Origin of the sequence: Leptospira koniambonensis (assembly GCF_004769555.1) — a bacterium.
GTDB classification, from domain to species: domain Bacteria; phylum Spirochaetota; class Leptospiria; order Leptospirales; family Leptospiraceae; genus Leptospira_B; species Leptospira_B koniambonensis.
The window spans coordinates 286376-343337 of record NZ_RQFY01000007.1 but is presented as its reverse complement, the minus strand read 5'-3'; the positions used below and the strand labels follow the sequence as shown (position 1 = coordinate 343337).

Annotated in this window: 58 protein-coding genes (1 of these 58 only partly in view); 27 read left to right on the top strand and 31 right to left on the bottom strand. The window is 39.3% G+C overall.

Going from position 1 to position 56962, the window contains the following annotated elements; all coding sequences use genetic code 11:
- The first annotated feature begins 307 nt into the window (after positions 1-307).
- The 4 genes from EHQ52_RS17000 (at position 308) to EHQ52_RS16985 (ending at position 9419) form a co-directional block, all read left to right on the top strand.
- Complete coding sequence (locus tag EHQ52_RS17000) at positions 308-2764, top strand: hybrid sensor histidine kinase/response regulator (protein ID WP_135616361.1); 2457 nt, start codon at positions 308-310, stop codon at positions 2762-2764.
- Between the two features lie 144 nt (positions 2765-2908).
- Complete coding sequence (locus EHQ52_RS16995) at positions 2909-5428, top strand: histidine kinase N-terminal 7TM domain-containing protein (RefSeq protein ID WP_135616360.1); 2520 nt, start codon at positions 2909-2911, stop codon at positions 5426-5428.
- A gap of 6 nt (positions 5429-5434) precedes the next feature.
- Positions 5435-8404, top strand: coding sequence for an MHYT domain-containing protein (locus tag EHQ52_RS16990; RefSeq protein ID WP_135616359.1), 2970 nt, complete (start codon positions 5435-5437; stop codon positions 8402-8404).
- A 19-nt stretch (positions 8405-8423) separates the two neighbouring features.
- The gene (locus tag EHQ52_RS16985) at positions 8424-9419 is read left to right on the top strand and encodes an HD domain-containing phosphohydrolase (RefSeq protein WP_135616358.1); all 996 of its coding nucleotides are present in this window, start codon (positions 8424-8426) and stop codon (positions 9417-9419) included.
- 3 nt (positions 9420-9422) lie between these two features.
- On the opposite strand, the gene EHQ52_RS16980 is transcribed toward EHQ52_RS16985, so the two are convergent.
- The 4 genes from EHQ52_RS16980 to efp all read right to left on the bottom strand — a co-directional run bounded on the left by EHQ52_RS16980 (position 9423) and on the right by efp (position 11944).
- A complete protein-coding gene (locus EHQ52_RS16980; RefSeq protein WP_135616357.1) occupies positions 9423-10106 on the bottom strand; it encodes an SDR family NAD(P)-dependent oxidoreductase in 684 nt (227 codons plus the stop codon).
- A 4-nt stretch (positions 10107-10110) separates the two neighbouring features.
- Entirely contained in the window at positions 10111-10746 is a 636-nt protein-coding gene (gene mtnB / locus EHQ52_RS16975; RefSeq protein WP_135616356.1) for a methylthioribulose 1-phosphate dehydratase, read from the bottom strand.
- A 3-nt stretch (positions 10747-10749) separates the two neighbouring features.
- Positions 10750-11283, bottom strand: a complete 534-nt coding sequence (locus tag EHQ52_RS16970; protein ID WP_135616355.1) for a 1,2-dihydroxy-3-keto-5-methylthiopentene dioxygenase — start codon at positions 11281-11283, stop codon at positions 10750-10752.
- 94 nt (positions 11284-11377) lie between these two features.
- Positions 11378-11944 carry an elongation factor P gene (gene efp, locus EHQ52_RS16965; RefSeq protein ID WP_135616354.1) on the bottom strand — a complete coding sequence of 189 codons (567 nt, stop codon included), beginning with the start codon at positions 11942-11944 and terminating at the stop codon, positions 11378-11380.
- Between the two features lie 178 nt (positions 11945-12122).
- On the opposite strand from efp, the gene EHQ52_RS16960 reads away from it, so the two are divergent.
- The 6 genes from EHQ52_RS16960 (at position 12123) to EHQ52_RS16935 (ending at position 16499) form a co-directional block, all read left to right on the top strand.
- On the top strand, positions 12123-13031 hold the full coding sequence (locus EHQ52_RS16960) for a phosphate ABC transporter substrate-binding protein (RefSeq protein WP_135616353.1): 909 nt from the start codon (positions 12123-12125) through the stop codon (positions 13029-13031).
- Positions 13032-13097: 66 nt separating this feature from the next.
- A complete protein-coding gene (locus EHQ52_RS16955; RefSeq protein ID WP_135616352.1) occupies positions 13098-13418 on the top strand; it encodes a hypothetical protein in 321 nt (106 codons plus the stop codon).
- 353 nt (positions 13419-13771) lie between these two features.
- Positions 13772-14881: a KamA family radical SAM protein gene (locus EHQ52_RS16950; protein WP_135616351.1), complete on the top strand. Its 1110-nt coding sequence runs from the start codon at positions 13772-13774 to the stop codon at positions 14879-14881.
- Positions 14865-15413 (top strand): hypothetical protein, encoded by a 549-nt coding sequence (locus tag EHQ52_RS16945; RefSeq protein ID WP_135616350.1) that lies wholly within the window; start codon positions 14865-14867, stop codon positions 15411-15413. Before EHQ52_RS16950 ends, EHQ52_RS16945 begins: the two co-directional genes overlap by 17 nt.
- A gap of 78 nt (positions 15414-15491) precedes the next feature.
- Positions 15492-15698 (top strand): hypothetical protein, encoded by a 207-nt coding sequence (locus tag EHQ52_RS16940; RefSeq protein ID WP_008589214.1) that lies wholly within the window; start codon positions 15492-15494, stop codon positions 15696-15698.
- A gap of 45 nt (positions 15699-15743) precedes the next feature.
- Complete coding sequence (locus EHQ52_RS16935) at positions 15744-16499, top strand: hypothetical protein (protein WP_135616349.1); 756 nt, start codon at positions 15744-15746, stop codon at positions 16497-16499.
- Between the two features lie 33 nt (positions 16500-16532).
- Here the strand turns inward: EHQ52_RS16935 and EHQ52_RS16930 are convergent, their stop codons facing one another.
- Positions 16533-18116 (bottom strand): phytoene desaturase family protein, encoded by a 1584-nt coding sequence (locus tag EHQ52_RS16930; RefSeq protein ID WP_135616348.1) that lies wholly within the window; start codon positions 18114-18116, stop codon positions 16533-16535.
- An 85-nt stretch (positions 18117-18201) separates the two neighbouring features.
- Here EHQ52_RS16930 and EHQ52_RS16925 point away from each other — a divergent pair, with 85 nt between their 5' ends.
- The gene (locus tag EHQ52_RS16925) at positions 18202-18822 is read left to right on the top strand and encodes a TetR/AcrR family transcriptional regulator (protein ID WP_135616347.1); all 621 of its coding nucleotides are present in this window, start codon (positions 18202-18204) and stop codon (positions 18820-18822) included.
- A 67-nt stretch (positions 18823-18889) separates the two neighbouring features.
- On the opposite strand, the gene EHQ52_RS16920 is transcribed toward EHQ52_RS16925, so the two are convergent.
- The 7 genes from EHQ52_RS16920 to EHQ52_RS16890 form a co-directional block, all read right to left on the bottom strand.
- Positions 18890-19924, bottom strand: a complete 1035-nt coding sequence (locus EHQ52_RS16920; RefSeq protein ID WP_135616346.1) for an SAM-dependent methyltransferase — start codon at positions 19922-19924, stop codon at positions 18890-18892.
- A 31-nt stretch (positions 19925-19955) separates the two neighbouring features.
- Positions 19956-20747 (bottom strand): DUF1295 domain-containing protein, encoded by a 792-nt coding sequence (locus EHQ52_RS16915; protein ID WP_135616345.1) that lies wholly within the window; start codon positions 20745-20747, stop codon positions 19956-19958.
- 23 nt (positions 20748-20770) lie between these two features.
- Positions 20771-21253 carry a DUF2062 domain-containing protein gene (locus tag EHQ52_RS16910; RefSeq protein WP_135616344.1) on the bottom strand — a complete coding sequence of 161 codons (483 nt, stop codon included), beginning with the start codon at positions 21251-21253 and terminating at the stop codon, positions 20771-20773.
- Positions 21250-22545, bottom strand: a complete 1296-nt coding sequence (locus EHQ52_RS16905) for an SAM-dependent methyltransferase (protein ID WP_135616343.1) — start codon at positions 22543-22545, stop codon at positions 21250-21252. Before EHQ52_RS16905 ends, EHQ52_RS16910 begins: the two co-directional genes overlap by 4 nt.
- A complete protein-coding gene (locus tag EHQ52_RS16900) occupies positions 22532-23314 on the bottom strand; it encodes a DUF1365 domain-containing protein (protein ID WP_135616342.1) in 783 nt (260 codons plus the stop codon). Before EHQ52_RS16900 ends, EHQ52_RS16905 begins: the two co-directional genes overlap by 14 nt.
- Entirely contained in the window at positions 23305-24624 is a 1320-nt protein-coding gene (locus EHQ52_RS16895) for an NAD(P)/FAD-dependent oxidoreductase (RefSeq protein ID WP_135616341.1), read from the bottom strand. Before EHQ52_RS16895 ends, EHQ52_RS16900 begins: the two co-directional genes overlap by 10 nt.
- Positions 24625-24776: 152 nt before the next feature.
- Positions 24777-25220, bottom strand: coding sequence for a YqaA family protein (locus EHQ52_RS16890; RefSeq protein ID WP_135616340.1), 444 nt, complete (start codon positions 25218-25220; stop codon positions 24777-24779).
- 113 nt (positions 25221-25333) lie between these two features.
- On the opposite strand from EHQ52_RS16890, the gene EHQ52_RS16885 reads away from it, so the two are divergent.
- The 3 genes from EHQ52_RS16885 to EHQ52_RS16875 all read left to right on the top strand — a co-directional run bounded on the left by EHQ52_RS16885 (position 25334) and on the right by EHQ52_RS16875 (position 28349).
- Positions 25334-26107: a hypothetical protein gene (locus tag EHQ52_RS16885; protein WP_135616339.1), complete on the top strand. Its 774-nt coding sequence runs from the start codon at positions 25334-25336 to the stop codon at positions 26105-26107.
- A gap of 109 nt (positions 26108-26216) precedes the next feature.
- The gene (locus tag EHQ52_RS16880; protein WP_135616338.1) at positions 26217-27473 is read left to right on the top strand and encodes a HAMP domain-containing protein; all 1257 of its coding nucleotides are present in this window, start codon (positions 26217-26219) and stop codon (positions 27471-27473) included.
- 183 nt (positions 27474-27656) lie between these two features.
- On the top strand, positions 27657-28349 hold the full coding sequence (locus tag EHQ52_RS16875) for a hypothetical protein (protein ID WP_135616337.1): 693 nt from the start codon (positions 27657-27659) through the stop codon (positions 28347-28349).
- Between the two features lie 4 nt (positions 28350-28353).
- On the opposite strand, the gene pyrF is transcribed toward EHQ52_RS16875, so the two are convergent.
- The 4 genes from pyrF to speD all read right to left on the bottom strand — a co-directional run bounded on the left by pyrF (position 28354) and on the right by speD (position 31382).
- Positions 28354-29163, bottom strand: coding sequence for an orotidine-5'-phosphate decarboxylase (gene pyrF / locus EHQ52_RS16870; protein WP_135616336.1), 810 nt, complete (start codon positions 29161-29163; stop codon positions 28354-28356).
- Positions 29163-30005, bottom strand: a complete 843-nt coding sequence (gene speE / locus EHQ52_RS16865; RefSeq protein WP_100707357.1) for a polyamine aminopropyltransferase — start codon at positions 30003-30005, stop codon at positions 29163-29165. Before speE ends, pyrF begins: the two co-directional genes overlap by 1 nt.
- 9 nt (positions 30006-30014) lie before the next feature.
- Positions 30015-30881 (bottom strand): S-adenosylmethionine decarboxylase, encoded by an 867-nt coding sequence (locus EHQ52_RS16860; RefSeq protein WP_008588737.1) that lies wholly within the window; start codon positions 30879-30881, stop codon positions 30015-30017.
- A 114-nt stretch (positions 30882-30995) separates the two neighbouring features.
- On the bottom strand, positions 30996-31382 hold the full coding sequence (gene speD / locus EHQ52_RS16855; RefSeq protein WP_008596834.1) for an adenosylmethionine decarboxylase: 387 nt from the start codon (positions 31380-31382) through the stop codon (positions 30996-30998).
- Between the two features lie 302 nt (positions 31383-31684).
- On the opposite strand from speD, the gene EHQ52_RS16850 reads away from it, so the two are divergent.
- Positions 31685-32023 carry a hypothetical protein gene (locus EHQ52_RS16850; protein WP_244244939.1) on the top strand — a complete coding sequence of 113 codons (339 nt, stop codon included), beginning with the start codon at positions 31685-31687 and terminating at the stop codon, positions 32021-32023.
- Between the two features lie 56 nt (positions 32024-32079).
- Here the strand turns inward: EHQ52_RS16850 and EHQ52_RS16845 are convergent, their stop codons facing one another.
- The gene (locus tag EHQ52_RS16845; RefSeq protein WP_135616334.1) at positions 32080-32568 is read right to left on the bottom strand and encodes a DUF2505 family protein; all 489 of its coding nucleotides are present in this window, start codon (positions 32566-32568) and stop codon (positions 32080-32082) included.
- A gap of 163 nt (positions 32569-32731) precedes the next feature.
- On the opposite strand from EHQ52_RS16845, the gene alr reads away from it, so the two are divergent.
- The 4 genes from alr to EHQ52_RS16825 are packed head-to-tail and all read left to right on the top strand — an operon-like array spanning position 32732 to position 36694.
- Positions 32732-33865, top strand: a complete 1134-nt coding sequence (gene alr, locus EHQ52_RS16840) for an alanine racemase (protein WP_135616333.1) — start codon at positions 32732-32734, stop codon at positions 33863-33865.
- Between the two features lie 18 nt (positions 33866-33883).
- Positions 33884-35023 (top strand): lysophospholipid acyltransferase family protein, encoded by a 1140-nt coding sequence (locus EHQ52_RS16835; RefSeq protein ID WP_135616332.1) that lies wholly within the window; start codon positions 33884-33886, stop codon positions 35021-35023.
- A 10-nt stretch (positions 35024-35033) separates the two neighbouring features.
- On the top strand, positions 35034-35933 hold the full coding sequence (locus EHQ52_RS16830) for a hypothetical protein (protein WP_135616331.1): 900 nt from the start codon (positions 35034-35036) through the stop codon (positions 35931-35933).
- Positions 35930-36694, top strand: a complete 765-nt coding sequence (locus EHQ52_RS16825) for a hypothetical protein (RefSeq protein ID WP_135616330.1) — start codon at positions 35930-35932, stop codon at positions 36692-36694. Before EHQ52_RS16830 ends, EHQ52_RS16825 begins: the two co-directional genes overlap by 4 nt.
- Positions 36695-36696: 2 nt before the next feature.
- On the opposite strand, the gene EHQ52_RS16820 is transcribed toward EHQ52_RS16825, so the two are convergent.
- Both EHQ52_RS16820 and EHQ52_RS16815 read right to left on the bottom strand, forming a co-directional pair.
- Positions 36697-37371 carry an LIC_20245 family lipoprotein gene (locus tag EHQ52_RS16820; RefSeq protein WP_135616329.1) on the bottom strand — a complete coding sequence of 225 codons (675 nt, stop codon included), beginning with the start codon at positions 37369-37371 and terminating at the stop codon, positions 36697-36699.
- Positions 37368-39668 carry a sensor histidine kinase gene (locus EHQ52_RS16815; RefSeq protein WP_135616328.1) on the bottom strand — a complete coding sequence of 767 codons (2301 nt, stop codon included), beginning with the start codon at positions 39666-39668 and terminating at the stop codon, positions 37368-37370. The genes EHQ52_RS16820 and EHQ52_RS16815 overlap by 4 nt, the downstream gene beginning before the upstream one ends.
- Before the next feature lie 162 nt (positions 39669-39830).
- Here EHQ52_RS16815 and EHQ52_RS16810 point away from each other — a divergent pair, with 162 nt between their 5' ends.
- The gene (locus EHQ52_RS16810) at positions 39831-40406 is read left to right on the top strand and encodes a lytic transglycosylase domain-containing protein (RefSeq protein ID WP_135616327.1); all 576 of its coding nucleotides are present in this window, start codon (positions 39831-39833) and stop codon (positions 40404-40406) included.
- 7 nt (positions 40407-40413) lie between these two features.
- On the opposite strand, the gene EHQ52_RS16805 is transcribed toward EHQ52_RS16810, so the two are convergent.
- Complete coding sequence (locus EHQ52_RS16805) at positions 40414-40764, bottom strand: Cys-rich protein (protein ID WP_135616326.1); 351 nt, start codon at positions 40762-40764, stop codon at positions 40414-40416.
- Entirely contained in the window at positions 40761-42458 is a 1698-nt protein-coding gene (locus tag EHQ52_RS16800) for an ArnT family glycosyltransferase (RefSeq protein ID WP_135616325.1), read from the bottom strand. Before EHQ52_RS16800 ends, EHQ52_RS16805 begins: the two co-directional genes overlap by 4 nt.
- Positions 42459-42649: 191 nt before the next feature.
- Between EHQ52_RS16800 and EHQ52_RS16795 the strand changes: the two genes are divergently transcribed.
- Positions 42650-43333: a TetR/AcrR family transcriptional regulator gene (locus tag EHQ52_RS16795; protein WP_135616324.1), complete on the top strand. Its 684-nt coding sequence runs from the start codon at positions 42650-42652 to the stop codon at positions 43331-43333.
- A gap of 45 nt (positions 43334-43378) precedes the next feature.
- Here the strand turns inward: EHQ52_RS16795 and EHQ52_RS16790 are convergent, their stop codons facing one another.
- From EHQ52_RS16790 to epmA, 3 genes are all read right to left on the bottom strand, one after another.
- Positions 43379-45640, bottom strand: a complete 2262-nt coding sequence (locus tag EHQ52_RS16790; RefSeq protein WP_135616323.1) for an aconitate hydratase — start codon at positions 45638-45640, stop codon at positions 43379-43381.
- Positions 45641-45830: 190 nt separating this feature from the next.
- Positions 45831-46826, bottom strand: coding sequence for an OmpA family protein (locus EHQ52_RS16780; protein ID WP_135616322.1), 996 nt, complete (start codon positions 46824-46826; stop codon positions 45831-45833).
- 191 nt (positions 46827-47017) lie between these two features.
- Positions 47018-47962 (bottom strand): EF-P lysine aminoacylase EpmA, encoded by a 945-nt coding sequence (epmA, locus tag EHQ52_RS16775; RefSeq protein ID WP_135616321.1) that lies wholly within the window; start codon positions 47960-47962, stop codon positions 47018-47020.
- Positions 47963-48019: 57 nt separating this feature from the next.
- Here epmA and EHQ52_RS16770 point away from each other — a divergent pair, with 57 nt between their 5' ends.
- The gene (locus EHQ52_RS16770) at positions 48020-48346 is read left to right on the top strand and encodes an STAS domain protein (protein ID WP_199775836.1); all 327 of its coding nucleotides are present in this window, start codon (positions 48020-48022) and stop codon (positions 48344-48346) included.
- On the opposite strand, the gene EHQ52_RS16765 is transcribed toward EHQ52_RS16770, so the two are convergent.
- On the bottom strand, positions 48335-48769 hold the full coding sequence (locus tag EHQ52_RS16765) for a DUF4279 domain-containing protein (RefSeq protein ID WP_135616319.1): 435 nt from the start codon (positions 48767-48769) through the stop codon (positions 48335-48337). The two genes, EHQ52_RS16770 and EHQ52_RS16765, sit on opposite strands and share 12 nt — an antisense overlap.
- 226 nt (positions 48770-48995) lie before the next feature.
- Between EHQ52_RS16765 and EHQ52_RS16755 the strand changes: the two genes are divergently transcribed.
- The gene (locus EHQ52_RS16755) at positions 48996-49721 is read left to right on the top strand and encodes a response regulator transcription factor (RefSeq protein ID WP_086445695.1); all 726 of its coding nucleotides are present in this window, start codon (positions 48996-48998) and stop codon (positions 49719-49721) included.
- A 138-nt stretch (positions 49722-49859) separates the two neighbouring features.
- On the top strand, positions 49860-50408 hold the full coding sequence (locus tag EHQ52_RS16750) for a DUF1564 family protein (protein ID WP_135616317.1): 549 nt from the start codon (positions 49860-49862) through the stop codon (positions 50406-50408).
- A 23-nt stretch (positions 50409-50431) separates the two neighbouring features.
- Here the strand turns inward: EHQ52_RS16750 and EHQ52_RS20395 are convergent, their stop codons facing one another.
- Both EHQ52_RS20395 and EHQ52_RS16740 read right to left on the bottom strand, forming a co-directional pair.
- A complete protein-coding gene (locus EHQ52_RS20395) occupies positions 50432-50737 on the bottom strand; it encodes a 4a-hydroxytetrahydrobiopterin dehydratase (RefSeq protein WP_135616316.1) in 306 nt (101 codons plus the stop codon).
- Positions 50738-50746: 9 nt separating this feature from the next.
- Positions 50747-51160 carry a TraB/GumN family protein gene (locus EHQ52_RS16740; RefSeq protein ID WP_008589116.1) on the bottom strand — a complete coding sequence of 138 codons (414 nt, stop codon included), beginning with the start codon at positions 51158-51160 and terminating at the stop codon, positions 50747-50749.
- A gap of 205 nt (positions 51161-51365) precedes the next feature.
- On the opposite strand from EHQ52_RS16740, the gene EHQ52_RS16735 reads away from it, so the two are divergent.
- Genes EHQ52_RS16735 through EHQ52_RS16725 form a run of 3 tightly spaced genes read left to right on the top strand, consistent with a single transcriptional unit; the run spans position 51366 to position 52335 of the window.
- Positions 51366-51644 carry a DUF883 family protein gene (locus EHQ52_RS16735; protein WP_135616315.1) on the top strand — a complete coding sequence of 93 codons (279 nt, stop codon included), beginning with the start codon at positions 51366-51368 and terminating at the stop codon, positions 51642-51644.
- A gap of 13 nt (positions 51645-51657) precedes the next feature.
- Positions 51658-52041 carry an LBF_4227 family protein gene (locus EHQ52_RS20390; RefSeq protein ID WP_135616314.1) on the top strand — a complete coding sequence of 128 codons (384 nt, stop codon included), beginning with the start codon at positions 51658-51660 and terminating at the stop codon, positions 52039-52041.
- A 21-nt stretch (positions 52042-52062) separates the two neighbouring features.
- On the top strand, positions 52063-52335 hold the full coding sequence (locus tag EHQ52_RS16725; protein ID WP_135616313.1) for a hypothetical protein: 273 nt from the start codon (positions 52063-52065) through the stop codon (positions 52333-52335).
- Positions 52336-52354: 19 nt separating this feature from the next.
- Here the strand turns inward: EHQ52_RS16725 and pyk are convergent, their stop codons facing one another.
- From pyk to EHQ52_RS16705, 4 genes are all read right to left on the bottom strand, one after another.
- Positions 52355-53785, bottom strand: a complete 1431-nt coding sequence (gene pyk, locus EHQ52_RS16720; protein ID WP_135616312.1) for a pyruvate kinase — start codon at positions 53783-53785, stop codon at positions 52355-52357.
- A 40-nt stretch (positions 53786-53825) separates the two neighbouring features.
- On the bottom strand, positions 53826-55796 hold the full coding sequence (locus EHQ52_RS16715; protein WP_135616311.1) for a hypothetical protein: 1971 nt from the start codon (positions 55794-55796) through the stop codon (positions 53826-53828).
- A 16-nt stretch (positions 55797-55812) separates the two neighbouring features.
- The gene (gene asd, locus EHQ52_RS16710) at positions 55813-56859 is read right to left on the bottom strand and encodes an aspartate-semialdehyde dehydrogenase (RefSeq protein WP_135616310.1); all 1047 of its coding nucleotides are present in this window, start codon (positions 56857-56859) and stop codon (positions 55813-55815) included.
- 77 nt (positions 56860-56936) lie between these two features.
- Positions 56937-56962: the 3' portion of a hypothetical protein gene (locus tag EHQ52_RS16705; protein ID WP_244244938.1), read on the bottom strand. Its footprint extends 1429 nt past the window's final position; only the last 26 of its 1455 coding nucleotides appear in the window; the start codon falls outside the window, past its right edge; the stop codon is at positions 56937-56939.

Genomic DNA, 56962 nt, shown 5'->3' with positions numbered 1-56962 from the left:
TAAATTATCCGTTATGCGTTTGTTCAGGACAAATTTATTGATCAAAGATGATAAAAATTTTCTAGGAGGTCCAACAAGACTAGGCATCGTTTAACATGTGTTGTTGGAATTTTTTTGGAAATATATTCGAGGCCCCATCACTCAAAGGACAATTATGGCATGACAAAACTGTCAGAGTCCTTTAAAAACTGAACAGATTCTAATGGAATTTTTTAGGAAATTAGATATTCTATTTTATCCGTATTCTTTAATTTTGAAATGAATTCGTTTATTTTCGGATCTTTCATTTCTATATTAGGCAAACTAGATGGATCATTCTTCCTCTCACAGCCCTGATTTTCGTCTTCTTTTCGAATCTATTCCAGGTTTGTATCTGGTACTTTCTCCAGAGCTCAAAATCATTGCAGTAAGCGATGGATATCTCAATGCCACTCGAACCGAGAGAGATAAAATTTTAGGCAGAGGCATTTTCGATGTTTTTCCGGATAATCCTGACGATCCGGAAGCGACAGGTGTGAGTAATCTCCATAGTTCTCTTCTTCGCGTTTTGGAAACAAAAGCTCCGGACACCATGGCTGTGCAAAAATATGATATCCAACTTCCGGAAGAAGAAGGTGGAGGTTTTGCCGTAAAGTATTGGAGTCCTTTAAATTCTCCAGTTTTTAATAAAAAAGGAAAGGTAGAATGTATCATCCATAAGGCGGAAGACATCACTGAGTTTGTTCTTCTGAAACAAAAAGGAGATCAACAAACTGAGATGACTGAAGCTCTTCGTTCTAGAACAGAAGAGATGGAAACAGAGATTATCCGACGTTCTCAGGAATTACAGTCTGCAAATAAAAGTTTGAGAGAAACTGAGAAGATCAAAAACGAATTTTTTGCAAATATTTCCCACGAGCTTAGAACTCCTCTTAGTTTGATCTTAGCCCCTGTCGAATCTATTCTTTCCGATAAAGGTTCTAACCTTTCTTCCAATAATATTCAGATGTTGGGAACAGTTCATAATAATTCAGTCAGACTTCTTCAGATGGTGAATAGTCTATTAGATTTTTCTAAATTTGAAGCTGGTAAAATGAAAGTAGAACTTGAGCCTACGAATATCTGCAATCTGGTCGATACCATCTTAAAAGACTTCGAGCCTAGTGCTTTGGAAAAGAATATCCAAATCCGAAAGGAATTTACTTCTCCAGATCTAAATGTTTTGATCGATCGTTATTTATTCGAGAGAATCTTTTTTAACCTTCTTTCCAACGCATTAAAATTCACCCCTAAAGATGGAAACATCTCCGTTACCTTAACTTATTCTAAAGATCAACTTCTTCTTTCTGTTCAGGATTCTGGGATTGGGATCTCGGAAGAAGATCAGAAAATTATTTTCAAAAAATTCCAACAAGCAGAAGGTTCATCTACCAGAAGATACGGTGGAACAGGGCTCGGACTTGCAATGGTAAAAGATTTTTCAGAACTTTTAGGCGGTTCTGTAGAAGTTACTAGCAAGCTAAACTCAGGAAGTAAATTTAGTGTTAAAATTCCGACACAAAAAGCAGAGTCAGCGGAGAAAGATCCTTCTTCCAAAATTTCCTCCCATTCTACCCAATTTTCTAGTTTAGAAATTTCTAATAAAGAAAATGCGGATATTTCGGACAAACCGAAAGTTTTGATCTGCGAAGACAACGAAGATCTTTCTAGTTATATTTATTCCATTCTCTCTCCTTTCTGCCAGGTAAGATCCGCTGAAAACGGAAAAGAAGGTCTAAAATTAGTTTATTCCTGGGACCCCGATCTGGTCCTTTCGGATGTGATGATGCCTGAAATGGATGGAGTTCAGCTTTGTAAAGAGATCAAAGCAGATCCTAAAATTTCAAAAACTATTGTGGTACTTCTAACTGCATTAACTCATAGAGAGGCAATGTTAAAAGGTTGGGAAGCAAAGGCGGACGAGTATTTATGTAAACCCTTCCATCCTGAAGAATTGATCGTGAGAGTGAAATCTCTTCTCGCAATTGCAGAAGATAGAAAGAAAAATTTAGAAACATTAGAACAGAAAAATTTCGAATTGGAATTTGCAAACGCTGAGTTAGAAGCATTCTCCTATTCTGTTTCCCATGATTTAAGGGCACCATTGAGAGCAATCCAAGGGTATACCCAAATGATCTTAGAAGATCATAGTGCTGTTCTGGATCCGGAAGGGGTCCGATTCCTAAATGTTCTTATAGACTCAACAAAAAGAATGGAAAATCTAATCGATAACCTATTAGAATTTTCTAAAGTAGGGAAAAAGGAACTGAAGGACTCCACCTTTGATCTTACAGAAGTTGCCGAAAATGTGGTAAGTCTGATCAAGGACCAAACAGAACATAACGCTGAAATTATAATTCATCCACTTGCAAAAGTAACTACAGACAGAGATATGATGTCTTATGTATTCCAAAACCTGATCTCCAATGCGGTAAAATATTCCGCCAAAAAAGAAAGACCTAAGGTGGAGATAGGAGTCACGAATACAGAAAAAGGTAAAACATTCTTCGTAAAAGACAATGGAGCCGGTTTCGATATGAAATATTACAATCGACTTTTCGGTGTATTCCAAAGATTGCATAGACAGGATGAATTTTCAGGCACAGGAGTGGGCCTTGCGATCGTACATAGGATCGTCACGCGATATAAGGGTTCGGTTTGGGCAGAAGGTAAACTAGGAGAAGGTGCTTCCTTCTTCTTTACCTTGGGAGAAAAAGTCGGAACCGCGGTCGGTTTTCGTAACTGAAATACATAATAAACTCTATAATTTCTTTACTTAAGAGATAAATTTACTCTTCAAAGATTGGATAGAACCGGCTAATACGTCTTATATTTTAAGCTTAGAAACTTTCTCCTTGAGCCGAAGGGGTGGCGTTCAAAATTAGTTTGCATGGGAACGGAAGTCCAATCTTTATCCTGGTTTAAATGGACTCCTTACGCGATCCTTCCGTTAATCAGCCTATTTCTTTCCGTTCTCTCTCTTAGAGCAGGATTCAAAAGCAGACAAACCTCAGGTGCTCCAGAATTCATTCTGGTATGTCTTGGAATCGTTCTTTATAGCTTCGGATATTTTTGGGAGATAGTCAGCACAAGACCTGAACACATTATCTTTTGGGATAATTTTCAATTTATAGGTCCGGATCTTCTAATCGCTTCCCTACTTTTCCTCTGCTTAAGAGTAGCGAATTTAAATAGATTCATTCATCCGATCAGCATTATTCTTTTTTCATTCATTCCTATCTGCACCGAAATCGCGGTTTGGTTCGGACCAGAAGAATGGATCCGCCCTTCGTATAGATTCGACCCGTCCGCTCCTTGGCTTGCATTGATCTATGAATACGGACCTTGGATGCAGGTCTATGTAATCAATTCAATTTCCATATTCACTCTGTGTATTATAATTTTAATATATGGTGCTTGGTCTCAAAGAGCATTCCACAGAATAAGATGTTTAGTTTTTATGATCGGGATCTCTCTTCCATTCGGAAGCCAGGTCATGACTGCGGGGGGTTTTATCCCTTTCATCCATCCTAAGCTGGACATTTTCCCTTTAACTGCAAGTTTTGCATTGATCGTTTGGATGTACGGTCTTTTCTATTTTAGGATCTTAAATCTGATCCCATTAGCAAGGAACCAAGTATTCGAATATATACAAGATGCAGTTTTTGTAATGAACTCTTCCGGTTTTCTTTTGGATGCAAATGTTTCCGCTTTAAATTTGCTTGGGTCGGCAAGATTAAGGCAGGATTCCAAACTATCCGAATTTCTTCCGGACCTGGGGATTCTTGTAGAAGAATGCCGTACCAATAAAAAAACAAGCACAGAATGGAAAACGAATCATGGAAAATATTATGATGTTTCCGTTCGGTCCCAAAGAGCAGAAGGCTCTCATATCACAATTGTAGTATTAAGAGATGTGACCCAAAGGGCAATCTCCGAAAGAAAACTTTCTGAAAGAAGGGATATTCTTCAGAGTATTCTAGATTCAACTAGCATCCTGTTTTTAGTTTTGGATGGAGACGGCAAATTAATTTTATTGAATAAAGCCTGTTTACAAACCACAGGATTCGATTTGATGGAGTTAGAAGGGAAAGTATTTTGGGAAACTGAACTATTTGCAGAAGAAAGTAAAACAATCGCAAAAGTTTTTGAGCAACGTTTTGCAAAGAAGAAGTTCCCGAAACATACAAGTGTACTTCTCAGGACCAAAGACGGAAAATCAAGAAGAACTCTCTGGGAGCATAAAGAAGTCAGAGATAGAAACGGTCATTTGCAATATGTGATCTCTACCGGGACAGATGCTACAGGCCTAAAAGAAGCAGAATTTAGAATAGAAACATTACAAAGAGCGAATGAAGAAATTTTAGCCCAAAAAGAGATCATTGAATCTCAAAAATTCGATCTGGAAGATGCTCTTCAAAATCTAAAAAGGACCCAAGCAAAACTGATCCAGGCATCTAAACTTGCGGATCTAGGACAATTAGCCGCAGGGATAGCCCATGAGATCAATAATCCCATAGGCGCAATCCAAGCAGCGGGTTTTAATATTCTTTCCTATTTAGAAAAGATCAGAACGGATTTACGTTCTATTCTTCCACTTCTCTCTTCTTTATCAGATAGGGATTGGAATTCCTACAAAGAACTGATCTCTTTAGGAGTTTCTTCCAAAGAAATATTGATCGGCCTGGAAAGAAGAAGGGTTCTTGCAGAGGTCAAAACGGAAATGAAATCAGCAGATATTCTTTTCCCTGAGGAAACTGCAGATCTTTTTGTAGATTTCGGAATTGCTTCTTCTTGGAAAAATTTTGAACAAATATTAAAAAATCAGAATACAAGAGAACTTCTACCCTTCTTTTTAAATCTTTTGGGACCAGAACAATGTGTGGATACGATCAAAACCGCAGTAGAACGTTCCGCAAAAATTGTATATGCACTCAGAAGTTTTGCACATTTCGAGTCTTCTCATAAGAAGAGAAAATTTTCCTTAAAAGAAAATATAGATACTGTTCTGACACTTTACCAAAATCTGTTCAAACATGGTGTAGAGGTTTCGACTAACTTAGATGGTATCCCGGAATTTTTGGGTTTCCCGGATGATTTAATGCATCTATGGACAAATTTGATCATGAATTCCGTCCAGGCAATGTCATATAAAGGTTCCATAGGGATCAACGCTGCATTACAGGATAATGAAGTAGTAGTTTCTATCCAAGACAAAGGACCTGGGATCCCAGCAGAAGTGCAAGACCAAGTATTCGATGCATTCTTTACAACCAAACCTTTGGGAGAAGGTTCCGGTTTAGGTTTGGATATAGCAAAGCGAATTGTAGAAAAACATAAGGGAAGGATCTGGTTTGATTCTTCTCCTGGAAATACTATATTTTACGTGGGGCTTCCTTTCGAGGTCTGATTTTTTGTGATCGCATTTTTAGAAAATTTTTTCATTTATAATTCATCTGCTAAACTTCTTACGGCAACTTATAATCCTTGGTTGGTTGTTCTTTCCGTTTTGATGGCGATATTCGCTTCTTATATCGCTCTTCAAATAGTAGGACAGAAGGTTCCAGAATCTTCTCCATCTATTACGAAATATTTAATTTCTTCTGCTGCGAGCCTTGCATTAGGTTGTGGCGTTTGGTCTATGCATTTTATAGGAATGCTTTCCTTTGAGTTATGCACGACTGTTCAATATGATAAAAGTTTAACTATTCTTTCTATTTTTCCAAGTCTTCTTGCTTCTACCATCGCACTATCATTTGTTAATCGTCCTAAAATTTCAGCTACTGAATTAATATTAGGTGGAGTACTTGTGGGCTCTGGGATCGGAGCAATGCATTATACAGGTATGGGAGCCATGGAAACTGGACCATACTTACGTTATGATCCATGGTTTTTTGCATTGTCCATCGTAGTTGCAGTGGTTCTCGCAATACTTTCTCTTTGGGTAAGATTCGGCTTAGAAAATTTGAAATTAGGGACTCTCTGGCCTTCTCTCATTTCTGCCGTAACCATGGGATCTGCTATTTCAGGAATGCATTATACAGGTATGGCAGCTGCAAGGTTTATTGGAGAAGATGATAAAAATCTAATCTCTCAAACTGCAGATTCTACATTCTTAGCACTTTCAGTTTCTTTGATCACGATTGCATTCACGCTGTTTGCATTCGCAGTTAACTGGTTCTTAAGATACCGAGATCTAGTGAACAACTTAAGAGTCAGTGAATCCAGACTTAGGACAATCATCACCACTGCAGTAGATGGTGTGATCACAATGAACGGCCAAGGTAATATAAAAGAACTTAATCGTTCTGCGGAACTGATCTTCGGTTATGAAAACTCTGAAGTGGTAGGTAAAAATATCAGAGAGCTGATGCCTGATCCTTACTATAATGTAAAAGATACAAATTCAGAGACAATGTTAAGTGCAGGCTTCTCTAAAATTATAGGGAGCAGCAGAGAAGTTATAGGTGTTAGAAAAGACGGATCCGACTTTCCAGTACGCATAGCGATAGGACATGGAAAACTCTCTGGAGAAGATCTATTCGTTGGTTTTGTGACTGATATCAGCGAAAGAAAAATGATCGAGAACGCATTAAAACAAAGTGAACAACAAGTGCGTTCCATGATCGAAAATATCCCAGGTATCACTTACAGATGTCTTCCGAATAATGACTGGAATATGTTATTCATGAGTGATTCTACCGAATCTATTCTAGGCTATCCTGTCCAAGATTTTGTAAGCGCGGGCTCCGTACGATCTTTCAAAGATATTGTTCATCCTGATGATCTTAAGATGGTAGAGTCCATAGTCGATTCTGCAGTCGCAGGAAAAAGAGCATTTACTTTAGAATATAGGATCATCCACCAAAACGGAGAGATTAGATGGCTTTGGGATAATGGATGTGGAGTTTATGGCGGAAATGGAGAAGCAATTTTCATAGACGGAGTTATTTTAGATATCACCGAAAGAAGAAGAATGGAAGAAGCATTACGTAAAGAAAAAGAAAAAGCGGAACTTGCTGCGATCACTAAAACTTCTTTCTTAGCGAATATGAGCCATGAGATCCGAACTCCGATGAATGCCATCCTTGGATTTACCGAAGTCCTTCTTTCGGATGAATTAGAAAAAAATCATAGAACCCATTTGGAGACCGTTAAAAGTTCCGCAAAATCTTTATTAAGACTTTTGAATGATATTTTGAACACTGCGAAACTCGAGAAAGGCGCAGTGGAATTGGAAGAATTGGACTTCTCCCTTTTCAAATTGATCGCTGAATTAAAATCCACTTTAGGGATCAGTGCTAGAAAGAAAAATTTAGAATTTGAAGTGATCCAAGATCCTTATCTTCCTGAATTTTATAAGGGAGATTCTTTACGTATCAGGCAAATATTAATGAACCTGATCGGTAATGCAGTCAAATTTACAGACAGTGGAAAAGTTAGTTTAAAAGTAATCAGAGAAGAAGGAAAACTTCATTTTGCAGTCCAAGATACTGGGATCGGGATCCAAGCAGATCGACTAGAGAAAATTTTCGAACCATTCACTCAGGCAGATATTTCTACAACAAGACGTTTTGGTGGAACTGGACTCGGAACTACGATCTGCAAACAATTAACTGAGCTTATGGGTGGAAAGATCTGGGCAGAAAGTGCACTCGGAAAAGGAAGTACATTTCATGTACTTCTTCCTTTAGAAGAAGGGAAACCTAGGCAAGAAAATAAATTACAAACAGGGATCAAACTTCCACCTCTAAAGATCTTAGTAGTGGATGATGTAGAAAAAAATACAGAACTAATAAGCCTTCTTCTCCAAAACCTTGGGCACCAAGTAGAATCGTCGTATAACGGAGAGGACGCGGTAAAAAAAGTCACGACCGGATCTTTCAATTTAGTTCTAATGGACGTACAGATGCCCGGACTGGATGGCCGCCAAGCAACCAGGGTTATCCGAATGCATGAGGCCCAGGAAAATGTTTCTAGGACCCCTATTTTAGCATTGACCGCCAGTGTTTTTGAAGACGATAAAAATGCTGCGACTGCTGCAGGGATGGATGGATTTGTCTCCAAACCGGTGGAGATGGATCAATTGATCGCTGAGATCGCAAGAGTATTAGGTTATACTGAAACGATCTCAAATCCGGAAATTACTCTTTCCGAAAAAGATATAGAATGGGATCCTAAAAAAGCTTCCATTCTGGCAAAAGAACTATCCAACTCTTTCCAAAGAGGTTCGATAGAAGAAGAATACTTAGAAGAATTTTCGGATCTGATCCGAGCAAAAGTGGAAAATTCCGATTTTAAATCTTTTCGTTCTAAAATAGAACAATTCGAATTCGAAGAGGCATATACTCTTCTCAAAAAATTTATTACCCAATTCGAATTATAAACGGATTTCGGAAAATAGAATGAGCCATCTCTTAGATTTCAGGCCTAAAATTTTAGTCGTAGATGACGAAGCGGCCAACCTACAGGTACTCAAACAAATATTACAAGAAGATTATAGACTATTCTTTGCAAAAGACGGTTTCAAAGCTTTAGAACTAGCCATCTCTGAAAAACCAAATCTTATCTTATTAGATGTGATGATACCTGGAATGACAGGACATGAAACCTGTAAAAAACTCAGGAATGAACCCTCTACTTCCAGAATACCTGTGATTTTCGTAACAGCAATGGCAGAAGAGGAAGATGAGGCAGACGGTTTCGAAGCAGGAGCTGTAGACTATATCACAAAACCTGTAAGTCCTGCGATCGTAAAGGCCAGGGTAAAAACACATCTTTCTTTAGTTAGAAATGATGAACTAAAAGAGACCAGATTACAGATCATCCAAAGATTAGGACTCGCTGCTGAATATAAAGACAACGAAACCGGTCTTCATGTAATCAGAATGAGCCATTATTCCGAAACTCTTGCAAAAGCTTTAGGTCATTCAGAAGATGTTGCAGAAAAAATCTTACACGCTTCTCCAATGCATGATATTGGCAAAATCGGGATCCCTGATAGTATATTACAAAAACCTGGTAAATTAGATCCGGAAGAGTGGGAGATCATGAAAACCCATCCTACTATAGGTGCAGAGATCATTGGTGATCATGATTCTTCCCTCTTACAAATGGCAAAAAGTATCGCCTTAAACCACCACGAAAAATGGGACGGAAGCGGTTATCCAAACGGGATCAAAGGAGATGCAATCCCGGTCGAAGCAAGAATAGTAACGATCGCAGATGTATTCGATGCACTTACTACCGAAAGACCTTATAAAAAAGCATGGAGTATAGAAGACGCAGTCAATCATATTAGAAAAGGTGCTGGATCTCATTTTGATCCAGGGCTTGTCCCGGTATTTTTGAATTTGATGCCTGAACTTTTAGAGATCAGAGAACGCTGGGCAGAAACCTAAAAATTATAATACACCTTTAGGCGGAAGAAAAAGTATCTCATCCTGATTGAAACTTGCAGGAAGAGAATATAAACTTTCTAAAAAGATAGCGGCGTCCGATGCAGGGATCATATCTTCTCTTTTGAAACCTTCCCTCCCATCCCAAATCGGAGTGTCTATCGCTCCAGCGTAAACTGTAGTCACTCTTATCCCGCGACTTTTTACTTCTTCCCGGATCGCTTTTGCAAAACCAGCCAGACCATGTTTAGAAGCACAATAAGGAGAAGATTCTGGAAATCCCTGCCTTCCTGCTGTGGAAGAAATATAACAAAGTAGAGATCCCTTTTTCATAGAAGACAAAAGTTTAGAAGTTAGTAAAATAGGTGCGCTTAAGTTTAGAGTAAGATGTTTTTGCAGATCTTCCCATTCTAGATCTTCTATTTTCAAGAATAGACCATCTCCGGAAGCAAAATAGATTGCATGGATCTCTTTCCAGAATTGCAAAAGTGAAGATGTAAATTTAAGGATCTGGTTTTGGTCGCCCAAATCGCAGAGATAATTTAATCCTCTTTCTAAATTTCCCTCTAAAGGAACTCCACGTCTGGAGATCCCGATCGGAAAATATCCAGGGTTTGTATTCAGTTTTTCTAATAAAGATTTGCCGATCCCGGATCCGGCCCCTACTACCAGGATGTTTTTGGATCCCATGTTCTTACTTGGACATTGCCCGCACTTTTAGCAAAAAATCCGCAGCTTCCAGATGTCGATTTGCCTGGATCAGATCCTTTCCCCAAACAGTGATCCCATGTTTTTCTATAACACAAAATGGAACTCTGGGTTTTGCCTGGGTAAGATGTTGTTCCAAATGATCTGAGATATCCTGCACTTTCGGATAATTATATAAAACAGGAACGGAAACATTAGGATTCTCATCCCAGATACCGAATGCTTTTATGATCTCTAAAGGAAGAAGAGGGAGATCTTCGATCGGATTCTCTTTGGAAACTCCTATCTCGATCAAATTGGATTCTGGAGTATGAACATGAAGAGAACATCCCATTTCAGGAAATGCTTTATAAACTGCTCTGTGGATAGAAGTTTCGGCAGAAGGTTTTAGACCTTCTCTGCCTTTCCAACCTTCTAATACTTTTCCGGATCCTATTTCTACAGGAAGAAAATCTTTTCGAGTCAGTTTGTTCTTATCCAAACCGCTTCCACTTACCCAGAATACGTTAGGATTTTTTTCGTCCTTGATAGAAAGATTGCCCGCAGTTCCAGGCATCCATCCTTTAGAATGATATAGAACTCCCGACTCCGCAAGGCGGGTCAGGATTTTTTTTTGGGACATTTTTTAAACTAGAGCCGTAGTTTCTTCTACGTAATTAGGGACCCAGCCGCTCATGTCTTGGAAATAACGGACTGCTTTGATCCTTTTGTTTTCGTCTAGAGTGAACCAGTGGTTTGTATTTTTAGGAACGGAGATGAAATCATCCTTCTCCACTTTTACTAAAAACTTTTCGCCCGCAAGTGCGAATCCAAAAATCCCGGAACCATCTACTATATAACGAACTTCGTCGTCAGTATGATAATGAACTTTATCAAATTTGGCCAACATCTCATTTAAGCCAGGAACTTGTGGATGAAGAACGATCAAGTCTCTAGATTGATAACCTTCTTTTTCTTTTAAGGTCTCGAAACGATTGTCCAAATTTTTGAGAAGAGCTTCTTTCTCATCATCTACAAGAGTTAATTTATCAGTAAGAGGATTAGATGCACTTGGAACTGGCCAATGATCGTATTCAATCCCTCTTTTATTTAGGAAAGATTTAACTTCAGTATTGTCTTTGATTTCCGGTAGTCCCGGTTTTTGGATAATAGTCGCCATTTGCGTCCTCCTTTAGGTGGTGTCCCTTTTTTAGCCCGCACCCTCAAGCGGTAGTTGGCGGCCCCTTTTATTTATAAGGCCGCTTTATAAAACCTTATTTATTTACCCTTTCTACGTAGGTAAGATCTCTCAAGTCGATCCGTACAGAATCTCCTTGTTTGATAAAAATTGGCACGTTGATCTCTCCGCCTGTTTCTACAGTTACTCTTTTAAGTGCAGTTCCGGAGGTATCACCTTTGAGACCTTCTTCTGCATAAGTTACTTGCAGGATCGCAAAGTTCGGAGGAGTCACTCCAATCGGTTTACCTTCGTAAAAGGAAACTTCCATAGCGGTTTCTTCTTTTAAGAATGGAAGGATGTCCTCTAAATATTCTTTAGAAACTGGAAGTTGTTCGAAATCATTTGTGTCCATGAAGATGATATCATCACCCTCGGAGTAACAGATGGTCATCTGTCTCTTTTCTAATTCTACGGATTCTAATTTTTCCGCAGCCTTGAAGGTCCTTTCGATGGAGCTACTACGGACCAGGCTCTTTAATTTTGTGCGAATAAAGGCAGAACCTTTTCCTGGATTCACGAATTCACTTTTTACAACGGAATAAAGTTCTCCTTCTACCTTGAGAACCATTCCTTTTCTAACTTCAGTAATGCCTAAGTTCATAAACAACCTATATAAAAAATACGCTACTTCTATATCCTTGCAGGAAGGCCGGGTGTCAAGCGATGTACTCTGGCTCCCTCGTTAATTGTAATATTTCAGGGCCAAAATCCGTTCGACTTTTCCCCTTACAAGAGGAGAATCCCCTTTTGGAAAAGATTTCCGGAGAACCACAGACTCGATGAAACAAAAATTAACGCTCTTACTCCTACTGTTTACCGTGCTAACGGTTGCCAATTGCAAAAAAGAACCCTTACTGATCACAGGCTCCGAAACTATGCATACGTTACTGAATGTGGTAGCGGCTGGATACGCTAAGAAGAATTCGAATATAGAAGTGATCGTCCAAGGAGGAGGTTCCTTCGAAGGGATCGAAAAATTATTCGATGCCAAGACAGATATAGCTGCTTCTTCCAGACCATTAACTCCGGAAGAACAAACCCAATTCGAAAGAAAGGGAAGATTTGAGAATGTACTTATCGGCTATGATGGTATTGCAGTAGTAGTGAATCCTGCTAACTCTGTTTCTAAACTTACCTTGGAACAAATCTCCAAAATATTCTCCGGAGAGGTAAAAGATTGGTCTCAGGTTGGCGGAAAACCTGGACCGATCCATGTGGTTCTAAGAAATGATAAGAGTGGAACTGCCGCTTATTTCGAAACTCATATCTTAAGACAAAGAGACTTGGGAGAAAAAGAATACCAGGCCTCTAAAAAGAAAGAATTCACGAGCGATTCCAAGGTGGTTGCGGATAACGATGAGATGGCAGATCTGATCGAGAAAGACACTGCCGCCGTTGGTTTTATGGGAATGGGAAGCGCACAAATCCAGAACAAAGGAAAAGTGAAAGCTGTCCCTTATTCCAAAACTGGAAAGGATCCATTTGTTGAGCCTAACATCCAAAATGTCTCCGAAAGAAAATACAAACTCTCTAGAGGATTGTACCTATTTTATCTCTCCGATAGAGGTAAAAAAATTGATGAGTTCATTACTTATATCACTTCGGAAGAAGGGCAAACTATGGTCCTGAAAAGTGGCTATTTAAGAAGTACTTTAAGTACTGTAGAAGTAGAAGCAATCAAACCATAAATTCCGATTTTCTCTCCGAAAAAAGGTTGCGAAAGCCGTTTTGTTTAAGTCTAATTTTAGATAGATATGAAGCGGCTTTGGCTTTTACCTCTGGTCTTATTCATGGTAATCGCCCTCTTCAGTGAGGTCGTGGCCAGAGATTATAGTACAGCTAAAAGTTATTCCTTCCAAAAAAAATCCAGAACACAATCCTTTAGAGATGGTGATGACCAAGGACTTCCTTCCTTGTTCTCCGCGAGTGCAGACGATGCTGTCCTCGGATTATTCACTAAATTCTCTCAGTCAGCTTCCGGATTAAAGAGCAGTCTTCTTCCGAATGACTCAGGCCGCAATTTTTACTTTCACACCCTAGCATATCGTTATCTTTTCCTTCCCCCTCCGGTCTGACCGGTTTTCATTCTGTAAGTCCTCGGGAAGACTTTTCCCCGTAAAAAGCATGAATGCGGTTTCGGGCAAAAATTCCGCTTCGGCAAAAACAGAAAACGGGAAATCTTGCTCATCCTTCTCCTAAGTCTCCAACTTTAACTGATGGGCATTCTCCTCGAGGTTATATAAGAATCTGGACCGAAAGGTCCAGATTCTTGAAGTCCGGAATGCAACCTATAAATAAAAATTAAGTTTCAGAACGGACTATAAACAAACGACTCGAAAGGAAACCTAGGTTTGGTTTCCTTCTTTTTTATACGGATACTCGGTTGACTGGAATTGTAGGCATGAGAATCCATCAGTAAGAGGGCTTCTTGGAACTCGTTTCATCACATCCAAAACAAAAGAAAGTTTCCGAATCGGAATGGTTGGATTGGAAATGGCAGATCCAAAATCGGATCAAAGATGGATCCGAACTGGAAAATTATATCCGGATCAGTTCTGAAGAAAAAGAAGCATTACTCGCCTGCTCAGAAGTGTTCAGCTTCTCCGCTACTCCTTATTACCTGAATCTAGCAGATCCGGAAGATCCAAACTGCCCTATTCGACTCCAAGTTTTACCAAGAAAAGAAGAACTACATACAAGAGCCTGGGACAGAAGAGATCCATTGGCAGAAGAAACATACATGCCAGTCAAAGGAGTGACTCATCGTTACCCTGATAGAGCTCTTTGGTATCTATCTCATGTATGCGCAGTCTATTGTAGATTCTGTACCAGAAAAAGAAAGGTATCTCAATCCGCCGGAACTCCAGGTGCAGAAGATTGGCAAGACGCAATCCGTTATTTTAGAGAACATACGGAGATCAAAGAAGTGATCCTCTCAGGAGGAGATCCTTTAAATCTTTCTGATTCCAAACTGGATTACCTTCTAGGCGAATTAAAATCTATTCCACATATCAATCAGGTTCGTATTCATACAAGATACCCTGTTACACTTCCTATGAGAATTACGTCGGAGCTTTGTCAGGTCCTGAAAAAACATTTCCCGATCTATCTGGTCACACATTTCAATCATTCCAAAGAGCTGACTGAGCTGGTCAAAGAAAGGATCGGCATGCTTGTGAAAGAAGGTGCAGTTACTGTTCTAAACCAGGCTGTACTTTTGAAAGGGATCAATAATTCTGTAGGAGCTTTGACAGATTTATTCTACGGACTGACCAAAATCGGGATCAAACCGTATTATCTGCACCAATGCGACGAGGTATTCGGATCTTCTCATTTTAGGGTCCCAATAGAAGAAGGTGTGGAACTCATGAAACAGATCCGAGGAAGTATCAGCGGACTAAGCGTTCCATTATATGTAGTGGATCTGACAGGCGGCGGAGGAAAGGTACCTCTACCTGCGAACTATCTGGAAGAAACCAAAACTTCTTCTTATGTATTCCGAAATTATAAAGGAGATCTGTATGAGATCGGTTTTTAGAATTCTCATTCTACTCATATTCGCGCTTGTCCTCTCAACATGTAAAAGCCACCAGGAGAATCCGACCTCGGTCGTAGCTGAAAATCCGTCGGCACTTCGACTCAATTACGACGTAGTATATTATACAGGCGGACATTCTGTTTTACTCAACTCCGGAAGATTATTCGCCAGGGGCCTTTTCTACGAATGTAAAGTATCCGACACGAATTCCAATTTTGAAAGTTTCCGAGCTTCCTCTTACACTGAGGATAATTCGAACGATTTCAGACAATTGGTATCCGAAACAGACCAGTCAAAATTCAATTCCAGACAATTCCAATATTTCCCAATGGGGGAAAATTCCAGAGCTACAGTATTCTCAGGCTGCGCCAAAGGATCGGGAGCTGAAAAATGTTACGTCCGTTGGGAATGGCAAAAAGAAGCGTTCATATTCGTATTCGAAACCCAATTAGAAAACAAAAAGGGATTGGGCACTGCGGAATTAGGAAAAGAATTCCATGAATTCGTAAGCCGGGGAATAAAAGCGTTTTAAGAGCGTATTTTCTTGACCGATTTTGATCCGGAAAGTATGTTATCCGGCGGGGAGAAGAGATCCCGGGGATAAGATAAAATGTGGTTAAAATTGGGGGATACCGAGGTCATTAATCTAGACTATATCTCCTCCATCAAAAAGAATATGGCGGCAAACTCCATAGAGATTACCTACCATGACTTCAACCACGTAAAATCGCTGCCCTTCGGAGATCCTGAAGATAGAGATCGGGCCTACAAAGCCATTTTGGAAAATCTTTCCAGGATGCGTTTGTTTTTCGAATAATAATATCTTCTAATAATCCTAGAGTAGAGACCAAAGCAATCAGCCATGGAACGAATTAAAGAAAATCTATCCAGCGTCTCCTCCCTAAAACCTTTCGAACTTATATTTTTCGGTTCCAGACAAAGAGGAGAAGGAGACGAATCCTCCGACTTCAACTTTCTAGTACTCGCGGATCCTTCCGATCAACTCAAAGGAAATTTTATCCGAGAGATCAATAAGGCTATGGAACCGCTCCAAAGCCAGGGGCAAGTAAACTTACTCGCAGCAGACTGGGATGGATTCCGTACCAGGATGAGAAGTTACGACCCAGGAGCCATCCATATCTGCGAATTGGGCGAGCCTTATTTCGGATCAGAGTACTTTCCAGTCATCAAAGAAGAATGGGACAAACTTAAATCAGAGCCGATCGACGGAAATATCGCAGGCAAATATTTAAGAAAACGTTATAGATTTTATAAAGGAATCGTTCCTCGCAATACTAAGGAAGATGTGGTCCGGATGGAAAGACTTCTGACAGTCTATCTCCAAAACTGGATGTTCCGACATATCGAAGATCTTGGGATCGCAGAGATCGTAAACTCAGACATCCCTTCCAGGATCGGGCCGATGTTCCGAGCGCTTTATTCAAAAGAAGCAAAGGGAAACACTTTAGAGCTACTATCGCTATATGAAGAAGTTCTAAAATTAAAAAAGGAACTACGTTCTCCAGAGTCCCCTTTCTCCGCAGAAAGATTCAACCAACTCAAAGAAACTCTCCGCTTCGAAGAAAAAGAGATCCGAATTTTAAAACTAAATTATTAAGTTTTAGAACGGGATCTCTCTCATTAGAATTTTCTAATTTCTTAATTCTCTCAGTAAATTTGCGTTTCCAGTTACAGCAAGAGCAGCAGCCAAGCCACCCATCATCGCACCAGCAATTCCTGGAGAAGCAGCGTCCGCGCCTGTTAAATACAGACCCTCGACTGGAGTTCTAACATCAAACCAAGGACATTTTTCCTTTTTGTATCTTTCAGGTACGCAAGCCAAACCATAGATTGCACCATCAGGATGAGAAGTAAAATGTTCATTTGTGATCGGAGTAGAAAGTTCTGCAAATTCAACCAATTTAGTAAGACCAGGAAATCTGGACTCTAGTGTGGTCAGGATCCGATTGATAATCCTCTCCTTAAAGTCTTTATACTCTTCCCCCCTTTTTTTCCAAGGTTCGTCTTTCCATTCTGCAAAATTAGAATAATCTGTGAATGTGATCACATCCATTGTATGAGATTTAGCTTCCGGGTTTTTTAGACTTGGAAATGAAAGATATAGATTCGGTATCTCATCACTTTCAGAAAGCCAATCATTCCTTTCGGAAAAATTCTTATCATGATCAGGAGAAGCGAAAATCCAATAGTTCTCTCCGCTAAACCCGAATTTTGCAGGACTTTCTGAAAGACCAAGATAGAGACAAATGCTTGTGGTCATTTTTTCTCTATTATAAAAATCTTTTAGATCTTTTCTGAAAGAAATCGGATAAGAATCCGGGATCAATTTTGTATAAGTAGGATAAGCTCCTGCACACGAGATCACCACCGGAGCAAAAAAGTCACGCTCATGACCTTCTCCCCTCAATGCTTTTGCTTTAACTCCTATAACTTTTCCTTCCTTGATCAGGATTTCTTTTGCTTCTACAGAAGATAGAACTGCACCGCCATTTTCTTGCAAGATAGGTTCTATCGTATCGAAAATTTTACCAGCGCCTCCGACTGGATAATAGCCCCCGTTAATATAATGCTGCACGAGTGTAGCATGCATCGCAAAAGCAACTTTAGAAGGTGGAAGTCCATAGTCTCCCCACTGCGCTGCTAAAATTCCCTTTAAGTCTTCGCTCTTGAAATTTTTATCGAAATAATCCTTAAGGGTTACTACATTCCCTTCTCCCAGTATGTTGATAAGGGAATCTAAAGGAGGAGGAGAAAGTCTCATCATGATCGCTTTCCCAAAAAGGACCGAAATTTTTCTAATATCCTTTAAATATCTTTCGATCGCTTCCTCTTCTTCAGGGAATTGGCTGATCAAATCTGATCTGAACTTTTCTGGATCTCCATAAATATCAAAATTTCGCGTAGGAAAAACCAAACGTTCAAAAGGGTCTTTCATTCTTTTCCAAGCGAGTTGCCCACGAGTGATCTTATCAGAGATCTTCTTACAAAGCCCGCCTTCATGCATATCGCCTACATAGTGAATTCCAACATCCCAATGGTACTTTCCCTGTTTTCTTTGGAATTCGTGAGTAAATCCGCCCGGCTGAAAATGTTTTTCCAAAACCAAAACCTTTTTACCAGCAGACTGGGCCAAAAGACTTGCTGTGGTTAGGCTTCCCATTCCGGAACCTATAAATATAATATCGAATTCGTTTCCTACTTGATCAATATTCATTGACAAAACCTCTTATTCGCATTCAATGTGAACACTGAACACATTCAGTTTTATAATTTCACCCTTTAATGTAATACATGTCAACATGAAAAATTCCCAAGAAAAAAATTCATACCACCACGGAGACCTAAAAAGAGCCTTACTGGACGCCTCCATAAAGATCTTAAAAGAAGAAGGTTATAAGGCCCTAAGTCTCAGAAAAGCCGCAACACTGGCCGGTGTCAGCCAATCTGCTCCTTATAGACATTATCCAGATTTAGAATCCTTATACGCAGACATTGCAGAAGAAGGATTTAAGATCTTAGCAGAAAGACAGAAAAGATTAAGAGCGAAATACAAAAAGAGGCCTTTACTTTTGTTCAGAGAATCAGGAGTTTCTTATGTAGAATTCGCATTAGAAAATCCTGATCTATTTCGTATCATGTATGGAAATCAGATCGAAAGCCATTTAAAATACGATTCTCTCATCAAAACAGAAGACGAAACTTTTCTGATCATAGTAGATATCATCAAAGACTGTCAAAAAGCAGGATTGATCCCGGAGGGAAATGCAGAAAAAGCTGCTACCTCTGCTTGGACAATGGCTCATGGAGTTGCAGTATTATTATCCGGCCAGCAAATGATGTTTCGATCTATCGAGATCAAACAGGCAAGAAAGATCACTAAGGATTTAATTCAGTTCTTATACACTGGATTAAAAGCATAATTCAAAGATTCACAGCAGCACACGCGTCCTACAGCCTTAGTTGTTAGAAAAAGCCTGGGTTTATATCTCATTGTCTTTTATCGAAAAGATAATGAGATACGATCCATTCTTCTCCGTTTTTGTATTTCCAAAGTTCTGCACAGGCCATGAAGAAAGTTTTCCAATAAACAAACCATTTTACTGCTTGTTCCTTTCCGTAGGTCTCTTCTAAAATTTCGAGAACTTCTTTTCTATTCTTATACATATTAGAAAGCCAAGCTTCGGAAGTAAGAGCGTAATTATTGCCATTTACAACCCATTGGTTGGAGATCTGAAAATCTTTCTGGAAATATAAAAACAGATCATGAGAAGGCATCTGCCCTCCCGTAAAAAAGTATTTCGCCATCCAATCGGTATCATCCACGACTTCGAATGGATAAGCGAATTTTTTATGTGTGAATATATGTATGAAAAATTTTCCTTTAGGTTTTAGAAAGGTAGCCAATTTTTGGAATAGAACCTCATAGTTTTTCATATGCTCTAACATTTCTATAGAAATGATACGATCAAACTTCAGACTAGTCTTAAACACATTCATATCTGCAGTGAGGATATTCAGGTTTTTTAATCCTCTTTTCTTAGCTTCTGAATCTATGAATTTCTTTTGGCTTTTGGAGTTGGAAACTCCTGTCACTTTGCATTTCGGATACTTCTCCGCTACATATAGAGAAAGAGATCCCCAGCCACAGCCCAGGTCCAAAACGTTCATCCCATTTTCAAGCTCTGCTCTTTTACAGGTCAGATCCAGCATCATCCTTTCAGATTCGTCTATTCCAATATCAGGAGAAGTCCAGTAACCTGAACTATACTTCATATACTTTCCCATCACCAATTTAAAAAAGGAAGAAGGGACTTCGTAGTGCTGCTCATTTGCAGCCTTGGTATCGATTGCAATAGGAGATTGTTTTAAAAAATTTACGTATTGGATCAGATGTTCCTGATTTTTTTCCAGGCTCCCCCTATCTTCCGTACGAAGCCTAAGACGTAAGAGTTGACGAATTCGAAATCGGATCAGCCAATCCGGGAAAACATCTTTTTCCATTAGGGTATAGATCAGGCTCATAGTAAGTTTTCCTATATTCTAAATTTTGGATCTACTTTCTGGGAAACCAAGGGAAGAATGCACTGGTCCTGGATTTGTATTCCAGGTATAAATTCCCTTTGGATTTTAATTGTCCAATCTCATTCAATGGAATGCCTGTGATCTTAGTTAAAAGAATAAACATGACTAAAGGAGAAATAAGACCTATCCATCCCCAAGGAGAAGCAAGAGAAACTAATCCAAAAGAGACCCAGATGATCCATTCAAAGAAATAATTTGGATGCCTGCTGTATTTCCAAAGTCCAGCATCACATACCTTTCCTTTATTCGCAGGATCTAATTTGAATTCTGCCAATTGAAAATCTGCTACTGATTCTCCCCAAAGCCCAATTACAAAAATGCAAAGGCCGATCACTTCCAATGGATGAGTTTGGATAGAAGGATTTAAAGCTGGAAGAAGAAAAGGAAGGCTTAATATCGTTCCAAGAATTCCTTGGAATTGAAATACATTAATGAAAAACTTTCGATCGACCTGATCTCCATAGTCCTTTCTAAATTCAGTGTATCTTGCATCTTCATGACCAGTCAGAACTCTTGTAGTAAATATAAAATAGGAAAGTCTCCAGCCCCATACCGTTGCCATAAATGCGAAAATCGCTTTGCGGACGGAAAAAGCATCACCTAATATAAAATATACGATTGCGACTGTGGAGATACAAAGTCCCCATCCCACGTCTACGATCGAATAGTTTTTGATCAGCTTTCCAATCAGCCAAAGTAGACTCATCAAAAAGAATACAACCACCCAGGCGCTGAACATTAAGGACACGGCTTTTTCGTACATTAGAATGCTCCGATAAATAGGATTTATTTACGAACAATTTGGTTAGCTTTTTTGACCAGGATCACTAGTAGAAAATAAGAGATCCCCGCAGGAATTGGTACCATACAAGTCCAACCGAGAACCGCATATCCTGCAGAATGAGAAAGACCTTCCCAAACCTGAGATGTATCCCCTTCAACAAGTTTATAAGCCCAAGTCAGATCCAATTCCTTACCTGATAAATAAGCTCCTAATCTCAAAAAAGGGATAATTAGAAAAACTTGAAATGGATACATCGCATAATTTGCAATTTGAATAGAAACTGGGTTCAATCTCAAAACAAAACCTAAGAATGCGCATAATGCCATAGTAGTCCCAATCAAAGGGAAAATACCTATTGCTCCACCAATTGCCAAAGATAATGCGATCTTTTCTGGGCTAGTTCCGGTTTTTAATTCTTCCAGGATCCTTACTTTAGCTTTGGCTAAAAAAGAAAGTTTCGATTCTTGGTTTTCTAATTTTGTCACTGAGAATTCAATCCGAGATTATTCGGTCTAGTATATACTACCTGCACCACGCTGATATTTCTCATATGGAAGGCTGCGGCGCAATACGAAAAATAATATCTCCACTTGCGTAAGAAAGATTCATCATAGCCCATACTAGCAATGGAAGAAAGATTTTCTTCGAATCCCTTATGCCAAGACATGAGAGTTCGATCGTAATATTTACCTATATCTTCTAATTCATGAAGGAACATATCACCTGTCTTATTAATCGCCTCGTTGATCCGAGCCATAGAAGGCAAAAGTGATCCAGGGAAAATATGTTTTTGGATAAAATCCACTCCCTTTCTAAATGATTCATATCTAGAATCTGGGCAGGTGATGATTTGATGGGCCATGAGTCCGTCTTTTTTTAAGACCCTATGACACATTGCAAAAAAATCCTCGAAATACTCATGACCTACTGCTTCTAACATTTCTACAGTTACAATCTTATCGTAAGAGCCCTGCACTTTTCTGTAATCTTCCAGTCGGACTTCTATCTTATCTTCTAAGCCCATATTAGAGATCTTTGCTTTTGCAAATTTATATTGTTCTTCCGAGATTGTGTAAGAAGTTACTCTGCATCCATAATTTTTAGCAGCATACGTAGATAACGCACCCCAACCTGTTCCGATTTCCAAAAGATGATCGGAAGATTTAAGCTGCAATTTTTTGCATAAATTTTCTATTTTAGCAATTTGCGCTTCTTCTAAAGATTTTACCTGGTCTGCAAAATAAGCGCAGGAATAGGTCATTGTAGGATCTAAGAACTTCTTATAAAAATCATTTCCTAGATCGTAATGTTTTGAAATATTTTTCTTACTTCCTCGGATGGAATTATTTCTGAACAAATGTAGAAGTCTATTTCCTAAGTTCATCAATGTAAGATGAATAAAATTTTTATCCGACCCACTAACAGAAGGTGTACTTTCTATATTTAATAAAAACCAGCAAATGATCGCGCGAATATCATCCGTATCCCAGTCTCCGTCCATATAAGACTCTGCAAGCCCAAGATCTCCGTACAATACTAACTTTTTGAAAAACTTTCTGTCTTTCACTTGTAAGATTGCATGATGAAACTCTGGAGGATCTGAAGAATTAGGATTCCCTAAATATCTTTGCCCACCATCAGGGAAAAGAATTCTTAGTGAACCTCTTTGCATTCCTGACAAAGCAGAAAAGAAAATCCTTTCATAAAAACCTAAAGTCCCTATTTCGGAACTAGCACTTTCCAACGGTTCTACTTTAACAATATTATCGCCTTCCAAGGTGCAATCCTCTTTGTTTATCTAACCCTTCGCTCTTTCGAATGAAGGGAAGTTTTTTTAGGTAAAGAAGAAAGGCCTGCCAATGAATTAGCCCGATCACTCTCAAAGTTACAAAAGGATATTTTACAAACATCCAGATCAGATTTAGATCGGTAAGATCCGAAACCTTTCCTGTATAAGTTGTCACCATGACCCTTTCTCCATTTTCGAAAGCGTCTATCCTTAAGTTTATCCTTCCGTTTTGGGGAGGATTTAAATAAAATTCGAACTCTGAGTCCAAGCGGACGAACGGAGAAACATAAAAGAACTTCCCTTCTTTCTTTTTAAATCCTTTTTGATCAAAGGACCCTTTTCCAAGGAAGAATAACTTCATTTCTCCGAATGTATTCCCAACCTCAGCAACGGCGCATATTGGATTTCCATCCTTACCCTCGGCAAAATAGAATGATACCGGGTTAAAGACGTAGCCGAATACTCTAAGGTTGGTGATTAGCGTTACCTTTTCTACCTTCTCTTTGACTCCTTCTTGTTTTAAGTACTCTAAAAAATTTTCTTTTATACCTTCTTTTCCGAAGTTTAAATGGTCCTTATCCTTGAAAGAAAATACACGAAACTTATTATTTCCAAGCATCCATAAACGATCGTTTACTATATCAAGTTCGTCCAGGTCCAATTGAAATGTAAAAATCCCGTAATTGAACCGATTCGGTTTAGGGATCTTACGATCATGCATGACCCGAGCTTCGACTATCTTGGAATTTAGTTCCATACCTTCCTTCCCAGTAAGGTCTCTGATAATTCTCTCGCGGACCAGAAAGCATCCTCATGGAATCCATATCTAAAATAACTGCCGCAGAAATAGATAGGTCCCTTTTGATTCAGTTCTGATAATCTGCCCTGGGCTTTTAAAGAACCAACGTGAAAAAGAGGATGTTCGTATTCTATCCTTTTCAAGATTTTTTTAGGGTCCACGAGCCCTGGATCTCCTATAGAAAGAAAATAATCCTTCTTCTTTGACACTCCCTGTAAACAATTCATCCAATAAATCGTATGAGGTTTGATCTTACCTTGGATCTGATCCATTCTATAATTCCAAGAAGACCAAGTGGATTTTGTATTCGGCATTACGGAATCATCCGTATGTAAAGTTGCAATATTTTCTTGATAAGCAAACTGAGATAATAATTCTTTCTGTAAAGATGTAGGCTTTTTCAAAATAGATAAAGAACTGTCTGCATGGCAGGCAAGTATAACCTTATCGAATATCTCAGACCTCTTACCTTTGAATATAAGTTTGGCTTTTCCAGTTGGAGTAGATTCGACACCTAATACTGGTGAGTTAATATGAAATCGATCTTTATTGGATGAGAGTAATCTTTTTACATATTCGATAGAACCGCCATCCACTGTATACCACTGGTGTTGAGTATTCAGTCCTAAGAATCCATGATTCAAGAAGAATCGAACCAAGGAGTATGCGGGGAATTCCAACATCAGATCTTCAGGGGTTGACCAAACCGCGGAACTCATAGGAACCAAATAGTATGTCAAAAGATCAGGATGATATCCTTCTTCTGTTATATACCGATGCAGAGAATACTCTTTATATTTAGGGTCTTGTAATATCTTAGGAGATTCATCGTTAAAACGATTGATATTCAAGAGCAAACGTAAAAAGCGAAAATTGAATATATTCTTTCTTTGAGCAAATAGACCACTCAAGCCTGAACCACAAAATTCCAGATTATCCGGAACATGCTGCACACTAAAAGACATACTGGTCTTCTTTGTAGGCACATTTAATTCTTCAAAAAAGCGTTTTAGGTTGGGATAAGTTACATGATTGAATACTATAAATCCTGTATCTATCGGGATCTTTTTACCCTCTTCCGGTACGAATACTGTGTTTGTATGACCTCCAACATAATCTGCTTTTTCAAAAACAGTAATATCATAATGGTCCCTTAGAAAATAAGAGCAACCCATTCCAGCAATACCAGAACCTACGATTGCAAGTTTTTCCTTTTTTCTGTTAGATACCTTTTGGGACTTCTTCTTGGGTGGAGAATTCTTTTTCAAAAACTTCCTGCTTTTGTATTATTGGAGTTCCCTCTTGAAGATAAGTCTTAAGAAGGCTTTTTTATAGACTTAGTTAATACCTTTAGGGTTTGGAAAAAATTTTCCAAGGCTCGGCCATTAAAAGAGATTTCGGGTTTTTAGTAAAAACAAATTTAGAATCCGTAAGCAAGCGCAAGATATCTTAAGATCCTGAGAGAGAATACTATCAAAGCAAAGATCCAAAACTTCTGACGGAAAAATCCGGAGAGAACTGTGATTGGATCTCCTATAAATGGAAGAAAAGAAAATCCTAAAACCCAGTATCCCCATCTGGACATTCTTTCTGCCCAGCCAGAATAAGTTTTAGATTCAGAGATCCTTGCTTCTATCTTTTTCCCAAACCAATAACCTAAAGAATAATTAAAAGCACAGGCTGCGCAATTGCCTATCGAAGCCCAGAACACTGCCTCTCTTGGAGAAAGTCCGGACCAGATCGCTCCCATAAGTGCCGCCTCGGAACTGAATGGAAGTAAGGTGGCGGCCGCGAAAGAAATCAGGGTCAACCCAGGGCCAGTATATGCTTGTAGGAGTTCCGACAAAAATTTTGAATATTCCAACTGTAGTCTCCAGCCTTAGATTTTTTTCAGTGTAAATCCGATTTCAAATGACCCATTCATGGCTTAGATCGGATATGTAAAGTAAGACTATATTGACAAAAGAGCGCCTAACCTTGAGAAGAACAATATCCCAATTTGTAATCTGTATATTTTCCCTCCTTCCTTCTACTTTATTTGCAGAACCTTTTACCCTAATTGGAGAAGGGACACAAATTTCCCCCTTTACAGCAAAGATAAGCGTCGGAGCAGGACAGGCAGAATACCAATATGGCCTTTCTGGTAGATCAGAAACTATTAGAGAAAGTTTCGAATACAATCCCAAAAACTTAGGTTTCGAAGTCGGAGTGAATAGAAGCGGATATTTTATCCCAAAAGACCGCTCTAGTGAAATAGCTTCTGCAATGATACTTTCTGCTCCATCTTTCGAAAACTTTGGTTATTATTTTGCAGCGGCCTCAGCAATCGATAAGGTTGCATTTTCAAAAACATTTTTAGATTTAGGACCTACACTTCATTTCCGTCCTGGATCTAAACTTGATCCATACATCGGAGCAGGATTTGGTATCGCAGACATAGGCGCAAAACAATCCACATTAAGAGCATATGCTAAACTGGGTGTCAGAATGAATTTCGAACGTAGCTTTTTATTTTTCGAATTGGAAGGCGCTTCTATCAATCGCAAATTCCAAGGTGAAACGTACATATATGGAGAAGGTTCCGGGATTTTCGGATTCGGCTATTATTTCGGGTCTGCTTCCTCTTCCGACAATAAGGAAACTTCTATAATAAAACAGAAAGAAGAAGAGCCTAAACAGGAAGAGACCAAAAAAGAAGAAATTACTCCTTCTAAACCGGAAGAAGATAAACCTACTGAAGAGAATCGTTAAGATCAATTTAGAACCCTTCTTATTTTTTATGGAGAAATAACGTAATTTTTCGTTTTACCTGGGCAAAGTCCTAAAAACAATCGAAGCAAGCGGTATTAGCCTGCTTCGTATGGACATCTTCCAGTTTTCCTACCATTCTATCGGTTATATTTCAGGGACCATTTTTACCGTTTTCTTAATTGCTTCTTTACTCAAATTAAAAAGCAAAACGAAACATGCTTGGATCCTGATATCTTACTTGTCGTTTGTACTATTTTTGAATTTCGGATTTCTAATCAGGACTTCTATATTCCTACCTTCTCTATCTAAACCTGCTTGTTTCCTGATCGCGCTATATACTTCTTTTTCGAATCTGGTGCTTTTATATTTTATATATTCTTTTTTTGGAATAGATCGTAAAAAAGAATCTAAAATTACATTACTAACTCTATTCTCCGCAGGAATGTTCGGGTTTCTATTCTATGTATTAAAGAATATTAACTCTGAAGTCTCTTTTAATTTTAGTATTCAAATGTTCGAATTTCAGGAACCGGCATCTACGGCTCCTATGGGCTCCATTCATTTTCTAACATTTATTTGGATCTTGATCGTTATACTCAGGCAAAATATCAATATAAGAAAAGAACTAACCCTTGAGCTAGATCCAGACCTAAGAACAGAGAAAAAAAGAGAGCTAAGGATGTCCCGTAACTTCGGATTGGCAATCTTACTTCATGCACTATTCTCTCTCACTTATACTTTTTACGGATGGGGTTATCTATCTTTTTCTAATTTTCAACTCATACTAACTTCAGTAACAAGCTTGCAGCTATTCTTATATACAGTTCTGTATTTGAACTATTTTCCGGAACCTTCTTCTTTTATGATCAAGATACTGGGAGTTTCATTAGCAACTGTGTTGATCCTTCTTTGTGTGGTTGCTCGGATTAGTTTTGTGCTGATCGAAAGTCATTACGATGAAACAAGAAGAGCAGAAATAGAGAACCTAAGAGAAAATCTGAAATTAGGCAAAGATCATATTCTTCCTAAAGATGTATTATATCTAATATCCAGTTCAGATCAAAGTAATACTTCTCGTCCCAATTCTTCAGATGGGAACGAGTTAGAGCCTATTTCTAAAAGAATGTACAGAACACTTTCTCTTCCGGAAAACAAGCCCGTATATATTATCTGGTATACATTCAATTCAGATGAAAGGATCTATGAAATAGGTTATCCGTATGAATCCTATAGCAAGATGATCCATTCAATAGTTTCCGTCATTGCTTTGATCTTAATTTCTTCTTCTATCTTTTTGATCCTTTTACTCCCCTATTTGATCCGTAAGGGACTAAGAGATTTGCAAACCGATCAAAAAAATTTTTAATTCTTATTCTTTAGAATTTTCCAAACAAGAAGGAACCGTTATCCGCATATAGTCGGTCTACTTCTCGTATAATATGAATTCACAATAAGTAATTCCGGCTATATAAATAATTTTTCCCAGGGAACTGATCAGTAATCCAAAAGGATCATATCCGTTTAATATATATTAGGCGGTGACGATCAAATGAAACGTTTACTTTTAGGAATTGCGATCTGTATTCCTACAATGCAGATCATGGCAAAGGACACTTCTAAAGATGTAAGTCAAAATACATCTTGGGTACTGAAGTTAGGAGCGGGAAGAGGAGAAGTCCGAAACGAAAATTTCGATTATGGAACTAGTTCCGCATATCGAATTTCTGCGGAATATAATCCAAGTTATTTCGGTTTGGAATTAGGAGCTACAAACGCGAACTATTCCATCAAGAAAATGGAAGAGTGGAACAAAAATATCGCTTTGATCTTTTCGGAGGGGCAGCCCATTCCTTATTTTCAATATCTCAACTTTGGCAAGGCAACGGATAAGGGTGAATTCGTTAAGATGAACTTCTTAGACATAGGACCCACATTCCATTTCCGTCCTGGTAAAACATTGGATCCTTATGTTTCGATCGGTGTAGGGATAGGAAGTTCGGATGCTAAATCCTATCGCAGTTTTGGAAGATTGGGCTTGAGAACTAATTTCGAAAGAGCGTTTTTATTTTTAGAGGCGGAAGCTTCTAATATTCATAGATATATTTCCGGAACGGATCTAGCCTACCAAGATTATAGCGCTTGGTTCGGCATAGGTTCTTATCTGGGAACGATCGAATCTAAAGAAGAATCTCCGAGGGACAGCGCAAGATCGGATAAATTGGAAGCATTCGCTTTCCGATAGGAACTTAAGCCAGCAGCTTTCTCATTTGCTCCGTAATGGAAGCTGCTGCTTTTCCTGCTTTTTCCGCAAAATCAGTACCGGAGGAAGAAAATATAATACTTCTGGAAGAATTGACCAAGGAATTTTTTCCACAAACGGAAATCACTTCTTCTAAAGAAGCTCCTTGTGCTCCATAACCAGGGATCAGAAAGATTCGATCCGGATGAGCTTTACGAATTTCTAATAATTCTTTTGGATGAGTGGCTCCTACTACAAGACCCACATTTTTAGCCGGGAATTTTTCGCTCAGAGCCGCAACTTCTCTGTATAAGGTCCTACCTGTTTCGGAGAATGTTTTCTGTTGGAGTTCCGCGGAATCAGGGTTCGAGGTCAGACAAAGTAGGAACACCATTCTGGAATCATCTTCTATAAACGGCTTAATAGTATCCGATCCCATATATGGAGAAAGAGTAAGTGAATCCACTCCTAATTCTTTAAAGAAAAACTTAGCATACTGTCTTGCAGTATTATCTAAGTCTCCGCGTTTTGCATCTGCAACGATCGGGATCTCAGGATGATTTGTTTTGATATGAGAGATCAGTTTTTCGAACTGTTCAATTCCTTTGGAACCAAATGCTTCGAAGAATGCAATATTAGGCTTATAAGCGACTGCATATTCTGCGGTAGCGTCTACAATCTCTTTGGAGAATACGTATAGCTTGTCTGGAAACTTTTCTAAGGAAGGAGGAAGTTTGGTGATATCAGGATCGATTCCAACGCAAAGAAGGGAGTTTAACTTCTCCCTTCTTTTTACGAATTTGGAATAGAAATCCATTATTTTCTTACGATGTACTCTTGCGCAAAAGGAGGAAGAGTAAACGCAGCCTTATGGATCTCGGCAGAGTAATATTTTAATCCTTTCGGAACTCTTTTAGGATCCGGCTCTACTTTATAAGGATCTGGTCCTTTAGAGCAGTAAGTGAACCCTATAATTCCAGAAGGATAAGTAGGAACCACTGTAAAATAATATCCGCAGTGATTGAATACCTCAGGAATGAATTGGAATAATTCCTTAATTACTTTTCCGTGATAGTAAAAACTTTCTGCCTGAGTTGTACAGATCCCACCTTGTTTCAAGGAAGCAGCCATTGTCTCATAGAAAGGTCTTTTGAATAAAACTTCTGCAGGGCCAACAGGATCAGAAGAGTCAACGCAGATCACGTCGAAATATTCTTTATAATCCTGAACGTATTTTGCTCCGTCTTCGTATGCATGTTTGACCCTTGGGTCTTTCATCGCATTTGCGATCTCAGGGAAATACTCGTAACAAACGTCTACAACTCCCTTGTCTATCTCGCAAAGATGTACTTCTTTTACGGAAGGGTGTTTCAGGATCTCACGAACGGTTCCTCCGTCCCCACCACCGATCACTAAAACCTTTTCAGGATTCGGATGGCTCATCATAGGAACGTGAGCGATCATTTCATGATAAGCGAACTCATCTGCCTCGGTCATCATGACCACTCCGTCTAGAGTGAACATTCTGCCGAAACTTTGAGATTCGAATACGTCTATTTTTTGGAAAGGAGTCTTACGAGAATGTAAGAACTCCTTCACTCTAATCTTGAGAGCCCTTCCGTTAGGTAACTCGAGGGTCTCGTCCAGCCAAAGTTCCAATATGACCTCTTAGAAGCGGTTTGTTACTGTAAGACGCATAGCAGCGCCTTTGAAAAATTTGCGAGTAAACTCAGCCGCAACTTTAGGATCGTATCCTTTACAAGAAAAGATATCGATATAAGAAGTATTGGTATCGTTTGCGAAGTGAGCAGAGATACAAGAAGTCTCGATCAACTGCACCATGGAATATCCAGCTACACGATCGTCTTCTCCGAAGTAAACTACTTGGGTTTCACCGAAACGTTTCATTTCGATCAAATCACAAAGTTCTACAACGTATTGTTTAATTGCATCTGCATCACGGATAAGAGCTGCATCGCAGTTTTCCAAGTCGATAGAGGTTAGAAGTCCCCAAGCTCCGTCTTTGAAAGGTTCATATACTTTCAATTCAGGATCAGATTCGATCTTGGACTGGATATAAGTAGGGAAACTTCCATTGAAACGTTTACGGACAATTTCAGCCTCTTCATTGCGAGCCCATGCGAGTTCAGGATTTTTCATCGCAGGATGATAAGTGATCTCTTGGCCAGCTTCGATATCACGAAGTGCAACCAGAGTAATATCTCCCTGAAAACCGCAGTTTGCATCCGCAGATTGGCGGATATAATGAACGGAATCAATTCCGTCATCATGCAAAGGAGAAACCAGATAGAAATCCTTATGGACTCTATGAGGAGAAGAAAGTCCGGAAAGTCCAGCGAGCTCATTCTTATGAACTGCTTTTCCTCCCCAAACTGCGACAACTTCTCCGGCAGAGATAGTTTCCTTAGTAAAAAGGAAAGCTTCGCCCTTATCGGTTGTCGCGATTTCGATACTGTTTCTTAGATAAGAAAAACGATTAACTATTTTAAGTTGGTCTTGGATCTTTAGGCTCATACTCTGATACCTCTCCTTAAAGTTTGAAAATAAGTGTAGTCGCCCTTTCCTCCCGGAGAGGGGAACTCGTCTTTATCAATTAGGGTGTTTCCGGCTCTGCCGGAGAGAAGATACTTATTTCCCAACTGGTTTGTGAGGTAGGTCTACGCCAAGTTTCAACAAACCGCGCTTCATTTCCACTACGGAGATGCTTTTTGAGCCGAAGCGTTCCTTGAGATATTCCAGAGCTGCCTGATTATCGATCAAGTCTCCGCAAGTGAAGACGTCGATAGCGCAATAACCGTATTCTGGCCAGGTATGTATGGCGAAATGGGATTCGCTCACGACAACCACACCGCTCACACCAAACGGACTAAATCTGTGAAAAACAGATTTAACTGTGGTGGCGCCGGAGAGGTCGACTGCCTTCAACATGATATCTTCTACCAATTCGTGATTGTTGATGGTCTCGTAATCACACTCATAAAATTCTGCAATTACGTGCTTTCCCAATGCGTTCATCTACTGCCTGACACCTCCGAACCGGTTTTGGTTTAGTAACCGAGCATGCGTATGACTATGTTTTTTTGTCAACTCTCTACGTAAATTTATATTTATTTTTTCTGTGCAGCTTTTTCTAAGATCGGAAGATCCTAGAAAGATATAAGATCAGAATTTTCTGACAGTAAGAGTGAAGAAATCACACAAGGAGCATCATCATCAAAAATACACGAATTCAAAAATGGGTCCTTTTGAGCTTTTTCGGGGTTTTTTGGGTTATTTTAGGTACGCTGATTTACATTAACAAAGAGAAGTTTACCTTCTTGAAAACTTCTTCTTTTGTTTTTCATTCCAAACAGGAAGCGATCTCGAGCGCAGAGAAGAATGAAAAAAAAGGAATCGTACTAATCTTAACTCCTAAGTCTTGCGGAGACTGTGGCGTAAGTACCACACTCCTAGAGGAATTAGATTCTTTAGGTTGGAGTATATTACAATTGGAAGAAGAAGATCCTGACTACGAAACCATCCTCTCCGATGATAGATTCTCAGAAATACTGCCAGCGATACAAGAATCCAAGCCTGCTTGGGGAGTCTTCAATTTGGGAGAAGAACTTTTACTAGCAAAGCCTGGACTACCGAGCAAATTGGATCTAGATTTGTAGGCACTTCTACAAAAATCTTCTAACCTTTGCGGCTTTGCGTGAACCTAAAAATTCGTTCAATCTCCCTTTTTCAGGAACTCGGAGATGGAGTTCTTGTCCTTCTCTAAAGAATGTCTATGGATCTCTTCGATGACTGTTTCGATCACAGAGCCCATTAGGAATACTCCTGAGCTTACTTTTACTTCGTAACTTCTCTCTGACTCAAGCGGGCTTAGCTCCTTGTATACGGAAAAACCCTTGATGGTGACAATTGAATCGTTTCCAGGAGGTGCAATCGTAAACTCATGGGTGTTTGTGGAGATATCGAAAACGGAATCTTCTAAAAGAGAAGGATCCGAAAGAAGTGTAGCAAGCACCTTTGGCAGGGATTCGGCTAACTTTACCTTTCTTTTTTGGTAAACTTTGTTTCCCTCTTTTCTTTCCTCCAATAATTCCACGTTTTTCAACTCTGGGAATCGATCTAGATATTTGTATCTATCTTCTCTAGCTCTGAGTAGATCTTGGAGGGGAACTGGGAAAGTTTGTACTACTTTATATTGTTTCATCCGGGGGAATCCTTAAGGATTTGTTTAGCCGTTTCCCGGGCAGTCTGTTTGTATTTCCTCACTCGGGAAACCCTTTTTTCCTTCCGGTCGAAAGGAAAAATCCGAATGACAGGCTAGCCGTAAAAGGGGCTCATGACTAGAGTTCCTACGCTAATTTCAAAGAATGAAAGACAGAACTTGGATAGAACTTTCCAGAGCAGCGATCTCAGCGAACCTGAAAAATTTTCGCGCACTTCTCTCCCCTAAAACCTTACTCACCGCAGTTATTAAATCAAACGCATACGGTCATGGACTTTTAGAAACTGCGGAGCTTGCTCATAAAGCAGGTGCAGATCTTTTCGGGGTCAATTCGTTGGAAGAAGCAAAACTTCTGCGTGGGAAGTATCCTGAGTTTAAGATCTTAATCATGGGGGAAGTTCCAGGCCTTGCAGATAGGACCGCTGAAGTTTCAGATTCGAATTTTTGGATCATTGTATCTCGCACGGAAGAAGTAAGAATTTTAACAAATTGTAAACCTTCTCCTCAGATCCATTTGAAGGTGGATACCGGAATGGCTCGTCTTGGATTTTTCGGCGCAGACTTAGAAAGAACATTTTCTGAGATCAAGTCCGAAGGTTTGAGATTAGATGGGATCGCTACCCATTTCGCAAGTACAGAGGATGTACTAGAGCAGAAATATTCCAAAGAACAGATGAAGTCTTTTTCAGAAGCGATCCTTCTCGCAGAAAAATACGGATTCAAAAATTTAGTGAAACATGCATGTGCCTCTGCTTCTACCATGTTGTTTCCGGAAGCTCATTATGACCTAGTTCGAGTAGGAATTTCTCTCTATGGTCTATGGCCGAGTTTGCAGACTCGACTTTCATTACATTTAAGCGGCAAAAAAGATTTTAATCTTTCTCCAGTTCTTTCTTGGAAGACCCGAATTGTTCATATCAAAACTGTTCCAGAAGATAGTTTTGTAGGTTATGGTTCTACCTACCAAACAAGTGCTCCTACAAGGATCGCAGTAGTGCCTGTTGGTTATTACGAAGGCCTGGATCGTAAACTTTCCAATAATGGGGTTATGCTCGTAAAAGGAAAAAGAGCAAAGATCCTGGGAAGGATCTGTATGAACATGACAATGTTGGATATCACACATATTCATGATGCTGAGATCGGAGATGTGGTTACTATTTTAGGCAAAGATAAAGAAGAAGAAATTTCTGCAGATGAACATGCAAACTGGACTTATACGATCAATTATGAAGTTACCACTCGGATCAGCGAGTCGGTCCCTAAAAAAATAGCAGAATAAAAAGAGAAGAGGAACTGGATGGATCCGATTACAGAAAAAGAAACTCCCAAACAAGTTCAGCCCGTATACACTACTAAAACATATAGTTTTTTGATCAGGATCGTATTCAAAGCGAGAGGGATACTTTTTGATGGTTTCGAAGAACATTTTCCAGCGAATAATCCTAAAAAAATTTTAGAAGCCCCCTATCCTTCTATCTTAATGGCAAATCATGTTTGGGAAGGTGATGTTCCAGCTCTTGCTGCAGTATATCCTCATATTCATCCATCTATTAAATTTGCGATCCCGGCTCGAGAAGATATATTAGGAAAAGATTTTTTAGTGAAGGAGTTCAAACCAAAAGGACTTCTGAAATTAATCTTTTTACTTATAGATAAATCAGGATTAATCCCTAAATATTTGGATTATATTGGTTGTGTTCCTATCAAAAGACCATTCAGAGATAACGCAAGAGAACTTTTGAAAAAAGGACTCTTAAGAGAAATGGTGGATCAAGAATGGGGTTATCTTTCGGACAGGATCTCAGAAGGAAGAAATCTTTTCCTTTTTCCGGAAGGAGTTTTTAACCAAGACGGATACATGGCTCAAGTGAAAAAAGGAGTCTATTTCCTCAGAAGCAAATTCAAAAATTTGAATTTTACATCCTTCACTTTGACTTATGATTATTTCTCTTCTAAAAAATCAGAACTTCATATAGGATATGGAGAACAATTCCCTATTCCGGAAGATGCAGATGCAGACCAAGTTACAGGGATCGTAAAAGAAAAATTAGGAAGTGGATATACAATCACCGCAGGAAATTTAGCTTCTTATATGGTATTAAAATGCGAAGGGAAAGCTAAAGAAAGTAAGGAAAAATTATTTTCACTTCTCACATCATTAGCGGAGAAGATTAAAAAAACCCATCCTGAAATTTATATTTCTGAAAAATTCAAAACAGAAGCGCTAAAACATGCATTCGATTCTTTTTTAGAGAAGGCCAAAAAAGGTGGGTTCCTAAAATTAGAAGGAAACGATATAGTTTTCTTGGAAAAATTATTTCAGATCCCAAAAGATCTTCATAATTTAAAGAAGAAAAATCTGGTCTTATATCATAGAAACCAACTCACGTACCATCTTCCTAAACTGGATACGGTTTGGTCCACGATGGGCGCCTGAGGAGTAACTTTTGGCATTTTGGAAAAGATTTGTTTCCCGCAAAACTAGGGTAGAGAACTGGATCACTAAACCCGGAGTTCTGGAAAACAGCATACGTAAAAGTTTACATTTTTTATTTAGATCCAGCTTAGAGGAAATTTTTCCAGAGGATCTTTCAATTTCTCCTTCTGCTTTGGGTCTTGCTCGTCTTCCCGAAGAAAAACTAAAAGTTTTAGCAGAAGAATTTCCAATAGAGAAAGCATTCCCCTACACTTCTGCAGATGAATTCCTTTCAGAAGAATCTATGGATTCTATTGTAGAATTTATTGCAGGAACTCAAGCCGCTCCTTCTAAAAATCTGATTTTAGGAATTCTGAATCAACCGGAAGTTCAGGCGATCTTCTCCCAAGGTTTAGAGAAGGTCCTAAACGAATTTCATAAAAAGATAAATCCTTTGCATGGAGTTTTTCAAGCTGCGGGTTTGGAAAAACAGATCTCTCAATTTTTATCTTCTCTATTGCCTACATTTACTGAAAGGATTGCTGACTTCGTTTCCATAGGTTCTGGAACTCAAGAAATCCAAGCAGTGATCCGAAACACTTTGAAAATCCTTTTCCAAACAGGTTTTAACGATCTAGGAAGGCTCGAAACTTCCAGATTCGGTGCTGGAACCGATAGGATCAGAAGAGCGATTGCAAGTGATGAAAAAGTTCGCGGAGCCATGGAAAATTTATACTCCGTGAGCAGAGACACATTACTGAATCATTATAGAAAGGAAACTTTGAAAGAGTTTATAGGTCTTTCAGAACCTGAATTGGATTTATGGATCGGTAAAATTTCAGAAGATGCAGCGTCTAATATTAGAAAGGTCCACGCTAAAAGATCTCTTTCTCCTTTGGTTCTGGACCTACTCTCGGATATTTTGGGATGAAGAAGGTAATATCCACCATCCAAAACGCATTAGAATACCTGGATAAATTAGGACCTCAAAAATCCTTCCAGTTATTCCGTAACCTAGGTTATGAAGCGTTGTTTTCCATTTCGGAAAAGGTGGATCATAAAAAACTTTTATTCTTAAGCCAAAATTTAAGCGAACAGGAAATCGTAACTCTTTTACAATCCATCCAAGAAACAACCCTTGTGGATCTGATCCAGAACACAGTTCCTTCTGATCTGGTATATTATGTAAAACATCTGGGTCTCAAAGATCTAAAATTTTTAGCGGAGTCTATTTCTCCTTTAGATGTTTCTAAGATTAATCATACGATAGGTTCTAAAACCATTGTAGAGATCTTAACAAATATAGGACCTGATTCTTCGATTGCTTATCTGAATGCGATCGGTATAGATTCTTTTCTGGAATTAACTAAGGCATTGCCAGTAAAAGATTTTGTTCCTCTAACCAAGGCTTTAACTCCGGGAGAATGTGCAGAATGGATCCGTAAAAGATCCATTTCAGAGATCCCGGCTTTATTAAAAGGTTTAGGAACTAAAAACGCGGTAGATCTTTTACAGCAGGTAGGTTTTCAAAAAGTAATTTCTATTCTTTCCGTTTTGAATCCAGAAGAACTTGTGAATTTAATTCATACATTAAACAAAATGAAATTACCTTCTGCCAAAAAACCCGCTGCTAAAAAAGCAAAAACTCCTCAAAACAAAAGAAGTCTTAAAAGAAAACGTAAAAGTCCTTAAACTTAGTTTCCTTTTTGTGCAGAGATCACTTCTTCTCTACTCTTAGAAATTCCATCCAATCTTTCTTTTACAAGTTTCTCATATTCTGGATTGGCGCTTTTTGGATTTTCACTCACTAATTTTTGATAATTTTCCATTCCGTATTTCAGGATCTCCAACATATCATCAGACCGTTTTAGTTTTGCATTTAGATAGAAGGACATTTCTTCTTTAGGAACATCCTTTCTTTCTAAAATTTCTCTTTGAATCCTATAATAATGGTCTTCATTCTCTTTTTTCTTAGCGATTTCTTCTTCCGAAAGTTTTTTAGGGATTAGAGAATTGTTAGGGAATTTTTCGGTAAGAGGTTTGAACTTCTCATACATTTGTTCATATAATTTTGCTCTCTCTTCTGGACTTAAACTTTCTAAATAAGATTTTGTCTTGCTAGGCTTAGAAGTTGGCTCTTCGGCGACTGCGACTGGTCCGGAGGCTGTCTCTTCTACATGTCCTGAAAAATCTAAGAAAGATCCTCCTTCGAATAAGGAGTTTTCTTGTCTAGTCAAAGTCTCTTCTGTGAGTCCACCTTGATAGTTTGTGTTTTCTTTTGTAGAAGTTCCCGGAAATAGAAGATAAAAAATTCCGATCAAGGAAGCAATGAGTATGGATACGATTAAATACGTTCTTTTTTGATTCATTCAGAATACAAAGGTAAAATCACCTTAAAAATGCTGCCACCTTTTTGGTTTGGCTCTACGATGACTTCTCCTCCCATTTTATTAATTAAAGTCCGACTGATAGAAAGTCCAAGTCCAGTACCGCCCACAGTCCTGTTCCTTTGGTCTGGTATCCTAAAAAATCTTTCGAAGATCAGCTCTTTATATTTAGGATCTATACCGATCCCGGTGTCTGTAAATCGAACCTCTACTTTTTTATCCGCGATCTTTTTAAGAGAGACATCGATTCCGCCTTTTTCCGTATATTTTATCGCGTTCACGAAAAAATTTGTGATGATCTGAGAAAATTCGAATCTCACTCCTTTGAGTTTTAGATTTTCAGAAAGAGTAGTAGTCACCGTAAGTCCGCTTTCGGATGCAGAAGGAGAATTAATATAAAGAACTTCTTCGATCACGGTTAACGGATCAAAAATTTCGTACATCTCTTCAGAAGTTTGTGAATCCTTTTTCTCCAATTGTAGAAGGTTATCTATTAGGAAATTCAGCCTTCTTACATTCTTGCGAATCACATCTGTCATTCCCTTCTGATCTTCGTTCAAAGGAAGTTGTTCATCCACAAATAGAAGGTCGAAATATCCTTGGATATTTGTCATAGGAGATCTAAGTTCATGAGATATATTGGATATAAACTCATGTTTGATCTTCTCTGACTCTAAAATTAATGCGTTATCATTTACTTGGATCTGGTAAAATCTCTTTGTCTCAGCACTAAAACCTGTTACACTCAGGCCCACTGAAAATTTCGTGCCGTCTTTTAAGATCAAACCTGCTTCCGGAATGAAAGTCATATTTTGGTCTTTTCCACCAGGAGATTTTAGTTCTGTTTGTTCCAAGATATCAGGAAGAACTCTTGCAAGCCTGATATTTTTGATCTCTGAGGTTTGGTATCCTGAAACTTCTCTGAATCTTCTGTTTGCATCCACGATCATTCTTGTATCTGCGTTCACTATGATCATTGCATCTGTTGCAAACTCGAACATATAACGATATCTTTCTTCAGTAGTCTGGCGTTTTAGATCGCTTATATCTAATCTGGTTTCTAAGAGATAATTATCTTCTGAAAGTCTTTTGTTCTTTTCCTCTATGTCTCGGATCTCTTGATTCAAATAATCTAATATTGCATTCACTGTGGAACGTATAAAAAGGTATGGGCTTTTAGGAAGTTGTGTGTCCAGAGCAACTTCTCTTCTTCCTAAAAATAGGGAAAGTGCCAATTCTTTCATTTCGGAGACTAAACTTCGGAGAGGAGAGATATCTTTTACAATATTCCCAAACTTTGCTTTCCCGTTTGAATAATATCCGTTATAAAGTTTAGAATTTGTTTGAGTGATGGAAGAAGGAAATTTAGGAAAAGGATTATCTGCTACTGAATGTGCCAGATTTTCTAAAATTTTCTTCCCCCCGTCTAAACCTGGGAAAGTTTTTCCGTACATTTCCATCACGAAACGTACATCTTCCAAGGAAGGCATTCCGGATAAAATTTTTCCGAGTTCAGGAACTGGCCTTCTATAAAATCCGTCTAGTTCTCCTGGTTTCCAAGGGCAAGGACCTACCCAATCAGCTACAAAAGAATCTCCTTCGTAAGCCACATTATTTGCAAGATCTTCCATTGCCTTTTTAATCGCTCTGGAAACTCTATTTGCTTCTTCCGGAAATTTAGAAGCAAACCTTCCTGTGAATGCAATCATATTCGTAGGTAAATAATAAGGAGGGATCTCGTTTTCTACTGTGAGACAGTAACCCTTCTCCCCGAAGAATGGATACTCTTGTAAAGACGCGGCCGCGCCCAAACACTCCGCACGAATGAATTCATGAGCGAGTAACGTAGGCCTTGTAGTAAGATAAGGCACAGGTTTTCTGCGATGGTAATTTTCGGAACGGAAAAATTCCTCTGCTACGAATCTATCCAAGGAATAAGGATGCAAGATTGGTAAAAAACTATGATATGAATCTCGGATAGACTCTGCTTCCATATAAGACGCGGAATAAAATCCATGCACCAAACAAGATAAAATGATGCCTCTATAAAAAGTCCAATGGGGAGAAGTTTTCTTGAGTTGTTGATGAGCCCATGCGGTGAAAGGAATTTCTCCAGCTTCTGCCCTGCCTTCTCTCAAGTGAGCAAGTACTGCCTCGTAACTTTTGAGCGCTCGAACTCTGACAAGTACGTCTTCTTCTTCAAAGTACCCTCGGCTGAAGGCCAAGAATACTGGAAAGGCTGTGAGCCTTGGAGTTGTGACTATCTCTATTTCTATCACGCGGTCTATCGTTCTTAGGCGCCGGGTTTTTTCAAGAAACCCTTTGATTTCCTTTCTAAAACCTGCAAAAAAGACTAATCGGATCTGGGTTTTCTTCCGAGAGACATAATAAGGGTACGAAGATTAGCCATTTTGGCTTAGGTAGGAACTCCTGAGGTTTGTATGAAGTTAGATGATCTAGACTCTTATCGCAGAATTGTCTCCAGAATGGAAGAAATCCAGGGAATTACTGAGAGATTTCAGCCAAAACCTCCGGCTCCGGAAGGAGATCCTACACCTAAAAAGATTGAGTCTGAATTTTCCCAAGAGTTGGACTCCAAAATGAAGGGAATTTTCTCCCAGGAGAATGACCCTACTCCAAAAGATCTAAGCAGTATTATAGAAAGAGAATCTAATAAAAATCATCTGGATCCGAATCTGGTGAAATCAGTGATCAAGGCAGAATCCAATTTTAAACCAAATGCAGTTTCTTCTAAAGGTGCGATCGGTTTAATGCAGCTCATGCCTGGGACTGCGGATATTTTAGGAGTGGAGAATCCATTTGATCCGGAAGAAAATATCGCAGGTGGGACTAAGTTTCTCGCGGATATGATGAAGAAGTTTGGAAATTCTGATATGGCGATTGCGGCTTACAACGCTGGACCAGGTGCAGTCCAAAAATACGATGGGATCCCGCCTTACAAAGAAACGAAAGATTACGTAAAAAAGGTAAATCGTTTTTGGAAGGGGGAATATTAAGAAAGTTTTAATAATACTTTTTTAATTCTCCAAACAAACAAGAAGTCAATTCAGAACAACTCGCCATTTTCTCCGGCACAAGGCATACCTGCATCTTATCGAAATGTTTTCTGCAACCTCTTAAGCAGGAATTTTCCACCTTATACAATTGGTCTTCAGAAGTTTGGGGGTATTCTTTCTGCATACATTTCGCAAGATTATCACAATAATCCAGGCAAATCTCTTTTCCTTCCCATTCCATTCCGGACTGAACCACAGTTCCTCTGGAATATTTGAAGGCGATAAATGTGCCCACGGCCAGACCCAAAACGAAAATGGGAAGATAAGGGAAAATTTTTCTGAAAGGGATTTGGCTCATCGACTCTCCAATTCGGAATTCTTATTCCGAGAAGGCTCATAAAAATATACGTATTCTTTTCCCTGAGTGGGGCTCAGGAGTTCCTTCAGGGTAACGTCTCTTTTCCAAACAGTTTGTGTCTGTAGAAGTTTGTATCCCGACGGAATAGGGACCTGTTCTTGGAAGAAGACCAGATGTCTAATTCCATCCACACAATTTCGGTCCGCACCAGGAACAGAGTGAATGATCTCTGCACCAGGAAGTGCGTTCCTAAAAGTAAGTGCGGTCCAAGGATTTTCAGAAATGATACAGATCTGTTTTGCATTAGTGAATGGTCCATTCTCAGGAACCTCACTTAAGTTTACTCTGGGAAGAATAGAAAATTGGATATAAGAGAGTAAACCTGCAGCAAGTACAAGATTCAATGTAACAGTGGAAGGAACTCCTAACCTTTGCACTCGGATCCTTCTTCCCCAAATAAAAATCAAAATTAAGAATGCTGTGAATACCAATTCCGCCCTGATATTTTGGCCCAAAAGAATTTCAAAACCCCACATTGCTGCCAAAACCAATGCACTGATCCCAAAACAGAAGAGATAATTCAGAGAAAGGAGCTTAGAGAATTGATATTCTTTTTTTCGAATGAAGAATAATCCAATTCCCAAGAAAGCCAATGGGATCAAAGGAAGAAGGTAGTAAAAATCCTTACGGTTCGGCGCCAAATGGACCAAACAAATCGCAATGATTGCCCAAAGGTAGGAACTCCCGACCACTTCTCTCTGCGATTTTGGCCTTTGGAATAATTTAGAATAAAATCCTGAGAAAACCGCCACGCTGAAAGGAAAACTATAGAGCAAAAACCCAAGTGGTATGATCCATTCAGACTGATTTGCAGTGGCTGAAGAAAATTTACCTAGGTTCTCAGTGAAAAAGAAGATCGTTAGAAACTCTTTTCCCAGTTCTGAATAAGAAAGAAGGACTAGTATCCAAATTATTGGAACGATCAAAGAAGAAGAAAGGAAGATGATATGCGAGAGGAGTTCCTTCCAAATTCTTTTTTTGCCTGACCATCCCCCATTTGAGTGAAGAAGAAAAATTCCAATCACTGAATAAGACCCTAAGATGATCCCGCTATATACTTGGAATACAGGACCTTTGATTAGAATTGCGATTCCAGAGAAGAGGCCTCCGACAAATAACCAGATCCTATTTTTAGAAAGTCTGAATTCTAAAATTGTTACAGAGACTAAGATAATGAAGAAGGTCAATAAAGACTCCATCATCACCAAACGGGAAAATTTGAACACTCCCAAGGTCAAAGTATAAGCAGCAGAAATTGTGAACGCTAGTTTAGAACTTCCACCTGCCCTTCTAATCCCTAGGTAAATTAGAACAGAAGATCCGAAAAAAAGTAAGAAGGAAGGAAACCTTTCTGCAAAAAAGCTGACACCAAAAAGACTATCCGAAAAAATTCCGAGCCAAAACAGAGCAGGTGGCTTGTAGAGATTTAAAACGCCTTCAAATTTAGGAAAAAGATAGGAAGAAGAGGTCAAACTTTCTCGGATTGTAGCGATATGCATCGCTTCATCCCCTTGGGTTAAGATGGCATTTCCTCCAGATCCGGGAAGAAGCAGGAATACGTTTAACAAAATGAGCAGAGAAACGAATATTTTATCTCTATTTAAGCTTTTTTTAAAAAACGAATTCCAAACCATAAATTTGAAGAAAGTTCCCTTTTTTGCGGAATCTCGATCTGGAAGATCAATAAATCCACATGTAATCATTCACTTACTTATCACCATATTGTAAAAATAAATGTAACAGGCAAGAGTAAAGTGATCTAAAAAGTAAAAATGCGCTTGGCTGATTAGTCGAAGGTCGGGATACATCCCATATAGGCAGTTAGATGGTTCGAACCCCTAAGAAGAAGGTCAAAAAAACTAAGGTATCCAAAGCAGGTGCTCATGGTTCTAGTAAAGGCCCTAAAAAAAGAGACCGAAAGGCAACTGAGACCGCTTTAATGAAGGCGGGCATACAAGTTTTTGCCAAAAAAGGATATGACGCAGCGACTACTAAGGATATCGCTAAATCTGCAGGTGCTAACGAAGCTCTAATCATGCGTTATTTCGGCGGGAAGAAGGGACTCTTAGAAGCAATTCTAACTCGCACCGATGATCTAGGCGATTCAGATGCCGGAAAAAAAGAAGAAGAGACCAAACAACTTCATTTGGATGAGGCTTTGGTCGAGTCCATTACGGAAAGATGTTCCGATTTCAAACATTATTCAGACTTCATGAAAGTTGCAGTCAGCAGGATCATCTTAGATCCAGACGTTAGTAGAATTATCCAAACTAAAATTTATACCAAAGCTCTTCCTGAAATGATCCATGAATTGGAGAAATTTAAGAAGGGAGGAGAAATCGATCCAAAGGCAGATTTGAAGTCAGTTGCATTCGGAATTTCTTCTTTAACTTTTGCGTTAGGGTTTATGGCTCAAGTAGTTTATAAAATTCCAGAATCGGAAATCAAAGCTACTATTAAAGAAATGGTGAGGATTTTGCAGAAGGGTCTAAAGCCAGACTCTAAATAAAAAGCCGAGACCATCATTGAGGCCTCGGCTTCCTTCAGAAAATTTTTACTTTTTGCCGCCGATCAAATTCAAAGCGCTTCCCGCCTTAAACCATTCAATCTGCTGAGCATTGTAAGTATGGTTTACTTGAAATTCGTCCTTACTTCCATCTTTATGATTTAAAGCTAAAGTGAGAGGAGTTCCTTCCTTAAAACCAGTAAGTCCGATAATATCAATTTTATCGTCTTCTTTAATCTTGTCGTAATCCGCCTTATCCGCAAATGTCAAAGCAAGCATCCCTTGCTTTTTCAGGTTTGTTTCATGGATACGAGCAAACGATTTTACAAGAACTGCTCTTACTCCTAAGAATCTAGGTTCCATAGCTGCATGCTCTCTGGAAGAACCTTCTCCGTAGTTTTCGTCTCCGACTACTATCGAACCAATCCCTTGGGCTTTGTATTGGCGTTGGACTTTAGGAACTTCGTCGTAAGATCCATCTAATTGGTTCTTCACGCTATTGATCTTCTCATTGAAGATGTTCGTAGCTCCGATCAGAAGGTTATTGGAAATATTATCCAAATGTCCTCTAAATTTCAACCAAGGACCCGCCATAGAGATATGGTCAGTTGTACATTTGCCTTTTACTTTGATAAGAAGGTTCAATCCTTTTATATCAGTGCCTTCCCATTTAATGAAAGGAGCAAGTAATTGCAAACGATTGGACTTAGGATCCACAACCACTTGCACGCCAGATCCATCAGCTGCTGGAGCTTGGTAACCAGCATCTTCGACATCGAAACCTTTTTTAGGAAGTTCGTCTCCATTTGGAGGATCTAGTTTGACCTTCTCCCCTTTTTCATTCGTAAGAGTATCATTATTCGGATCAAAAGTAAGATCTCCCGCAATCGCCAAAGCAGTCACAAGTTCCGGAGAACCTACAAATGCAAAAGTGTTCGGGTTCCCGTCGTTTCTTGACTGAAAGTTACGGTTGAATGAGTGAACAATTGTGTTCTTCTCTTTCTTATCCGCTCCAACCCTGGACCACATCCCGATACAAGGACCGCATGCATTCGCGAAAACCTTAGCTCCGATCTTTTCGAAAACTTTAATGAATCCGTCTCTTTCTATCGTAAAACGAACTAACTCAGAACCAGGAGTGATCGTAAACTCAGCCTTAGGCTTTAAGGATTTTTCTGCTGCTTGGTTTGCAAGAGAAGCTGCGCGAGCAATATCCTCGTAAGAAGAGTTTGTGCAGGAACCGATCAGACCCACTTCTACTTTTGTAGGCCACCCATTCTTCTTAGCTTCTTCTTTCATTTTAGAAATAGGAGTAGCTAAGTCAGGAGTGAAAGGTCCATTCAAGTGTGGTTCCAACTCTGAAAGATTGATCTCGATGACTTGGTCGAAAAATTTGTCAGGGTTCGCGTATACTTCTGGGTCTGCTGAGAGGTGTTCCTTCACCCCATTCGCCAAATCAGCGATATCTGCTCTATTTGTAGAGCGAAGATATCTTTCCATGGACTCGTCATAAGCGAATGTGGAAGTAGTTGCCCCGATTTCAGCTCCCATATTGGCGATAGTTCCCTTTCCAGTACAGGAAAGTGAAGTAGATCCTTCACCGAAGTATTCTACGATAGCACCTGTTCCACCTTTTACGGTAAGAATTCCTGCTACTTTTAAGATAACGTCTTTTGCAGAAGTCCAACCGTTTAGTTTTCCGGTTAATTTCACTCCAATTAGTTTAGGCCATTTGAGTTCCCAAGGAAGTCCGGCCATCACATCACAAGCGTCTGCTCCACCGACTCCGATCGCAACCATTCCCAAACCACCTGCATTTACAGTGTGAGAGTCGGTTCCAATCATCATTCCACCTGGAAATGCATAATTTTCTAATACTACTTGGTGAATAATTCCGGCACCTGGTTTCCAGAACCCGATCCCGTACTTGTTGGAAACGGAAGAAAGAAAATCATAAACTTCTTTGTTTTCAGTAGAAGCAGTTGCTAAATCTGTTGAGGAACCAGTTTTTGCAGTGATCAAGTGGTCGCAGTGGACAGTGGAAGGAACTGCTACCTTACTTCTACCTGCGGACATAAATTGTAATAAGGCCATCTGTGCCGTTGCGTCCTGCATTGCAACGCGGTCCGGAGCAAAATCAACGTAAGATTTTCCTCTTTCGAAATTGGAGGAAGGTGTTCCTTCCCAAAGGTGAGAATAAAGAATTTTTTCGGTCAGAGTAAGAGGTCTACCGACCACTTCTCTGGCTTTTTTAACCAGGTTCCCGAGTTTTTCATACCGGGCACGAATCATATCTATATCAAATGCCATTGTCATCTCCGATGATGGTTTCATCGTCTCTTAGGGTCGGGGTGCTTGTATAGGATTTTTCCGCCAAAAGGACAATTTTAAGAATACGGAATATCCGTTTACTACTGGATTAGACGAAAGAATGTGAAGAAGAGTCTGGAGTTCCTACCAGAAATTAGAAGAGAGGAGAAAAGGGAGATAAACTCCCTCCTTACTTGACGATCTGGATATCCACGCGTCTGTTTTTTTCCGAACTTTGTCCCTTTCCCTCGGGAGAAGAAACTACTTGAGAACCTTTCGCTTCTAAAATGAAACGAGAAGTTTCCAAACCATTCCCCAATAAATAATCTCTAACCATCTCGGCCCTAAGTTGGGAAACTTTCAGGTTCACCTCTTCGGTTCCTTCGGAAGAAGCATGTCCAATCAGAACTACCTTAGTATCTGAATGTTTTTTGAGAAGGAAGGTAAGAGAATCCAGGATCCTTCTTTGGGATTGAGGAATTTTAATATCATTCTTATCGAAAAGGATCGGAGAAGATTGGATTTTATAAGCAAGCTCCCCATCTTTTCCTGAAAAATTCGTAGGTTCGTGTTTCTGAGAGAAGAAGCCGAAAATACCTTCCTTTTCTGAAGAGGAAGGTTCCTTCTTCTCTTCCGTCACTTGCTTTGGTTTGCTTTCTTTCACTTCTTCAGTATGACTAACGGACTTCTTCCCATTGCTACGGAATGCATAATAGATACCAATTCCAAAACCTCCAAGAATAATGAGAGAAAGAACTAGAACAGGGATACTATTTTGTTTTTTGGCCTGACCTGCAGAAGGAGTCGGAATATATCCTCTATAAGGTTCAGAATGTTGAGAACTCATAAGACTGATCGCTTCATCGTGAGAAGTGTATTCCTCTTGTGGAGAAGATTTGGTTTGAGTATGAGAAGATTTTTCAGCGGCCCATTTACGAATTTCAGTGCGAAACCATTCGTCCGCTTTTGCGGTAAATTGGAAATTCTCACGGACATATTCCATCGTTTTCTTTTCGATGTCAGTATAAGTATTATTATCCTTTACGGCGTTGAGAAGTTTCTTTGCATCCGCGATTGAAATACGGCCATCTTTTTTACCTGAAGTAGCCTTCTCCGCTAATTCGATTAGGCCTCGGTCATATTTTTTGCCTTTTATAGTGACGTAATAATTCTGCTTCTTAGTCATATTCTCCGTCCGCAGTAAAGGCCATGGATCTTTTCATTCGAAAAACCCTTTTCGGGGTAAATCAAATCTTAAGTTAAATTGATAGATGATCCGTGCAACAAAAGTTTTGCGAGGCCTATATTCATTATCGAACCATCCATGACGCTTTCTTAATTCTAAATGAAGTCAGAGGAGAATAAAATCTGCCGTTTTCAAATTTCTCGCCAATATGGGCTAACTTCTGAGAGGGAGTTCCTTCCCAAAAGAACCATTAGAAGTCGATCCAACCCGATGGAAACTCCGGAACATTCCGGGATGCCTCTCTCTAATGCTTGAAGGAACTCCTCGTGAACAGGAAATACTTCCTTGCCTAACTTTCTTCGTAGTTCTTGTTCTTTTTCAAAACGAGCCCTCTGTTCTATCGGGTCCAAAAGTTCATAGAATGCGTTAGATAATTCTATATTTCCGAAATATAATTCGAACCTTTTTGCAGCTCCTTTTTCAATTCGAGAAAGAGCAGCCATTTCAGGAGGATAATCATAGATGAATTGAAATTCCGAAGTGAAGCACGGCTCTAATAAGTTTAAGAATATTAAAAAAAAGCAGTCTTCATATTCCATAGATTCAAGAGGAAGATTCGTTAAAGACAATTCTGTTATCTTTCGCTCTAACGAGCTCCTATCCCAATCTATGCCGGCGAGATTGGAGAGGAGTTCCTTCACTGACTTTCTTTGGAATGGTTTTTCCGGAAGAGGAAGACTTAGCTTATTAGTAACCGATCGAATCAATTCCTCTAACAGATCCATTGCCTGGTGTAAATCAGTATCTGTTTGATAAAATTCCAGCATCAGAAATTCGGCGGTATGGTAGGAACTCCCATTTTCTCCGGAACGAAACGTATGCGCTATCTCGTATACCTTATCCGCACCTAAAGATAAAGCTTGTTTGAGAGAATACTCCGGGGAAGTAATCAGATATCCCTTTTCTTCCCCCGAAGGAGATCCTACAATAAATGGATCCAAATATGGCTCCATCCCCGGGATTCTTTTCAAAGATGGCGTATCAACCTCGAGGAATCCTTTTTCGTGAAAAAAAGTTCTCGTAGCATTCAAAAATCTGGATCGAAATGACAATATTTCTAAGTTGTTCAGCTTCATCTTCGAATATGAAATCGCTCATAATGGCGAATTAATCCTTTAGAAAGGGAAATTACTGTGGAGTATATCCGAAAATACAATCACTTCGAAATAAGAAAAAAACCAAAAGCAGTAGAGATTGAGCCCCTTCTTTCAGAAGTAAACGATCAAGTATTGAACGAATTAAACTCAGTTTTAGCAATGGCCTTTTATGAAACAAATCGGCATGTAAAGTTAGAAATATCAAAATTCGAGACTTTACCATTTCCAGTAATAGAAAAATTGATCAAATATGCCTTAGATCTGCGAGAAAAGAATCGAGTATTAATTCTTTCCAAGCCAAGACCGCCGATCCGAAAATACATCAAAACTTTCTCTCTAGAAGAATTGATTCTAATCCTCTGACCTTCTCCTTCTTTCAGGAATATTCCACGCGTGAAAAGACAATTTCAACCCAAGATTTCCTAGGAGCAGGAGAGTCCGAGAACTTAGAGCGGTTTCTTCTAAATTACCATTATTGAATTCAACAGAACAATAAAGTACGACATTATGTTTTTCGCAAAAACTTTGAAATTCTTTGCGACGAGGAGCGATTTTCTCCAGCAGCTCTTGGATATGATCTTCTAAAGGAGAACTGGCGTCTCTCTTAGAGTGAATTTGCCATAAGGAAGAAGTAACTGATTTTCCAGAAATGGCAGGAACTCCTTTATTCACTGATAAATCCGGACGAATCCCAAGAGTTCTAGTTACTTCGTGAACATCCAAGCCAGGTTCCGAAACGGCAATAAGGGCCCAACTCCGAGGGAAGGAAGGATTACTATATTTCATAAACTGTCCAAAACCAGACTTTTCACATTAAGAAATAAGAATTCTCCAGAAATGCCATTAAAGATAAACAGCAAACCCTTCAAAAACGCCAAACATATAGCATTTTTCGAATTTTTGTTTTCCAATCAATACATTTAAAATCTCATTTTTTGCTATGTTACAATTTTGGTGGGAATAATATGTTGTAATGAGGTTAAATTTAACATCCAATACACCTGAGGCGCTTATGAAGAATATTCTGGTAATTGAAGATGATCCGGACATCGGGAATTTAATACGAAAGTCACTGGATTCAGCTCATTACCGAACCACTATTCAAACTTCTGGCGAAGAAGGCCTTAAATACTATAAGGCTAACCACCCTGACCTCTTAATTTTAGATCTTTCCTTACCTGATATTGACGGAATGGATGTATGCAGAACAGTTCGAAGATCGGATGAGAATACTCCTATTTTTATAGTTACTGCCCGAAATGAAGAAATTGATAGAATCATGGGACTCGAATTGGGTGCGGATGATTATATCACAAAGCCTTTTTCCGTACGAGAATTAAAAACCAGAGTAGATGTATTCTTTCGTCGCTGGGACAAAAAAGCGGGAATCAAACCTAATATCGGAAGTGGCGGAGAAATTATCAGAGGCTCTTTGAAAATTGATCCAGTTAGACGCAGAGTCACATTGAAAGATCAAGTAATAAACATTTCCAGAAAAGAATTTGATATTCTACAACTAATGGCAACTTCTCCCGGCAAAGTTTTCTCGAGAGAAATGATCTTAGAAGCAGTTTGGGGAATGGAATGGGATGGATTCGAAAGAATGATAGACTCTCATATCAAAAGAATTCGATCCAAGTTGGAAAAGAATTCAGCGCAACCTGAGTGGATAGAGACAATTTGGGGAATTGGTTATAGATTTACTGATAATTACGAGGGAATCGTAATTGTAGATTAGTCCTTTCATCTTCAGATACCTGAAAATCCGTTCTTAGACAACTTTAAGAGCGGATTCCTGAGGAGTTCCTTCTCAAATAAATCACAATCTTCGGCAAAAAATTTACTCCCTTTCATCAGTTTAAGACCCGTTTCCTATATGGAAACATTAAAGCCTACCTTTCACCGCTCCTTTTCTCAGAACATATCTCTAGAAAATATAATTACAAAGAAACGGAAAGTCTCCACTCTTCTGATCCCGCCGCACCTTGCGAAATATGTTCGGAAACAAGGAATCAACTATTTACTAAGAAAGGCACTTTCAAGCCAACGAAGAAGTTTCCATTCGAACAAACGTATTAATTCCGTATCCATATATACCAAATATCAGAATACTCTCGGAGGATCGAAAGAAAAGAAATATATAAAGTTCAACTTTAGGCCAAAAGCAGAAGATTGGACACAACTTAGAAGTCTCGCCATTAGTCATGGAGTTTCTATGTGCTATTTATTTGTAATGCTACTAGAAGAATATAAATCAAAAGGTTTTTCAAAGGTAGAAAAGATAATCTGGCAAGTGAAAGCTGCAATACATGCAAACTTTGATTCGAAGGTTTTCTTCAGAGAATTATGGATCTTTGAATATCAATTAGGAAAATCCAATTTTAGAATTAGAGGAAAAGACCCTCATGGACCAAAAATCGCATAAAGACTCAGAATTTAGTTATTATATTAGAGATTATTTAAGAGATTTTCGGCAGAGATGGCGAAGTGCAAATCGAAGCTGGATAAGCCCATTAGATAGTGGGTGTATAGTTCCACTCTAACGGAACTATACGAAAGTAAAATTTCTGGATGGTGATCCATATCGTTAGCTATATTTGCAAGCGCTGCTACGACTTTAATTCCATCTATATATTGAGATAGTTTATATACCCTAACGATTTTTGGGACATCGTCTGCCCTAATAACTTCCCAAGTGGTAGGGAGTTCCTTCCTAATTTGCTCGATTGATAACGGAACTGGAGAAGCGCCCATATTTCAACGTTAGAGTACTTTCTTCAAGGCCTGCTTGATCTTCTCCGCATCATCGATTGCGCCATTTGAAAGAGATCCTGCACGTGCCATTAAATTAACAGCCCCATCCATTCTCGCTTTTAGCTCTTCGATTTTGTGTAGTTGATCGTTTAGAAAAGCAAGCTTAGATTCTATTTCCATTTCCTTTCTTTCAAGAAGAAGTTTATAATTTTCTAACTCTTGGATTTTCTTGCGGGTCTTTTTCGCCTCACTGTCTACATCTTTACGATAATATTTTTCTAATTCTTTCTCTGCTTGCGCGTGACGATCGGCTTCTGCCTTAAATTCTCGTTTCAAATGTTTCAGAGCTTGGCGATATGCTCTATTATATATTCTCTGTCTTTGAGTTCTTCTTATCTTAGCTATTTTAGATATTAAATTCATATGCCATCCCCTTTTTACCTTGCATCGACCGGAATGGTTTTCGCTTCGATTTCTATCCGTTTGCCGGTTAGACCTAATATATCGACTTATTTATCCCTACGGTCAAATTTAAAGTCCTTAATTTTTATGATTGAATGATTTCAAGATGTAAAATTCTTGAAATTGATTAGCTATACTAACATAAAAGTATCTGGAGGGCGTTCTTATGTCTAAAGGTGATAATCTAAGCGAAGAACTCCAAATTTTGAAAGATAAGGCCAAACAAATTACAGGTAAGGCCCGGGAGGAATACTTGGAACACGTATCTGACCTAAAGGAAAAATTGAAGCAAGTCACTGGCGAAACTAGTGAAAAGGCCAAACAGATCATTGATCAAACTGGAACTTATATTAAAGAAAATCCCCAGAAAGCAACTTTGATCGGATTAGGGGTTGGAGTCGGGATAGGCATGATCGTAGGAATGCTTATCGGTCGAAGAAAATAATACGGAACATCAATTGACCGCCAAAAGAACGGATTCAGAAGAAATTCCTCACGAAAATACCGAGAAGCAGGAGGGAACTTCATTTTCAAATTTCGAACTGAAGGAACACCTGCTCGCTTTTATCAACTCAATCGCAGAATATTTCGAAACTCTTCTCCTATACGCGAAAAAAATCGCAACAGAAAAGATTGTTTTAGGTATTCAAGCCTATATATTCTTCCGAATTGCTCTTTTCTTTATAAGTTTAAGCGTATTATTCTTTCTAGCCGCTTTTTTCCTCTTTTTGCAGAGGCAATTTGCAGGAGATCCACTACCTGCGGCTTTGGGAACTGGTGGTCTTTGCCTTTTCATTTCCTTGTTAGGCGTTTTCGCTCTTATTCGGAAGCTTAAAGCGTAGAAGTGGAAGGAACTCCCGACCATGAGTAAGACAAAAAACAAAGAAAATCGCATTTTCTCCCTGAATCCTCTTTCAGGAGAAGACTACACTCCCTGGAAAGATCCTTCCGAAATGAGTAAGGAAGAGCTCCAACTATATCTACAAATCAAAAAACTACAGGTTCGACTGAGTTTTGAAAGATTGCAATCTTCCATTAGCTATACGGGAATGATAATTGAAGCCTTCCAAAGCCTGGGGCTTCAGGATTGGGTCCTAAAATTGCTGAATCAAGGGATCGAGGACTCTTCAGACTAGTCTGGAGTTCCTACAAACCTCACTTCACCTCTCGGATCTGGATCGTCTCAACTCGGTCAGCACCCGCAATAATATCCGACAAGATCACCACCTGGTCCCCATCCTTTACTCTACCACTCGATTTCAAAGTTTCGATCGCGAGTTTGATAGTTTTCTCTGGGTCACTGGAAAAATCGATCCGATAAGGAATCACACTTCGGGTCAGCCAAAGTTTACGTCTGACAGTAGTCATATTGGTAAAAGCATAGATGAGCGGGAACCTAGGATGAAAAGAAGCCACGTTTAAAGCAGTAGTTCCCCTCCTGGTAATCACTATAATTGCAGGCGATTTGATAGAATCGGAAAGCATGGCAGCTGATCTGGCCATCTCTTCTTTCTTATTGGAAGGAACTCTTTCCAAAACATAACCTAACCCCGGCGCCTTCTCCACTCGTTCCGAGATCTTGTGGAGCATATCCACACAACGAACTGGGAATTTTCCTGCGGCAGTTTCACCGGACAACATGATTGCATCAGATTCTTCGAAAACTGCGTTGGCAACATCAGTCACTTCCGCGCGGGTAGGAGAAGGATTATTGATCATGGATTCCAAGAGGTGAGTCGCAACGATCACTCGTTTCCCTTTGATCGCACATTCCCTAATAATAGCACGTTGGATCAGTGGAAGTTCCTCAATAGGTAGCTCCACTCCAAGATCTCCTCTCGCTACCATCACTCCATCAGCAGCTTCCACGATCTCTATCATGTTTTTCACTGCTTCTTGGTCTTCTATCTTAGCGATGATATCTGTATGACCGTTATTTTCTTCTATGATCTGGCGGAGTTGATGGATATCTTCCGCAGAACGAACGAATGAAAGTGCGATAAAATCCACATCTTCTTCCAAACCAAAAAGAATGTCCTTATGGTCTTTCTGAGTGATAGAAGGCAAATTCACTCGGATCCCTGGAAGATTAATATGTTTACGAGAACCTAATTTTCCGCCATCTACTACTTTACATTTTAAAGCAGTTTCTTGGATCTCTTCTACTACAAGATTGATGAGGCCATTATCTACAGTAACCCTGTCACCGATCTTAAGATCTTTTACGATATCGCGATAGTTTACGAAAACAGATTGTTCCTCGGACTCTTCTCCTGGAATGATATGAAAGGTAAAAGATTCCCCCACTTTCAGATCCAAATGATCCACTTGCAGATCTCCGGTGCGGATCTCTGGACCTTGGGTATCCAATAAAATTGCGATCGGATGTTTTAATACATCTTTGTTCAAAGACTTAATTGCACGGATCACGGACCTGTGGAAGTCATGATTTCCGTGGGACATATTCAATCTGGCGATATTCATCCCTGCTTCTGCAAGGGATTGGATCATTTTTTTGTCGGCGGTTGCTGGGCCAATCGTGCAGATAATTTTAGTTTTTCTGAAATTAACTAATTCATTCTTCATGTATATTCGGTTTTATTAAAATTGCTCTAATGATCCGAGCTCAGATTTTAGGAAGGGTTCTGTTCAGAAAATCTTCGAAAGAAATATAAAAATCGAATTTTTCCTGTTCAGGCATTCCCGCATTTTTCTGCTCGTCTACGATCCTCTTCGCCTTATCCAGCAAGGCCTTGCCGTTCTTTTTCATAAACCTTCGGCTGATAAGGATCGGAAAAGAATACTGCTCTTCCTGATTTCTAACCATAAAGGAATGGATTTCCTTTTTTGCATTCTTTTTCAGAAAGTTGATCAGAGTATTTTCATCCATATCCCCGCCTAAAGCCTGCAAGAGATATTCTCTATCCGGAAGTTCATCCTGGCTCCAAGCATGGTCTATCACATCTAAAACCGCAGAAAGATTTCGTTTAATTTCCGCCTCTTGTTCAGAACTAAGCCCCGAACTTCTTGCGGGAGCGCTCGAGTCTGAATTTGCGACTGCGGCCGCAGCCCTGGCTTTTGCAGTCGCCTCGGCTGCTTCTCTGTCTTTTACTCTTCGTTCGGCGAGTTTGACTTTCTCTTCCTGAGCGACCTTGGTCCTTGCTTCTAGGATTTTTTTATTCTGTTCCGACGCAAGTCTTGCTCTAATCTCTTCTGCTTCGAATCTGTGAACTACGTTATTTCCGAAAAGAGATCTGAAAAATCTGGTGATAAAAGGAAGATATTTAAAAAGAGAAGAATATTCCAATTTCTCAAATTGAGCACTCGCCTCGCGAGACTCCATCATGTCCCGGATATTCATTTTTGCTAAAACACGGATCTCACTATCATTCCCAGTCGCAGTAAGAACCCTTTTCGCAGTCTCGACTGCACCATTAATACAATCTTTGTGAAGAACGAAAACATACAGGCCCTTTTTATCCGCAAAGTCGGCGCTCATGATCATATCATGATTAACGATCAGGTTTTTGACTTCTTCTTCGATAGGTTCTCCGCGGAAACGAAGATAATTCAAATCCACCAAACGATTTGCAGATTTAATATAATCGAGTAATTCGGAAAGTTTGGCCTTCTTCTCTTCTTTTTCTTTTTTCTCCTTCTCCTCTTCTTCAAAATGGATGAGAGAAAGAAGTTCCTCAACTGCGGTTTTTTGATCACCATAAGCTGGGCTTAAAAAAGGAAGGACTTGTCCTGCAATAGAACGAGTATTCTGAAGATCTTGGTCCGAAAAATTACCTAACACTCCAATCCTTTGGAGTTCCGGGATAATCCTTTCGTTCAGATATTTTTTATAAGTATCCAGCCTTGCGATGATCTCATCTTGGACATTATAATAAAAAACAGAACGGTTCCCTGGACTTAATGCATTCTCATTTCTATAAAAATACAGAATTCTAGAATCTACTAACTTTTTAAGAACTGGTTTTAGATGAATATTGATCGTGGTTTGTTTTAAAACAGGAGTAACATCAAAATTATCCTGAAACAAATTCCCAATTTCAGAAGAAGCGTAGGTCTCGCTTAATTTATTATTATCAATACAATCGTAGATCCACTTTTGGAAACCTTCTTTACCAGGGAACTGCCTCTTCTCCTTTACCCATCTTTGGATGGAACTGAAAGAAGTTTGGTTCACTCCATCCACATATCTATGGCTAGAACCTGCATCCGTTTGAGAAGGTCTGGCAAATACTGTGATCAATCTTAGAAAAGAAGCGATCTTTCCGTCGGAAGAATCTCCGGTAGGATTATAATCCACCATGCAAATCTTTTTTACGATAGGAGGATTTTGGCGCGCGCTCATCTCTCTAAGATAGGCGTTTACCCTTTCCTTGTCCAAGGTTAGCTCTCTGGAGAGTTGTTCCGCGCTAGGAAGAATTTTATTTGCTACGAACTTTTCAGTCCAATCACCAATGATCAGTACTAGTTTATGAATTCCTTTGTACTGGAAATCCCCTCTGGCCTCTAAGGCTTGGGTTAACTGTAAGGCTGAGTTATAATCCGCTACCTTGAGTTCCGGAGATTGGGGATCCAGCATGAGTCATCCTCTTCGACTAGAGTAGGTTTTTCCGATACATCAATTCCGCGTTTAAAATCGCGGCACCGGCAGCCCCACGGACCGTATTATGACTTAGGACAACATATTTCCAATCCAAAATCGGATCCGGTCTAAGTCTTCCAACTACGGTAGTCATACCTCTCCCTGTTTCCAGGTCGAGACGAGGCTGAGGTCTGTCTTCTTCTTGACGATAAAGAATCGGAAAATCCGGAGCGAGAGGCAACTTTAATTCTTGAGGCTCGCCTTTAAATGAAGACCAGGCTTCTAAAATTTCGGATTCACTAGGCTTCTTCTTGAATTTCACGGAAACACAAACTGTATGCCCGTCAAAAACAGGAACTCGATTACAATGCGCGGAAATTTTAAAATCCGCATTCACAATCTTACCACCTTCGGTCTTTCCAAGACATTTTAGAGGCTCGATCTCGGCTTTATCTTCTTCTCCGCCTATAAAAGGGACTACGTTCCCCAAAATATCCATGGTAGGAACTCCTGGATACCCTGCTCCGGAGATCGCCTGCATAGAGAATAACATAACGGACTCTATGCCGAATTTTTCGTATAGAGGTTTTAGAGAGATGGTCACTCCCATGATCGTACAATTGGAGTTAGTGATGATCTTACCTGGAGTTTTTTGGCTGGAAAGCACATCCAAATGATTTGCGTTCACTTCTGCGGAAAGAAGAGGTACATTCTCCACCATTCTATGATTTTTAGAATTAGAAATAATATGAATACCAGCTTCTGCAAAAGAAGTTTCTACCTCTCCTGCAACAGAAGCATCCAGACCCGAAAACGCCAGTTTCACACCTGGAGTAACCTTAGGATCTGGTAATGTGATAATTATGTCACGAGCATATTTAGGAATATCGCCTGAGATCTTCCAACGCTTCTTCATAACGTCCGCATATGTTTTGCCTGCACTATTCTCAGATGCACATAAGTGAGTTACCTGAAAATAAGGATGGTTTTCCAAAAGTTGGATAAACCTTTGCCCGACGGAACCAGTGGCTCCCAAAACAGCTACGTTAATTTTGCTCATAGAACTTATTTACCGCTCTCAGACTTAAAGTCCGCATTTCATTGTTTTTCTCTATTTTTTTCTAAGACCACGGACTGTCATTCGACAAATTTAGATATGAGCG

Bases quoted from the DNA above. Each gene is read 5' to 3' on its own strand.
- EHQ52_RS17000 (WP_135616361.1), top strand. From the start codon at position 308: ATGGATCATTCTTCCTCTCACAGCCCTGATTTTCGTCTTCTTTTCGAA.
- EHQ52_RS16995 (WP_135616360.1), top strand. From the start codon at position 2,909: ATGGGAACGGAAGTCCAATCTTTATCCTGGTTTAAATGGACTCCTTAC.
- EHQ52_RS16985 (WP_135616358.1), top strand. From the start codon at position 8,424: ATGAGCCATCTCTTAGATTTCAGGCCTAAAATTTTAGTCGTAGATGAC.
- EHQ52_RS16980 (WP_135616357.1), bottom strand. From the start codon at position 10,106: ATGGGATCCAAAAACATCCTGGTAGTAGGGGCCGGATCCGGGATCGGC.
- mtnB (WP_135616356.1), bottom strand. From the start codon at position 10,746: ATGTCCCAAAAAAAAATCCTGACCCGCCTTGCGGAGTCGGGAGTTCTA.
- EHQ52_RS16970 (WP_135616355.1), bottom strand. From the start codon at position 11,283: ATGGCGACTATTATCCAAAAACCGGGACTACCGGAAATCAAAGACAAT.
- efp (WP_135616354.1), bottom strand. From the start codon at position 11,944: ATGAACTTAGGCATTACTGAAGTTAGAAAAGGAATGGTTCTCAAGGTA.
- EHQ52_RS16960 (WP_135616353.1), top strand. From the start codon at position 12,123: ATGAAACAAAAATTAACGCTCTTACTCCTACTGTTTACCGTGCTAACG.
- EHQ52_RS16955 (WP_135616352.1), top strand. From the start codon at position 13,098: ATGAAGCGGCTTTGGCTTTTACCTCTGGTCTTATTCATGGTAATCGCC.
- EHQ52_RS16945 (WP_135616350.1), top strand. From the start codon at position 14,865: ATGAGATCGGTTTTTAGAATTCTCATTCTACTCATATTCGCGCTTGTC.
- EHQ52_RS16940 (WP_008589214.1), top strand. From the start codon at position 15,492: ATGTGGTTAAAATTGGGGGATACCGAGGTCATTAATCTAGACTATATC.
- EHQ52_RS16935 (WP_135616349.1), top strand. From the start codon at position 15,744: ATGGAACGAATTAAAGAAAATCTATCCAGCGTCTCCTCCCTAAAACCT.
- EHQ52_RS16930 (WP_135616348.1), bottom strand. From the start codon at position 18,116: ATGAATATTGATCAAGTAGGAAACGAATTCGATATTATATTTATAGGT.
- EHQ52_RS16925 (WP_135616347.1), top strand. From the start codon at position 18,202: ATGAAAAATTCCCAAGAAAAAAATTCATACCACCACGGAGACCTAAAA.
- EHQ52_RS16920 (WP_135616346.1), bottom strand. From the start codon at position 19,924: ATGAGCCTGATCTATACCCTAATGGAAAAAGATGTTTTCCCGGATTGG.
- EHQ52_RS16915 (WP_135616345.1), bottom strand. From the start codon at position 20,747: ATGTACGAAAAAGCCGTGTCCTTAATGTTCAGCGCCTGGGTGGTTGTA.
- EHQ52_RS16900 (WP_135616342.1), bottom strand. From the start codon at position 23,314: ATGGAACTAAATTCCAAGATAGTCGAAGCTCGGGTCATGCATGATCGT.
- EHQ52_RS16880 (WP_135616338.1), top strand. From the start codon at position 26,217: ATGGACATCTTCCAGTTTTCCTACCATTCTATCGGTTATATTTCAGGG.
- EHQ52_RS16875 (WP_135616337.1), top strand. From the start codon at position 27,657: ATGAAACGTTTACTTTTAGGAATTGCGATCTGTATTCCTACAATGCAG.
- pyrF (WP_135616336.1), bottom strand. From the start codon at position 29,163: ATGGATTTCTATTCCAAATTCGTAAAAAGAAGGGAGAAGTTAAACTCC.
- EHQ52_RS16860 (WP_008588737.1), bottom strand. From the start codon at position 30,881: ATGAGCCTAAAGATCCAAGACCAACTTAAAATAGTTAATCGTTTTTCT.
- speD (WP_008596834.1), bottom strand. From the start codon at position 31,382: ATGAACGCATTGGGAAAGCACGTAATTGCAGAATTTTATGAGTGTGAT.
- EHQ52_RS16845 (WP_135616334.1), bottom strand. From the start codon at position 32,568: ATGAAACAATATAAAGTAGTACAAACTTTCCCAGTTCCCCTCCAAGAT.
- alr (WP_135616333.1), top strand. From the start codon at position 32,732: ATGAAAGACAGAACTTGGATAGAACTTTCCAGAGCAGCGATCTCAGCG.
- EHQ52_RS16835 (WP_135616332.1), top strand. From the start codon at position 33,884: ATGGATCCGATTACAGAAAAAGAAACTCCCAAACAAGTTCAGCCCGTA.
- EHQ52_RS16825 (WP_135616330.1), top strand. From the start codon at position 35,930: ATGAAGAAGGTAATATCCACCATCCAAAACGCATTAGAATACCTGGAT.
- EHQ52_RS16820 (WP_135616329.1), bottom strand. From the start codon at position 37,371: ATGAATCAAAAAAGAACGTATTTAATCGTATCCATACTCATTGCTTCC.
- EHQ52_RS16810 (WP_135616327.1), top strand. From the start codon at position 39,831: ATGAAGTTAGATGATCTAGACTCTTATCGCAGAATTGTCTCCAGAATG.
- EHQ52_RS16805 (WP_135616326.1), bottom strand. From the start codon at position 40,764: ATGAGCCAAATCCCTTTCAGAAAAATTTTCCCTTATCTTCCCATTTTC.
- EHQ52_RS16800 (WP_135616325.1), bottom strand. From the start codon at position 42,458: ATGGTTTGGAATTCGTTTTTTAAAAAAAGCTTAAATAGAGATAAAATA.
- EHQ52_RS16795 (WP_135616324.1), top strand. From the start codon at position 42,650: ATGGTTCGAACCCCTAAGAAGAAGGTCAAAAAAACTAAGGTATCCAAA.
- EHQ52_RS16790 (WP_135616323.1), bottom strand. From the start codon at position 45,640: ATGGCATTTGATATAGATATGATTCGTGCCCGGTATGAAAAACTCGGG.
- EHQ52_RS16780 (WP_135616322.1), bottom strand. From the start codon at position 46,826: ATGACTAAGAAGCAGAATTATTACGTCACTATAAAAGGCAAAAAATAT.
- epmA (WP_135616321.1), bottom strand. From the start codon at position 47,962: ATGAAGCTGAACAACTTAGAAATATTGTCATTTCGATCCAGATTTTTG.
- EHQ52_RS16765 (WP_135616319.1), bottom strand. From the start codon at position 48,769: ATGAAATATAGTAATCCTTCCTTCCCTCGGAGTTGGGCCCTTATTGCC.
- EHQ52_RS16755 (WP_086445695.1), top strand. From the start codon at position 48,996: ATGAAGAATATTCTGGTAATTGAAGATGATCCGGACATCGGGAATTTA.
- EHQ52_RS16750 (WP_135616317.1), top strand. From the start codon at position 49,860: ATGGAAACATTAAAGCCTACCTTTCACCGCTCCTTTTCTCAGAACATA.
- EHQ52_RS20395 (WP_135616316.1), bottom strand. From the start codon at position 50,737: ATGGGCGCTTCTCCAGTTCCGTTATCAATCGAGCAAATTAGGAAGGAA.
- EHQ52_RS16740 (WP_008589116.1), bottom strand. From the start codon at position 51,160: ATGAATTTAATATCTAAAATAGCTAAGATAAGAAGAACTCAAAGACAG.
- EHQ52_RS16735 (WP_135616315.1), top strand. From the start codon at position 51,366: ATGTCTAAAGGTGATAATCTAAGCGAAGAACTCCAAATTTTGAAAGAT.
- EHQ52_RS16725 (WP_135616313.1), top strand. From the start codon at position 52,063: ATGAGTAAGACAAAAAACAAAGAAAATCGCATTTTCTCCCTGAATCCT.
- pyk (WP_135616312.1), bottom strand. From the start codon at position 53,785: ATGAAGAATGAATTAGTTAATTTCAGAAAAACTAAAATTATCTGCACG.
- EHQ52_RS16715 (WP_135616311.1), bottom strand. From the start codon at position 55,796: ATGCTGGATCCCCAATCTCCGGAACTCAAGGTAGCGGATTATAACTCA.
- asd (WP_135616310.1), bottom strand. From the start codon at position 56,859: ATGAGCAAAATTAACGTAGCTGTTTTGGGAGCCACTGGTTCCGTCGGG.